The sequence below is a fragment of the Streptomyces umbrinus genome (assembly GCF_030817415.1).
GTDB lineage: Bacteria > Actinomycetota > Actinomycetes > Streptomycetales > Streptomycetaceae > Streptomyces > Streptomyces umbrinus_A.
Genome location: NZ_JAUSZI010000002.1, coordinates 11,652,125 through 11,709,204, shown reverse-complemented (window position 1 = coordinate 11,709,204; position 57,080 = coordinate 11,652,125). Strand labels below are relative to the sequence as shown.

Below are 57,080 nucleotides of genomic sequence, written 5' to 3'. Positions count from 1 at the left end.
TACTCCAGCATCTCCGTGATACTCAACGCTTTCGACGTCCCGTTGCCAACGGATGCCGAGTGACCGTCACTTCAGGCACTCACGGTCTTCAGGAGCACGGCGAGGCCGTCGACATGAGTTCCCGTGGAGCAGCTCCTCGGCGTCGGTGTCACTCACAGCGACGGGGGGTGAACGTGCCGGACCATGCGACGCGCGACACGTCCGGGCGGCCGGGGACGGCGTGAACGCGCAGAGTGGACAGGTAGCCCGTCACCGGGAACAGCGCCTGTTCGATGACGTAGGAGTAGCTGCGCGCCTCGTGGCCGAAAGCCTGGAGGCGTTCGACGATGGCACTGCCGTCCTGGTTGGTCGGGCGGCGTACACGGCCGCCTTCACTCAATTCGCTCTCCGGGATGCAGGGGAGCCAGTCGGGGAGGGATCCGAAACCGCTGATGAGCTGCCAGACGCGGGCGGGGCTCTGCGGGATATCGAGGGATGCGGTGGCGGTGGCCATGGCGCCTCCGTGCATTCTCGGTGTTCTGTGGTGTGCCAGGCTGTGGGAGCGGGCGCGTCGGCGGCGATGAGTTTCCCGTCGCGCAGGGGCGGCCGGGGTCGCCGCGTCGACCTTGTCGTTCATCAGCCGGGCCGAGGCGATCGCCTTGCACTGCAAGGGACGGGCCATATGCGCCTCGACCCGTAGTCCCGGATCAGCTCGATCAACCAGCCCCAGCCGAACGCGCCCCCAACGCCACCGGCGTGCCCGCCCGAAGACCCCCGGTCGCCCCAGGAATGCCACCCGGCCGTTGAGCACGTTCCGGTCACCGCCGTCCGGCCGGGACGCGCGGATACGCGAACTGCTGCGCCGCCACGTCGAACCCCTGGTACCCGCCGAGCGGGTGGAGCTGACCGTCGACCTGCTCCGGGTGCTCGCCAACGGTCTGGTCCTGACGGCGGTGGAGCACCACGACGCCTGGCCGCCGGAGCGCCAGCTGGCGGTGCTGGACGAGGCACTCGCGGCGTACGGTCTGTGAGGACACCCACCGGTGAGTCCGTCCTGTCGCGGGCGGTGCGGATCTCCGAGGCCCCACGCCCAACGATCGATCCGGCTCTCACCGTCTCCGAGATCACCCGGCGGACTTCGTTGCACCCGGCGACCGCGTCACGGCTGGTGGCCGAGCCGGTCTCACACGGGTCCCTCGCCCGGGACGCGGACCGCTGGTGGTCACTTGGCTGTTGGGCCTGAAGCAGCCGATTCGGTGCTTGTCAGTCGTCGCGGGCTTACGCGACGCGCACCGTCCGGGCGGCGATCGCTGTCTGGGCGAGTTCCGTCCCGGCCCCGGTCTGCGCGGACTTCTGCGGCAAATGGGCCGTGCACGACCTGACAAACCGTCCGAATACGCCCACCGTGGCCCCCCGGTGCGCCCCGGTGAGAAATCGACGGCAACCTTTTCGCTCTGTGCGGTCACTGATCAGTGCACCATCGGCTCGATCTTCCGAACGGACAGGTATGAAGACAGCGAGGCAGGCCGCGCGTCAGCGCAGGCAGAGACGCAGACTTGTGCTGAGCGCCACCTTGGCGGTGACCATCGTGGGTGTTCTCGCCTACGTGGTCCTGGGGTCGCTCCCCGACCGCAAGGCGGAGGCAGGGCATGCCGCGGCCACTCCCGTCGCCACCAACCAGGTGAGAACCACGACCACGACTGGCACCCCGAGCGCGTCGGCGACCCCTTCCGCGACCGGCAAGCCGAAGCCGAAGCCGTCGGCCAGTGCGAAGACCGGTGCGGCGCGCCCTTCGGCCACAGCCACTTCGCAGCCCCCGCGAAGAGCGTCCACCACGTCGGTGTCCGCAGGACGGATTCGGCCCAACAGCACCCACACGGGGGTCGCCACCGCCTATGAGGCCGCCGACGGAAACGGCGCCTGCCTGTTCGGCCCGAGCACCGACCTCATGATCGCGGCGATGAACACCACCGACTACGAGACGTCCAGGGCGTGCGGCGCGTACGTGCTCGTCCGCGCGGCCAACGGCAAGTCGATCACCGTACGGATCACCAACGAATGCCCATTGCCCTGCGCACCCGGGCAACTCGACCTCAGCCAACAGGCCTTCGCCAAGCTCGCCGACCTCAAGGTCGGCCGGATACCGATCACCTGGCAGCTGCTGAGTCCCAGCACGACCGAGACGATCTCCATCAGATACAAGACCGGGTCCAGCCCTCATTGGTGCGGCATCCAGGCGATCGGCCACCGCAATCCGGTCGCGCGCCTGGAGGTCCGGGCCGGCGGCGGCTGGCGGCAGTTGCCCCGCACCGAATACAACTACTTCATCTCCGCCGACGGCGGCGGGTGCGGAGGCTCGATCAGAGTCACGGACATCTACGGAGAACAACTGACTCTCACCGGGATCGCGTTGCGGCCGAACGTCGCGCAACCGACCGGGGTTCAGTTCGCCCGGCACTGATCACGCGACGCACGCGTGCGTTGAGGAACGGTCCCGCCGACCGTCATGCGGTGGGCGGGACCGGGACCCGCGCGATGCTCCGGTCAGAACGAACAGGTGTCCATCCAGCGCGTGACCAGAGCTGTGTTGTTCTTGTCGGGGTCACGTACGGGACCGCACAGGAACGGGCCGAAGCGGGTGTCGGCACGCAGCCAGAGACTGAGGAACGACACGATCCACTTGCCCTGCTTGGCCTTGTTGCCGGAGCCCGTCATCGGGCACAGGTGGTCGCCCGGAACCTCGATGTAGAGCTTCTCTGCCTGGGACATGGAGTTGTACCAGGGCACCGCGTAGGTGTTGCCGTGGGCGACGGAGTCGCTCTGACAGGTCAGGAAGAACGTGGGCTCGGTGACCGCGGAGAAGTTCGCGTTCGGGTGGTACGGCGCCGTGGGTACGCCCGCCCGGAAGCGCGAGTCGTCCCGGAGGGCCGCCATGACTCCACCGCCGCCCATCGAGTGACCGACCGCGCCGAGCGTGCCGTTGACCTTCCCGGACAGCGGGTTGCCGGCCGCGTTGCCGAGCGCGATCAGCTGGGTGCCGGCGGCTGAGATCTGCCGGCCGCGCGATTCGGGATCGTCGGTGAGCGTGTTGGTTCCGACGTTGACGACGACGAAGCCCCAGGACGCGAGGCGGGGTGCGAGCCACTGCAGGTTCTGCTGTGTGCCCTGATAGCCGGGCATCAGTACGACACCCGGGTACGAGCCACTGTTCGTGGGGTACGTGACCGTGCCTGAGCCGTACCCGCTCGGGCCGGGAACGGTGTAAGTGGCGGTGGTCAGCGGCCCGTTGGCGGCCTCCAGGGAAGTGGCCGTCGGATCCGGGATGCCGTTGCCCGGAGGAGTGCCGCCACCGGAGCCGTACACCTGAAACTCGAACAGCGAGTAACCGTAGGCGGTGCCGCGCTGGGTGCCCAGCATGCGGACGTACCGGCCGTTGCCGTTCACGTCGAGGGTCTGCACACCGCCAGTGCCGGTCGTGGTCGAGTGGACGGTGGTCCAGGCGGTGCCGTTGGTGGAGGTCTGGATCTGGAACGCGCGGGCATACGCGGCCTCCCAGCGCAGCACTACTTGGCTGACAGTGGCAGTGGCGCCCAGATCGACGCTCAGCCACTGCGGGTCACTGAACGCGCTTGCCCAGCGCGTCCCGGCGTTGCCGTCCACGGCCGCCGACGCGGGAGTTGACGTGTTCTCGGTGGACGAGGCGGTCGCGGGTTTGCCCTGGGACAGCAGGTCCGCGGCGGCCGCCGGCGGGGCGGCGGCCGTCAGCAGGGCCAGCGCCAGGCCGATGGTGGTCGCCAGGGCGATCAGTGCCGTCATGGCACGGGATCTTGTCCGTAACGGCACGGCCGATTGGGTGGAACCACTGGATGGACGCATTGCTTTACCTCCGGAAGGAAGGGGCGCCGCGTGCTGCGGCTACCGGGACTGTGCGAAGAGCCAGTCGATGACCACGTCGTTCTCATACGTCTGGGCCCATGCGAGGTGTGGGTTCACCGGTGTCGTGCCGGGCGTGTAGCTGGTGAACAGTACGTGGCTGCGGGTAGCCCTGGCCTGCCGTAGGAGCTCCCGGGACCTGGCCTCGAACTGCGCCTTCGGCAGGTCGTTCGCCCACTCCCCACGGGTGACCCGGGCACCGGCGGTCTCCAGCGCGTTCATCAGTGTCCAGGTGCCGGGCTTGCCGAACCGGCCCTCCCGGTACGGCACGACCGGGTCGTCGACGGAGTGGTCGGCCCAGATCGGGATGTGCGTGATCCTGTCCATGGTGGCCGCGTCGCCCCAGCCGGCCGTGGGCAGGGCGGCCGCGAACTCGTCGGGTCGCTTGGCCAGCAGGCTGTAGATACCGCGGCCGCCCGAGGACAGTCCGACGAGATACAGCCGGGCCGTGTCCACGTTTCGGGAGTGCTCGCTCACGAAGGTGTCGATGAGTTCGATCAGAGCGGCCTGGACCTTGGCGTCGGTCCAGTCCGTGCCGTCGGGTCCGTCCATGGGACGGGGCAGGGGGATCTGCGGCGAGAGCACGAAGGCGGGGTCGCGGCGCTGTCGTTCCGGTTTGGCGAACGTGACGGCGATCCGGTTGGAGGTGAGCTGGGTCATGTTGTTGTCCGCGACCTCACCACCGCCGTGCAGGGTGACGACGAGTGGGTACCGCGTACGCGTCCGCGGGTTCCGTACGTATCCCTCGGGCCGGTACAGCCGGAAGTCCAGTTCGAAGCCCGTGGAGTCGGTGAAGGAACCGGCGGCGAAGGCGTCGACCACGGGATTGGTGACGTTGTCGTTCCGGACCGCGAACGGACCGGCCCTGAGCACTGGTTCGCCTTCCGGGGTGTGCACGTCCGCCACCTGTCTGACGGAGTACGCACGGTCCAGCGGAAGGGGATCGGTGCCCGCGGCCCGCGCGTTGGAGTCGTTCGGGTCGAGTTCGATGATCAGTCGGTCTCCCGGCCGTCCGGGGCGGGACCGGTCGTCCACTTCGGCGGTGGTGCTGGAGTAGACCCGGGTCACCGTGCGAGCCGCTGTCTGCCCGCCCACGGTGGCCTTCACCTGGAAGGCCGAGGGCGGGATCACCCCGCCGCGCAGGTCGATGCGATGCCCGTACTGGAGGGCGACAGCTGTCACCAGCCAGTTGTTCCTCGGTGTCACCCGCGTGACGAGGTCCGTTCGCAGGACCGGATTGCGCCCCCCGGTCGGCTGGCGTCCCTCGGATATTCCTGTGCCGGATGTCCCTGTGGTGGTGTCGGCGGCCGCGGCGGTTGCCGTGGTCACGGCCGGAGCCGCGACCGCGCCCGCGGTGACTGCGAGCGCCGTACGTCTGGTGATCCGTCTCATGTGCGTCCTCGTCTCGGTCCTGTGGGGAACTGGGTCGCGCGGATCGGGTACTTGGTGTGTGTGGAGGTCGTCGCCCCGCTCCGGACTCCCGGAAGCAGGCGGCACGTCGGAGGGACGAGCGGCAGGTGCGGTGGCTGCCGGGAGTCCACGACGGCGGGGCATGCGCTCGGGCCCGGGTCGCCTGTCACAGTGAGAACGCACCGGTCAGCAGGGCGGCGGCCGTCATGACCAGGGTGGTGGCGAAGGCCCAGCGGAAGATGAAGCGCTGGTGTTCGCCGAGCGACACACCGCTCATGCCGACCAGGATGAACGTGGAGGCGGTGAGCGGGCTGAGCGGGAACCCCGTGGTCATCTGGCCGAGAATGGCGGCCCGGGCGACCTCGGCCGGGTCCGTGCCGAAGCCCTGCGCGGTCTCGGCGAGTACGGGCAGTACGCCGAAGTAGTAGGCGTCCGGGGTGAAGACCAGACTCAGCGGCATACCGCTGACCGCCACCGCGACGGGCAGGTGCGAGCCGAAGGAGTCGGGGACGACGGAGACGAGCGTCTCGGCCATCTCGTCGAGCATCCTGGTGCCACTGAGGATCCCGGTGAGGACACCGGCCGCGAAGATCATAGTGGTGACCAGGACCACGTTCTTGGCGTGCCTGTCGAGCAGCGCCTGCTGCTGTTCCCAGGTGGGGTGGTTGACCAGCGCCGCGATCGCGAACCCGAGGACGAACAGCACCGGAAGTGGCATCACTTCCTGGATCAGACAGACCACGAGGGTGACGGTGAGCAGGAGGTTGAAGACGTTCAGCCAGGTCCGTGGCAGCGGCGGGACCCGGACGGTGCCGGGGCCGTCCCCGGGAGCCCGGAGGGCCTGTCGCTTCCCGTCGGCCGTCGCGGGAGTGGCGTGCCGACTCGGCTCGGGTTCGGTGGTCGCCGTGACCGTCGTCGCAGCGACGGCGGAATCACGGTCGTCCTGCTCGTCCTTGCCCGCGTCCGGAGCCGGAGCCGGAGCCTGCGGGGACAGCGCGGCAAGACGGTTGCGTTCCCGGCGGCCGAGCAGATAGGAGGCCACCAGCACCCAGGCGACGCCGACGCCCATCGCGGGCAGTATTGGGGTGAAGACGTCGGAACTGTCCAGCTTCAGCGCCGCCATGGCGCGTACCGTCGGGCCACCCCAGGGGACCATGTTCATCACACCCGCGCCCAGGCAGACCACTCCTGACAGCACCAGGGGGTTCATGCCGAGCCGCTGGTAGACCGGCAGCAGTGCGGAGACGGTGATGAGGAAGGTGGAGGCGCCGTCTCCGTCCAGCGCCACGCACAGGGTGAGGACGGCCGTGGCGACCGTGATCCGCAACGGATCGCCACGAGCCACGCGCAACAGACCGCGGATCAGAGGGTCGAAGAGCCCGGCGTCCACCATCAGGCTGAAGTACAGGACCGCGAAGGCGATCATGATGCCGGTGGGGGCCACCTTGGACAGCCCACCGAGAATCAACTCGCCCAGATCGCCCGCGAATCCGCCGATGAGCGCCGCCAGCACCGGAAGCAGGATCAGAGCGACCAGTACCGAGGCGCGTTTGGTCATGGTGAGCAGCAGGAGGACGGCGATCGTGGCGAAGCCCAGGGCTGCCAGCATGGCGGCGCTCGCTTTCTCGGGGACGGCCCTCGGCTGCGATGGGTGGAACTGAGCGGGGGCAGTCCGAGGTGTTACGCGAGAGTTTCGGAGCACCGGCGGATCGGTGTCCAGCATCAAACCGAGATCTGTTCATGCGTTAAGCGCATCAATTCAAGCGGGGCACCCTATGCTCGTCGCCCATGGAGGCCACCACCCTGCGTCAACTGGCGGCATACGCGGCCGTCGCCCGGGCCGCGAGCTTCACCGCGGCCGCCGCGGAGATGCATGTGTCCCAGTCTTCACTCAGTCGCGCGGTCGCGGATCTGGAGCGACAACTGGGCGTACAGCTCCTGGAACGGGACACCCGCAACGTGCAGTTGACCGCGGCGGGCGTCGAGGCCCTGCGCGTCGCCGAGCAGATCGTCACCGCGCACAGAGCGGGCATGAAGGAGCTCAGGCGATTCCTGCTCGGCGAGTCGGGAACGGTCGCCGTGGCCACTCTTCCCTCCGTCGCGGCGGTGCTCCTGCCGCAGGTGATCTCCGACTTCCGCGAGCGGCGGCCACAGGTGGCGGTACGGCTCCTCGACGGCCTGGAGCGGTCGGTACTGGACCGGGTTCTGTCCGGCGACGCCGACTTCGCGATCACCACCGTCGGTAATCCGCCGGAGCAGTTGGAGCACCGCCCTCTGGTCAGGGACCGCTTCGTCGCGGTGCTGCCGGAAGGCCACCCGCTCGCCGACCGCCACGAGATCGCCTGGGACGACCTGGCTCGTCAGCCGTTCCTGGCCGTCGGGCGCGACTCGAGCGTGCGCCGGCTCACCGACGCGGCGTTCGCCCAGATCGACGCGCACGCGCCGCCGGCGGCCGAGGCGGGCAGTATCGCGACCGTGGGCGGACTGGTGACCGCCGGCCTCGGAGTGTCGGCGATGCCCGCCCTGGTGCTCCCGCTGATGGGTGCCGGACCCGTCGTCTGCCGCCCACTGGTGGACCCCGTGGTGGACCGGCGTCTGGACATCGCGCTGCGCGCCCGCCGAACGCTCCCGACCGTGACGGAGCGGTTCCTGGAGACGCTCGAAGAGTTCCGCCGCCAGGGACGTCCGCTTCCACCCGGAGTGTCGTGGGCCTGAGGCAGCATCCTGCCGCAGCACCTGCTCAATTCATGCATTTTTCGCATTGATTGATGGCCTTCTGTTGCTCGACAGGCATTTCTCCGCTCCGGCAGTCTGAAGACAACGGCGACGGCGGTGCCGCACCAATGCGGGACGACGCTGTCGGGGACCCACGCGGAACGGCAGTGCAAGGGAGCTCAGCGGTGTCGGACGACGAGCGGAACACCACCGGAAGCGGGCAGTTGCGCGGGCTGAAGGTGGTCGAGTTCGCCCATGTGGTGGCCGGTCCGCTGGCGGGGTCGATGCTCGCCGACCAGGGGGCCGACGTCGTACACGTGGAACCCCCCGGCGCCGGAGACGCTGCCCGTGCCATGGGGCCCCAACGTGACGGTGTTCCCCTGTGGTTCAAGGTCGCCGGCCGCAACAAACGCTCGGTCACCCTCGATCTGCACCACGAGGCCGGCCGGACCGTCGCCCACCGCCTCGTCGCCTGGGCGGACGTCATCATCGTCACCCTGCGCGCGGGACGCCTGCGCGGCTGGGGACTCGACTGGGAATCCGTGCACCGGATCAACCCCCGGGCAGTCCTGCTGCAGATCTCCGGCTTCGGCGCCACCTCGTCACAGGCGGACGCTCCCGGCTTCGGCAAGGTGGGTGAGGCGCGCAGCGGAGTCGTCCACCTGACCGGCTTTCCCGACGGCCCACCCGTGCACACCGGCTTCTCGCACGGCGACGCCGTGACCGGCCTGATGGGCGCCTACGCCGTCCTCGCCGCCCTCCACCGCCGCGACCACGACCCCGATTTCGACGGCGAGTGGATCGACCTCGCTCTCTTCGAGTCCCTGTTCCGGCTGGTCGAGTGGCAGGTCATCGTCCACGACCAGTTGGGCCGAGTGCCCGAACGCTCCGGCAACCAGCTGGCGGTCGCCCCGGGGGCCGTGATCAACACCTACCGCTCCCGCGACGGCGAGTGGATCACGGTGACCTCCGCGACGCTGCGATCGGTCCGCAACATCGCCCGCCTGCTCGGACTCCCCGAGGAGGAGTTCACCACGGCTCAGCAACAATACGACCGACGCGAGCAGTTGGACGAGAACCTGCGGAACTGGGTGGCGGAGCGCGACACCGGCGAGTGCCTGGAGGAGTTCGCCCGGGCCGAGGTCGTGGCCTCACGGGTGTTCGACGCCGCGGACATCGCCGCGGACCCCGTGTACGCCGAACGCGAGGACATCGTCACCGTCGAAGACCCCGATCTCGGTCCGGTGCGTATGCAGGCGGTGATCCCGCATTTCCGGCAGCGCCCCGGGCGGGTCTGGCGTACGGGGCCCGCCCTCGGACAGGACAACCACCTGGTCTATGGGCAGTGGCTCGGACTCAGCGCGGACGAGTTGGCCGACCTGGAGAAGAGCGATGTCATCTGAGGCGTATCCCGAAGGCCCGGCCGAGGCGGACGCGGGAGTGGTCGACCGGCCCCCGCTGCGCTCCCTGCTCTTCGTCCCCGGCACCAGAACCGACTGGCTGCCCAAGGCCCGGGTGGCGGGCGCCGACGCCGCCGTCCTCGACCTGGAGGACGCGGTGCCCGCCGCGGACAAGCTCGCCGCCCGCGCGCAGGTGGCCGACACCCTCGCACGGGCCGCCGCACCGCCCGAACAGACGGGACGGATGGCGCTGTTCGTCCGTGTCAATCCGCTGGACGACTGGGCAGGGGCCGAGGAACTGCGGGCGGTCGTACGGCCCGGACTCGCCGGGATCGTCCTTCCCAAGGTCCGCTCCTCCCAGAACGTGAGGCTTGCCGACCAACTGCTGGGCTGGTGTGAACAGGAACAGGGCATGCCGCCGGGGCGGGTCGCCCTGGTGCCCCTGCTCGAGACGGCACGCGGCCTGCGCGAGGCCTACGACATCGCCCGGGCCGCCTCACGCATCGCCTACCTGGGCGCTCTCACCGCACCCGGCGGCGATGTGGAACGCGCCGTCGGCTACCGATGGAGCCCTGAGGGAACCGAAACGATGGCACTGCGCTCCCGCGTTCTGCTGGACGCCAGGGCAGCCGGGGTGCCGTGCCCGGTCAGCGGACTGTGGACGCGCGTCGGCGACCTGCCGGGGCTGCGCGCCTTCGCCGAACAGAACCGCTCCCTCGGCTACGAGGGCATGATGGCGATCCATCCCTCCCATGTCCCCGTGATCAACGAGGTGTTCTCTCCCGGCTCCGCCGAACTCGCCCGCTGCGCAGAGCTGATCACGGCGGTCGAGGCGGCACAGCGGGAAGGGACGGGCGCCGTGACATTCCGAGGCGAGATGGTCGACGAGGCCATGGCCCGCACGGCCCGCCTCGTTCTCGAACGACACGGGGCATGAGCCGAGGGACGGGCCAAGAGCACCCTGCCCCCGGTGTGTTCAGCTGAGCCTGGTCATGTTCCACCGCTGCGGGGAGCCGCCGCTGGCGGACCACTGGATGACCGTGCTCCCCTCCGTGTCGATGTTGGCGTTGTCCAGCGCCTTGCCGCTGTGCCGGTTGGTGAGCCGGTACGCACCACCACTCAGCGCGGTGAAACGACATCGACGTCATCGCGACCGCGAGCGGCGCCGACGCCGTCGAGACCGTCCGCCGGGAGCGGCCCGACGTCGTGCTGCTGGACGTACGGATGCCCGACGTCGACGGGATCACGGTGCTGCCTGAGCTGCGGACGATGCCGGCCGCTCCGTTGGTGACGAGACTGACCACGTTCGACGCCGACATCGGGGCCCGCATCCACCGGGTGCCGACACGTGAAGGACCACGTCGGCGCGATCCTCACGAAGCTTCGCGTGACCAGCCGGACGCAGGCCGCGCTGCCGGCGCAGACCGGACTGCTCGACGAGCGCCCGCAGCCCGAGGCCGGACGGTGAATCGAGCACGTGCCCAGTGGGAGGGTGTGCCCGCGCCCGTCGTCGACATCCGCGTGGTCGCGACGGCAGCCGTGGACGTATGTCGGTTCGAAGCTGTGGCTCCGCAACCACCATCCGGCTGCGCAACGTACGCCTGCTGCGCTGACGTGACCACGGGAGTCCAACGCCGGGCACTCCACCCGTCGCGGTCCTCCGCGCCGGGTCCCCGATGCCGCGGGCAGCGTCCGCCCGTCACTTCCGCGCTGCCGTCCCGAAGGCGAGGGGCTCGCCTGAGCTCAGATGTTCCCTCAGCGACTGCTCGGTGTTGCTCACGTGCAGCAGAGCGGCGGCCTGGCTGAGGGCCGCGTCACGGGTGGAAAGCGCGTTGAAGATCGCCTCGTGCTCGGCGAGAGTGCGGCCCGCGGCCTTGTCGTCGACCAGACCGCGCCAGATGCGGGCACGCAGGGTGCGGCCGGAGATGCTTTCCAGGAGGGTGAGGAGGGTTTCGTTGCCCGTGGCCGAGATGACCGCACGGTGGAAGGCGGCGTCGTGGGCGTTCAGCTGTTCGACATCGTCCCGGGCCTCGCGCATGGCATCCAAGTGCCGCTTCACCTCGGCCAGTTGGGAGTCGGAGATCCGAGTCGCGGCAAGGGCCGTGGCCATAGGTTCGAGGAGTCGCCGTACTTCCATGAGATCGCGCAGGGCGACCGAATCACCCTGCAGCAGTTCCACCGCGCCGCCCAGGCCCTCCAGGAGCAGACTCGGCTGAAGGCTGGTCACATACGTGCCGTCGCCCCGCCGGACCTCCAGGACCCGTGCGACGGCCAGCGCCTTGACCGCTTCCCGGGCGAGGTTCCGGGACAGGCCCAGCTGCGCGGCCAGGTCCGGCTCCGGCGGGAGCTTCGAGCCCGGAGGCAGGACACCGGTCCGGATCAGCTCACGGATCTCATCAATGGCCTTGTCCGTCAGCGACACCGCTCGCCCCTCCCCCACCGTGCCCCGCGAGCACGTCCGGCCTGATCAGCCCCTGAGCGCGGAGATCGTCGCAGAGGGCGTCCGGGACTTGTCGATCATGGAGTTCCACGTTTCGTCCGACCTGTTCTGGAGTCCGCATGCCGAGGGTGACGTTGACGATACTGGGATTCCTGTGCGGGAAGGCGATCACGGCGACGGGCAGAGTGACCCCGTGCACCGTGAGGATCTCGGCGATCGCCCCGGCACGGGCGACCAGAGCCGGCGGGTCGTCCTCGTAGAGGTACTTCGTGCCGGGGAGGGGCGGTCACCGGAGAGCAGTCCCAAGTTCAAGACACCCCCCGCCACAGCGCTCTTGCCCACGTCCCACGCGGCGGACAGGACGTCGCCAAGCGCCGACTGGTTCATACCGGTGCCGACCGCGCCGATCACGCTCTGGTCACGCAACTCCGCGAGCGTGGGCATGGCCTCCTCGGCCGCCTGCCGCCAGTGGTCGTCCGGACGGTGCGCTCCAGCGTGCCCCCAATGGACCGGGGCGTGTACCTGACGCGGGAGTTCCGGAAGTCGATGGTGGCGACGGTGGAACAGCGGTCTGTTCTCAGTCTCATCGGCTTCCTCGCGCCATCCCCTAGCAGGAGAGAACCCGCCAGACATCGCATGTCTGGGCGCTCACAATATGCCCAAAGGCTCTACAAGTTGCGCAAATCTTTCGGCCACGCAGTGCTTTCATCCATGCACGCTGGTTGACATCCCATGGCGCCATGGCCGACCTTCATGCGTGGCCCTGCATTCCCCCTGCCCCTTCCGCATCAGGGATGTGTCCATGTCGAATTCGATCAACAGACGCCAGTTGCTGGCCTCCGCAACCTGCGTGGTCACGGCGGCCGTTGCAGGAGGTGTGTTAGGCGCCGGGGTTGCCGAGGCGGCCCCCAGCACGTACACGCCCGACTGGAACTCCGTCGACCAGCACCCGCCGGCCCCGGAGTGGTTCCAGGACGCGAAGTTCGGGATCTACTTCCACTGGGGTGCCTTCAGCGTGCCCGCCTTCGACAACGAGTGGTACCCGCGCAACATGTACCAGGCCGGAAGCAACGCGAACCGGCATCACATCGCGACCTACGGCCAACCGTCGGCGTGGCCATACCACAACTTCATCAACGGAGCGCGGGACCCGGCGGGCAACACCGTCCAGTTCGCCCCGCAACTGAAGTCGGCCGGCGGGAAGTTCGACCCCGAGGAGTGGGCGCAGCTGTTCGTCGACGCGGGCGCCAGGTTCGCCGGCCCGGTCGCCGAGCACCACGACGGCTTCTCCATGTGGGACAGCCAGGTCAACGAGTGGAACTCGGTGAAGAAGGGCCCTGGTCTCGACCTGCTGGGCCTGTTCTCCACGGCCATCCGCGCCAGGGGCCTGAAGCTGCTGGTCGCCATGCACCACGCGCACCACTACAACGGCTTCTTCGAAGACGCCCCAGCACAGACGGACAGCAGCCTCAAGAAGTTCTACGGACAACTGGATAAGGCGGCGGAGGACCAGCTCTGGTTCGACAAGCTCAAGGAGGTCATCGACCGCGCCCGGCCCGACATCCTGTGGCAGGACTTCAAGCTGGACGCCGTCGACGAGCAACAGCGCCTCAACTTCCTGGCGTACTACTACAACCAGGCCGACAGCTGGCGCCGCGAGGTCGTCGCCACGTACAAGGACGGCATGAACGGCAAGGGCGAGGTCTTCGACTACGAACGCGGTGGCCCTGCCGATCTCACCACGCCCTACTGGCTCACCGACGACAGCATCTCCAGCAGCAGTTGGTGCTACACCCAGGGCATCGGCTACTACACCATCCAGCAGATGCTGCACTCGTTCATCGACCGGGTCAGCAAGAACGGCAACATGCTGCTGAACATCGCGCCGATGGCCGACGGCACCATCCCCCAGGCGCAGAAGGACATCCTGCTCGCCATCGGCGACCACCTGAGGCGCTTCGGCGAGTCGGTGTACGCGACCCGAGCCTGGACCGCGTACGGCGAGGGGCCGACGAAGATGGGCGGCGGCTCGTTCACCACACCGCACGCCGGCACCCCGCAGGACATCCGCTTCACCCGCAACAAGGCCGACAACGTCCTGTACGCCACCGTTCTGGGCTGGCCCGGCAGATCGCTCACGATCAAGACTCTCAGCCCGGACCGGATCAACCTCTCGTCGCTGTCCTCGGTGAAGCTCCTCGGTACCACCGCCGGCACCTACATCGACCTGCCCACGCCGGCCCAGAACTCCTCCGGCCTCACGATCACCCTGCCGTCCTCCGCGCCGTACAGCGCCGACGCGTACGTCCTGAAGCTCGACTTCTCCGGCACGATCCCCGGTCTGCGGCCGCTGGCCGGCGCCGCCGCCTTCACGGACGTCGACTACACCGGCAAGGCCGCCGTCCTCGGCATCGGCGACTACACCGCGGCCGACCTCAACGCGGCCGGACCTGGCCCGGGCACCCTCTCCTCCCTCCGCCCGGCCCCCGGCTACCAGGTGATCGGCTACTCCGGAGACAACTTCACCGGCACCTCCTGGACGTTCACCACCGAGAACCCCGACCTGCGGGTCACCGGCAACAACGATCAAATCACCTCGCTGAGGGTCCAGTTCAACCCGGCGACGTACTTCCGGATCACCAACGCCACCAACGGCCTCGTCCTGGACAGCGGCGGCAACGTCGCCTCGGGGTCCGACCTCAAGCAGTGGACCTGGAACGGCAGCAACAATCTCCAGTGGCACGCGGAAGCTGTCGGAGGCGGCTACTACCGGCTGGTCAACCGCACCAACGGCATGGTCGCCGACGGCTGGGGCGCCACCGTCGAGGGCGCCACCGCCCGGCAGGCCGCCTGGAACGGCGGCACCAACCAGCAGTGGACCCTCACCCACCGGGGCGGCGACCGCTATTCGATCGCCAACCGCACCACCGGCCTGGTCCTCGACGGCGGCGGCAACGTGTCCTCGGGATCCGTGGCCAAGCAGTGGACCTACGGCAGCAGCACCAACCTGTTGTGGACCTTCACCGCGCTGTAGCCGCACGAGTCCGCTGACGAGACGTCGTACGTCCCGGCCGGGCAGCCGCACTCAGCGAAAGGGACATGAATGCAGAGGGGTGGCATATATATGACATGGGGTGTGTCGTGGTGGGGGCGGCGTGTGGGGGTGTTGGTAACCGTGACGCTTTGCTGGCTGCGCTCCTGACCGGCTTGGGCGCCGCGGGGACGGCGCAGGCGGCCACCCTGGACTCGAACGCCTGGTATGTGCTGGTCAACCGTGACAGTGGCAAGGCGCTGGGTGTGTCCGGTGCGAGCGGTGCCGACGGGGCGGGCATTGGGCAGTGGACCCGTCATGACGGTGCCAACCAGCGTTTCCAGTTCGTGGATTCGGGGGCGGCTACTACCGGCTGAAGGCGCAGCACTCCGGGAAGGTGCTGGACGTCCTGAACCACTCCTCCGCGGCTCACGCGGACATCGTGCAGTGGAGTGATGGCAATGGTGTCAACCAGCAGTTCCGGCCGGCCGACTCCTCGGACGGTCACGTCCGGCTGATCAGCCGCAGCAGCGGCAAGGCCGTGGAGGTGCAGAACGCCTCCACCGCGGACGGCGCCAAGATCGTGCAGTTCACCGACTGGGGCGGAGCCAACCAGCAATGGCAACTGATCCGCGTGTCAGGGGTGCTCGGACAGGTGCACACCGCGGGGCGGGTCAAGGGCGCCGGAGACACCGTGCAGTACAGCTGGCCCGGCGTGTACTTCGAGGGCCGGGTCAGCGGCACCGGCGTGGGCATCGTGCTCAACGACTCGGCCGCCGACTACGACGTCCAGGTCGACGGCACCACCGTTGCCACACTCGTCACGCCCGGCAACACCACGCACTGGATCAACGGCCTGTCGAACAGCACGCACACCGTCCGGCTCGTCAAGCGCAATGACACCTGGGGACACCGGCACCTTCGGAGGCTTCGTCGCTGCGCCCGGCGGCGCCGTACTGAGCAAACCGGCCGCCCGCAATCGCCAGATCGAGTTCATCGGCGACTCCCTCACAGTGGGCTACGGCAACCTCTCGGCCTCTCGCACCTGCACCTGGGACCAGGTCAGGCGGAACACCAACTCCGATGTGAGCTACGGCGCCCTCACCGCCCGGAAGCTGAACGCCGACTACCAGATCAACGGCTACTCGGGCCTTGGCATGGTGCGCAACTACAACGGAGGCTCGTCGGACGTCACGTACCGGACCTTCTACGACCGTGCCCTGCTGAACGTGGCGGGAGACGTCTGGCAGAACCCGGGAACCTGGCGCCCCCAGGTCGTGATGGTCAACCTCGGCACCAACGACTTCTCGACCGCAGTCAACCCCGGTGAGCCATGGACGCCGGACAGCCTCGCGGCTGCCTACCGCAGCGCCTACGGCGACTTCGTCCAGAAGCTGCGCACGCGCTACGGGGTCGACACGACCATCGTGGCGGTGGACGCCGGCCAGTACGCCGGCCATGTCCAGCAGGTGGTCAGGACGCGTAACGACGCCGGCGACAGCCGGGTCCGTTACTGGTTCCTCGACGACTCGGGCCTGGACTTCCTCGGCTGCGACTGGCACTACTCGGCCCGCGACGACCGGCTCGTCTCCGACCGGCTCACCTCGTTCATCGCCGGTCTGCCGACAGGCTGGTGACGGCACCGACCGCCCAGGAGCACCACGGATCGGGGCCCAGGCCCTGACGTGCCGCGTTCCCCTCCGCAGCGGCCCGTCCCTTCGGGGTCGGGCCGCCCGGTTCCTTTCCCGTGCGAAACCCGTGCGAACGCACCGGTCGGGGCGCCGTGGAGCGGAAGCGGACCTAGGCTGGAAACCGGCGGCTGGAAACCAGCCCTGGTGGGCTGAGCTGTCCGGACGGAGGCGGAGCGCGTGGACATGGCCGACAAGCAGGATGTCCGCACCACCGCCCTCGTGGTGGGCCCGGACGGCGTGGTGAGCGGCTGGAGCGAGAGCGGGCGGCTGCTGCTGGGCTGGACGGCGCAGGACATGGTCGGGCGCCCTTTGACCGAACTGCTGGCCGCTCCCCCACCACCCGGTTTCCCTGAGAACCACGGCAGCGGCCCCGACCACGCGGAGCTCATCCCGCTGCGCCACCGGGACGGCTCCACGGTGGACGCTCTGGTGTCGGCTCACCCGCTGTTCGGCCCCGACGGGCGGGCGCTGGGCCACGTGGTGACCGTCCAGCGCTGGGAACGCCGACCGGTGATCGCCGATCTGGCCTTCGAGCAGTGTCCCTTCGCTCTGGGCGTCTATGACCCTGAGCTGCGGTTTCTATGGATCAACGCCTCTTCGGGCCGGGTGATCGCGCACTCCGAGGAGCAGGTGCTCGGCAAGAAGTACCGCGAGGTGCTTCCCGAGTTCGATCGCTCGCTGTTTCCCGAGAGGGATGACAAGCCCTACACGGACCAGCTCGCCGAAGTGGCGAGGACGGGCAGGGCGGCGCGTCTCATCACCGTCTTCCAGCCGCGCGGCAGCGACTACGCCAATGCCTGGGCCACCAGCATCTGGCCCGTCCGGGATGCCGAGGGCAGGGTCCGCGCGGTCGCCAACTGGGGATTCGACATGAGCGCCGAGTACTGGGCCCGGCAGCGCCTGCTCATCCTCAACGAGGCCAGCGCCGGCATCGGTCGTACGCTCGACGTGATCGGCACCGCCCGGGAACTGGCCACGACCTCGGTGCCGTCATTCATCGACCTCGTCACCGTGGATCTCTTCGACGAGGTGCTGCGCGGAGAGGAGCCGCCCTCCGTGTCCGAGTTCACCCCCGGCGAGACCATCGTGCTCACTCGTGCCGCCCGGCACAGCGCGAAGGAGGACGCCGACCGGGCTCCCGGGCCCACGACACCGGTCAGCCACACTCCCGGTTCCGTCGCCGCCCGCTGCATGGCCACCGGCAGGTCCACGGTCCAGCTCGCGGCCGAGCCGGGCGAGGGCGGCGAATGGGCCTTCGGGCCCGGGCTCGCCTCCGACCCGGCCCACTGGCCGCCGGGCAACCCGTTGGTCGACACCTCCATCGCCGCGGACGGACTGACCGGCCGGATCACCGTGCCGCTCCGGGTCCGCGGCGCATTGCTCGGCGTCGTCGCGTTCTCCCGCAGCGAGCGGCCCGAGGCGTTCACCGCCGATGACCTGATCCTCGCCGAAGAGCTGACCGCCAAGGCCGCCGTCGCCATCGACAACGCCCGCCGCTACTCGCGCGAGCGCACGACCGCGCTGACCCTGCAACGAAGCCTGCTGCCACAGGGGCTGCCCAGCCAGGAGGCGGTCGAGGTGGCATCCCGCTACCTGCCCGCCGGGACCGACGCGGAAGTGGGCGGCGACTGGTTCGACGTCATTCCGCTCTCCGGTGCCCGGGTCGCCCTGGTCGTCGGCGACGTGGTCGGTCACGGCCTGCACGCCGCGGCCAGCATGGGCCGGTTGCGTACGGCGGTCCGCACGCTCGCCGACGTGGACCTGCCGCCGGACGAGTTGCTGACCCACCTGGACGACCTGGTCATCCACCTCGCCAGCGACCTCCGGCCCACCGACCACTTCCAGCCGACCGGTGAGTTCGGGGCCACCTGCCTGTACACGGTCTACGATCCGGTCTCCCGCCGCCTCACACTGGCAAGCGCAGGTCATCCGCTGCCGCTGATCATCTCCCCGGACGGCACCACGACCCCGGTGGACACACAGCCGGGACCGCCGCTGGGCATCGGCGGGCTGCCTTTCGAGGCGACCGAGCTCGAACTGCCCGAGGGCAGCCTGCTCACCCTCTACACCGACGGACTGGTGGAAAGCCGCGAGCGCGACGGCGACCAGCGGATCGCCGACCTGCTGCGGGTCCTCAACCACGCGGCCACCTCACTGGAGGACCTCTGCGACACGGTGATGGACGCCATGCTTCCCGAACACCGCACGGACGACGCCGCCCTGCTCCTCGCTCGCACTCACGCGCTGGATCCTCAGCATGTCGCCGACTGGGACGTCGAACCCGACCCCGCGCAGGTGCCGCGCGCCAGGAAGTTCACGCTCGACCAGTTGGAGGCCTGGGGCCTGGAGGAGGCATCGTTCGTCACCGAACTGGTTGTCAGCGAGCTGGTCACCAACGCCATCAGATACGGCGAGCCCCCGATCAGGCTGCGGCTGATTCGTGACACCTCCCTGATCTGCGAGGTCTCCGACGCCAGCAACACCGCACCGCACCTGCGCCGGGCGCGCGCCTTCGACGAGGGCGGCCGGGGCCTGCTGCTCGTCGCCCAGCTCACCCAGGGCTGGGGTACCCGGCACACCACGGACGGCAAGACGATCTGGTGCGCACAGGCCCTCACCGAGCCCGGGCCGCGATGAGATGCGGCAGTCCGGAGACGGCTCCGGGCTGCCGGACCTCAGAGGGCGGAATGCGAGTACCTGTCTGACTCGTCTTTGAGTCGGGATCAGATGTGCTATCGGCGGCATGCCATGCCGGTCACCGGCGGTGCAGGGTGAACAAACCGGGATCGGGCTCGATGATCAGCCCGTGGCCGACCAGGCGTTTGAGTACCGCTTGTTCAATCTGATCGGCAAAGACGATGAGGTCGTTGACCTTGGACTCGACTGGTCCGCCGTCCGTCGCGGCCATCAAGCCGACGCACGCAGACACCACTTCAAGCGGCGCCTGCGCCTCCAGATCATTCAGACCCAGCTATGCAGTACTGGCCGGAACGCCCCGTGCGCGTCCGCCGCACGCCCGCTACGGCAGCCAGCGCTCCAGTGCCATGTCGGCGATGTCCTGGAGTTCGTCGCGGCCGAGGCCGCCGGCGGCCTGGACGGCGATGCCGAACGTCACCGTCATGACATATCGGGCGAGTTGTCGAGGGTCGGCGTCGCGCGGAAGATCGCCCTCGTCGACGGCCCGCTGGAAGCGCTCCTCAAGGCGTAGACCCGAATCGTTCCGCCACTCGACCAGCATGTCGTGCGCGGGCCGACCCGCATCGCTCGACGCCAGCGCGCCCTGCACGACCAGGCATCCCGCAGGGCCTCCGGGACGCGTCGTGGTCCGAACCGCTCCACGGAGAATCGCCTCGGCCACGCCTCGCGCGGTCGGCTCCTCCAGGGCGCGCGTCCCGTAGTCGGCCGGGCCCTCGGTGTAGCGCTCCAGAGCTTTGCGGAACAGCTCCTCTTTGTTGCCGAAGGCCGCGTACAGGCTTGGCTTCGTGATGCCCATGGATCAATGCACCGGGCCAGCGGGACGACCCGGGCGTCACCGTCATCATGGGCGGGATCGGCCTGGCCATCCTGGGGGTCGCACTCATCGTGCTCGTACTGCGGATGCTGCTCACCCAGGCCGTCGCACGCGACGTCGAAGCGACACAGACGCAGGCCGAGCTGGCCGAGGTGATCTGATGCCGATCACCGTCGACATCGACGTGATGCTGGCCAAGCAGAAGATGTCCGTAGGCGAGCTCGCGGACCGCGTAGGCATCACGCCCGCCAACCTGGCGGTACTCAAGAACGGCCGCGCCAAGGCGGTGCGCTTCACGACGCTCGCCGCGCTCTGCGAGGTGCTCAAGTGCCAGCCGGGCGACTTGCTGCGCTGGGAGGCCGAGGACGCCGCAGGCGGATGACGTGCCCTACCACGAGATCGCCCGCGTCCAGCTCGCAGGCCTGGCGCGCTGCTCACGGTGGGGTAGTCCCCGTACGCAGTCGACAGCTGCGTACGGGACAACGTCCAGCCGCCGGGTGTGGCCCAGAAGCCGCCGTTCTCGTCGTAGCGCAGCAGCAGGAGGCGATCCTCGGCGGTGACATTTGGACCTTTGCAGGCATAAGCACATGCCCGCCTCGCTGCGGGTCCCAAGGGATGGACTCGCAATGAACGGCTCGTGGTCGTGGCGGAGGTCGTCGTTCAGCGACGCCGCAGGCAATCAGTGCGTGGAGGTTGCGCGTACTTCGCTCGGCGTCATGGTGCGCGACTCCAAAGACATCGCCGCGGGTCGCCTTGCCTTCGGTGCCGCCGCATGGAGCCGCTTCGCTGCCTCGGCCGACGTCGCGGACAGCACCCCGACGAGCGGATGACCTCCATCTGAGACGCCTCTACAAGACGCCACGCCCCACCTGTTGGACCAACAGATACGGGCGCGGCGCGTTGTGTTCACTGACCGGGTGTCCCCAGACGACCGGCGAGAGCGAGCCCTGCGGTGGCGATGGCTCCGGCGGCCGCCTCGCCGGCGTCGTCGGGGACCAGAATCAGCGTGAAGATGGCCGCAGCCAGTGTGGACGAAGAACCCTCCATCCTGATCAGCACCCGGTCACTGTTCTTCCGTCGATCCTATCAAGACCTCTGCCATGCCTGACTGCGAACTCGGACAACCAGGGACGACATGGCTGAGCGAGCGTCTACCTGCGGCGGCAGCAGAACTCTGTGTGAGTGGAGCGCGGAAAAGTACTGGAGACGACGTCGAATCCGGCTCGCTGCAGCATCCCCTCGATGAACCAGGCTTAGGTGGAGAACTCGTCTCGGACATGGGCTTCGAAATCGGCCCTGGTGAAGCCCTCTGAGCGGCGGTCGGACTCGCGCACACGGTTCCTCGGCCACGACCGAGGGAACCGAGGGATCGCCCCGACACGGCGATCGGGGGTTGCGCCACCGCAACCGACATGGCCGAAATTGTGTCTCCCATCGCGTGGCCCGGAGCTTCCCAGGTCCATGGAGGCTCCGGCACCGCGACGGCCCTGAGGGGGTACCGATGAACACATGGGCAGTTCCTGGCTACACCGAATCGCTGGAGCTGGGCTCCGGGGCGAGCGGCCGGGTCGTCCTGGCCGTGCACGAAGAGACCGGCATCGCGGTCGCGGTGAAGTACCTCAGCGAGTCCCTGTACACCCGACCTGGCTTCGTCCACGACTTCCGCGCGGAGGCGCGACTGCTCGCCGGCCTGAACAGCCCGTATGTCACCGGGTTGTACGAGTACGTCGAGAGCCCCGACGGCGCCGCCATCGTGATGGAGCTGGTGGACGGTGTGTCCCTCCGTTCCCTGCTGACCACGCAGAGTCCGCTGGAACCCGAAGCCGCATTCGTGATCCTCAAGGGCTCCCTGCTCGGCCTGGCCGACGCCCACCGGCTCGGTGTGGTCCACCGCGACTACAAGCCGGAGAACGTCCTCGTCAGTTCCGACGGCACGTCGAAGCTCGTCGACTTCGGCATCGCGGTGACCACGGGTGAGAGCGCCGGAGTGGCCGGAACACCCGCCTACATGGCCCCGGAGCAGTGGACCGGTGCGCCCGCCTCACCCGCGGGCGACGTGTACGCGGCAACAGCCACCTTCTTCGAGTGCCTGACCGGCCACAAGCCGTACCCGGCCGACAACCTCGCCGAACTCGCGCTGCGGCACGTCGACTCGCCCGTCCCGGCCGAGGAGGTTCCCGAGGCGGTGCGGTCACTGGTCCGGCGCGGCCTGGCCAAGTCGCCCCAGGCACGGCCCTCGCACGCCGCGGCGTTCGTCGCGGACCTGGAGGCGGCGGCCGTCGCCGGCTACGGCCACGAGTGGGAGGAACGTGGCCGCGGCAGGCTCTCCGCACTCGCGGTGCTGTTGCTGCTGCGTTCCCCGGCCCGCACCGGCCCGGAGACCACTACGGACACCGCCCGCACCGTCCTGCGCCCGGGAGCCGGCGAGGGAAGTGGGTGGGCCCGCATGTGGCGGCCCACTCGCCCAGGCGTGCTCGTGTCGGCCGCGGCCGCGCTCCTGGCGATCGTTCCGGCGTACGGCGTGCCGCGGAACGACGGCCAGGCGGCCGACCAGGCAGCCGAAGCGTTCGCCACGACCAGTGCGCAGCCCGGAGTGGAGTCGGGGCCCACCTCTCCGACCTCGTCGGTCGAGCCTGCCGAGTCCTCGGCATCCGCCGGATCGACCGGCCCCTCCCCGTCCGGCTCGCAGAGCTCTGCCTCCGACGGCCCCTCGGCGTCGGCGTCGGCCCCGACAGACGAGACCACGCCGCCCGGCGGAGCCACAGCCACGCCCACCCCGACGACCGGGTCCCCCACCCCCACGGCGCCCGCCGCGCCCGCGGTCAAGGACGTCGCCGTATCCGGTTTCCGCAGACAGGCCCCACCACGGGTACGACCACCGTCTCCATCACCACGGACGGCACCGGGCCGATCTCCGTGACCGTGTCCTGGTACACAGGCGACACCAGTGGACAGCTCGGCACGCCGGACGGAACGCCCGAGACATTCGACCGCAGTGGCGCCACGCAGTACACGTTGACCCTCGACCACACGTTCCAGGGCAAGGGCTGCTACTGGGCCGTGCAGGCCACGACAGCTCCCGCGTCCGCCGACGGCGGCGCCTCACAGCAGCTCCTGACGAGGCGGTGCGACATCCGTTGACTCCGACCAACGACCGCACCACCCCGCCCGGCAACGGCTCCTGGCCCGCACCACCCGACCACACCGCCGACGCGGAAGCGGAGTACAGCGCCACCGAGCTGGGGAGCCACTGGTTCCAGAGACCCGAGCAGGACACCACGCCGCAAGAGGACCGAACCGCCGTGGCACCGACCACGCCGGAGACCCGGCCCGACCGTGTCGAAGGAACGGTCCTGCGCTTCGGCCCCGGCGTGACCGCCGCTCTCTCGCACCGTTCAGGGACCCCGCTGTCCGCCGCCGTGCCGACGCCCACCCGGCATCCGCAAGGACGTCTGCGCCGGCATGCCCTGCCCGTGCTGGTACTGCTCATGGTCATCGCGTTCCTCGCCTGGCAGCGTTCCGGCACCGGCTTCGCCGCGGATCGGGTGACCGTCACCACCCGCAACACGACGGTGGAATGCGACAGCACGGCGGACATCGTCGGAGTGATCACCACGAACGGCCGACCGGGCACCCTGTCCTACCGCTGGGTCCGCAGCGACGGCACAACCTCGGCCGTCCTGCGCGAAGTGATGCCCGGGGGACAGAAGAAGGCACGGGTACATCTGCTGTGGACGTTCCGGGGCGAAGGCCGCTACCGGGCCCAGGCCGAGCTGCACGTCCTCTCCCCCATCCGCCACACAGCCACGATTCGCTTCGTGTACGACTGCTCCTGACGACTGCTCCTGACAGCGGGGAAGAACCCGGTGGTTGCCCTACTGGTTGGGTTGACGGTCGTGATCGATTCGATATTCGCCTTCCGAACGGCAGACCGCCACTGGTGCAGGCGTACTCGCACCGAGCACGCGACGAGGCCAGAGAGACTCTCACGGCATTCATCGACGCTGTGCGGGCGCACCTTGACGAGAGGTCGCCGTAGGTTGTCCTTGACCTGCTGAATGGCCGTGCTGTACGGGCCAACTGAAGCGGGTGTCGGCATCCAGCTTGCCCAGGGCGGGCTCGGTCTCCTGTTCGCACACCAAGCCTGCACGCTCAGCCGGGACACCGGTGCCCCTTCGCTCTCCCGAGGTCAGAACGGCAGCGCTCATGCGCCGGCCCACCGCAATGTGATGGGCGCTGCTCGCGCCGACCACGCGTTCCGCAAAACGCGGCCCGAGCAGACGTTGCCTGACGCATGGCGGAGGGAGGAAGAGACCTCGTAGCCATTGCCTCGAACGAATCGTTCGGTGGCTGGACCAGGGACTCCTCCGATCCAGGAATCTGCGCGGCCGTCGTCGGCCGGCTGACCTTCGGCGGCAACACCATCGAGACCTGCACGGACTCCTGCCGCCCAGGTGTTTTGACCCGCAACGTCGTTCACGCGGTTGATCGGTGGTTGGCCGCCGAGTGTGTCGGGCCGCACACCCGCCCACTCAGCCCGGGGCCGCCACCGGAGCTCCCGAGTCGGACGCAACATCGTTGTCCTCGCCCCGCCCCCGGCGCTCGGAGCCGGCGGACAGTACCGCTTCGTCGCCCGGCACAGCGGCAAGTGCCTGGCCGTGGACGGCTCCTCCAACGCCAACGGGGCACGCCTGTCCCAACAGTCCTGCTTCGGGGCGTCTGCCCAGGCACTCACGCTGACCGGCTGACTCTCCCTCACACGGTGGGGGGCCCGGACCGGTGACCGGGCCCCGAAACGCGTACAGGCCCCAACGGCCATACCGTCGAACCCTTCATGCCCGCGGTTCCGTGTACCTCTTGGAGTCGGCCCGCCGGCGGACGAGGGACGGCGAGGGGAGCGTGCGATGGGCGACCGCGAAGGCGTATGTGTCTCAGTTCATCGTGGCGGGATCCCTCGATGCCACGCGGGCCCGCAGCGCGTTGAGGGCGTAGTGCTGGCGCGACTTGACCGTTCCGGCGGGAATCCTGAGGATGTGGGCCGTCTCCTTGATGGTCCGGCCGCACAGATAGGTGTGCACCAGCACCTCCCGGTGGTCTTGGGAGAGCTGACGCAGCAGGGACGTCGTCTCGACGGAGACCAGCACGGATTCGCAGTGATCGGGCAGGACGACGTCACGGTTGTCGATGCCGACGCTCTCCCGGCGGACGCAGGCACTGCGCATTCGGTCGACGATCAGGTTGCGTGCGACGGTCAGCAGCCACCCCCGCACGGATCCCTCGGTGCTGTAGAGGCGTTCCGTGTGCGGCCACGCACGGAGGAGGGTCTCCTGAACTATGTCCTGCGCGGTGTGCCGGTCGCTCAGCAGCTTCTCCGCATAGGCGAGCAGCGCCGTCATGTGATCGGAGACCAGGTCGTCGAGCAACTGCCGGTGATGCGCGGGCGAGGCGGTCTCCGTGCCGGTGATCGTGTTCATTTTCCAGTTCCTGAGGGGGAGTTCGGTCCGCTCCTCTCCCCCACGACGGTGCCCGCACTCGCACACGGATGCGCGGCGAGCAGGGGAACGCGGCCGTGGCAGGGGCACCGGCACGGCCTACGCAGGGAAGGGCCGTACGAGCCCCGACGAAGCGGCGCGGCGAGCGTAGACAGGTCCCTCTTCCGGAACAGTGACGGTCCTCTGACGCCCGACCGCAACGCCCCGCGCGGAAAGCGATGTCCGGGCAGGCCTATCCGTCCTGGGCCGGCCTATCCCCCGGTCAAGGGTGAGCGGGATGCTCCCCGGCGCGGGCAGCGACTGCGTCCTTCAGCTTCCCGCGCACCGCCTCGGCATCCGGGTGGCCGATGCCGTCCAGAATGTCCAGCGCCTGACGCCAGGCGCCCGCGGCCCGTTCGTGCTCCCCTGCCGCGTAGCGGGTGTCACCGATGTGCACGAGGGTGTCCGCCTCCAGGGAACGGTCGCGGATCGCCCTGTAGAGCTCCAGCGCCCGCTCGTAGCACGTCAGTGCCCGGTCGTGTTCGTGCAGGTGGTGGTGGGCGTAGCCGAGACTGTCCCACGCCGCGGCCGCGCCGTTGCGGTCATCGATCTCCTGGTGGACGGCCAGAGCCCGGCCGCACTCCTCCAGCGCCTCCCGGTACCGGCCCGTCAGAATGTAGGTCCAGCCGACCTCGTTGGCCACGCTGGCCTCCCCACTGCGCCGTCCCGCCTCCCGGTAGAGGACACCCGCCCGGGCATAGTGCTCCAGAGCCTCCCCGTGACGGCCGCGCGCGTTGGCGAGAAAGGCCGCGTAACGGTGCACCCGGCCCTGTCCGGCCCGGTCCCCGACATAGGCGAACAGGTCCAGGGCGCGCGCCAGATGCCCGGCCGCATCCACCCAACGCTCCAGCCTGCCGTTGGCGAAGCCCAGCGCCCGGTGGGCGTGGGCCTGTCCGCGCACGTCGCCCAGCCCCTGCGCTGCCCTCGCCGCCGTCGTCTGTGCGACCAACTGTTCCTGACGACGGCCGCTGCGGTCCAGATACAGCTCGATGGTGGCGGCAAGCTGCCAGCTCTGTTCACCACAGCCACGCCGCGCACTGTGCTCGACCGCGGCGAGCAGCACCGACCGGTTGGCCTCCAGCCACTCGGCCGCGCGGGCCTGGTCGGCGAATTCCGACACGACCGTCCCGGCCACGGGCGGGCCCAGAATGAGGCGTTCCCGGCTCGGCGCAAGGACACTGTCCGCCGCGTGCGCGCAGTGCAGATAGTGGTCGAACATACGGCGCCGGGCCGCCCTCCGCTCCGGGAGGGCATCCAGCGACCTGCCCAGTTCGCTCCCGTACGCGCGCAGCAGCTCATGGCAGGTAAAGCTCCCTGGCCCGGTCTCCGACACCAGATGGGCCCGGCACAGCTCGGCCAGCAGCGGCCGGACCTCGGCGCGGCGTACTCCGGCCAGGCTCGCGGCCGCGGCAACCGAGCAGTCGGCGCCCGGATGGTGCGCCAACAGCCGGAACACCCGTGCCGCCTCCGGGCTGAGGAGCCGGTACGACCACGAGAAGGCACTGCGGGCATCCGTGGCGGGCGCCTCGCCGGAGAAGGCATGGAGACTGCCCTCGCTCTCCGCCAGCTCCTCGGCGATACCGGACAGCGGGAAGGCGGGGTTGATCGCTGCACGGGCACTGACAACGGCCAGCGCCAGCGGCAGGCCCCCGCACGCGGCGGCGATGGCACGGGCAGCGCCCGGATCCCGCTCGATCCGGTCGGGCCCGAGGCGGTCGGAGAGGAACCGCAGGGCGTCGTCCTCGCCGAGGACGTCCAGCGTCAGAAAGTGCGCGCCCTCGGCGGCCACCAATCCGTACAGCTGGTGCCGGGTCGTGACGACGACCAGGCATCCGGGCGCTCCGGGCAGCAGCGCACGCACGTGCTCGGTGTCACGGGCGTTGTCGAGCACGATCAGCACACGGCGCCGGGCGAGCAGACTGCGGTACAGCGCTGCCTGCGCGTCCAGCCCGGCGGGGACTCGCTGGGCGGGCACCCCGAGAGCGCCGAGGAAGGAACGGATGGCCTCGGCCGGGCTCATCACCGTCCCGCTGGGGTGGAAGCCGCGCAGGTCGACGTACAACTGGCCGTCCGGGAAGCGGTCGGCCACCTGGTGCGCCCAGTGCACGGCGAGGGCGGTCTTGCCGACACCGGCCATACCGCCGATCACCCCGATGACCAGCGCGGAGGCCGAACTGCCCGGCAACAGCCCACGGAAACGAGCGAGCTCGTCGAACCGGCCGGTGAACGAGGAGAGTTTCGCGGGGAGTTGAGCGGGCGGAACGACATGTGACTCCCGGCGGTCCGGGTCGAACGGCTCGGCCGTCCCGCTCTCCGGGCCGCTACCGGCCGGCTCTGTCCGCGCGTCCAAGCTCATGTGGTCGGCGGACCGGGTTCCCCCGGCAGGGGCCGAGTCGTCCCAGACGTACGTCTGTGCCAGCACCCGCCGTTGCGCGGCCTGGAGTTCCGGGCCGGGCTGGACGCCCAGATCATCGGCGAGCCGAGCGCGGACGGTCCGATACACCTCCAGGGCTTCGGCCTGGTGGCCGGTGGCGGCGAGCGTGAGGATCAGCCGGGCCTGCAACGCCTCGTCGAGCGTGTGCAGAGCGGCGGCCTGACGCAGGGTCACCAGCACACGTGCGCGCGGTTCCCGCCCGGTCTCCAGCGCCCGCTCGGCCGCCTGCTTGACCACGGCCAGGTGTTCACCGTCCACCGCGCCGAAGGCGGGATGAGCCCGCACCTCCGGCGGTATCCCGGCGGCCGTGGGGCCTCGCCACAGGGTCAGGGCCTCCACCAGCAGTTCGGTGGCCTCGGCCGGGTCCCCGGTCCCGGACGCGCGCTCCCGCAGGTGCCGGAAGCGCAGCAGATCGAGGGATTCGAGGTCGGCGTCCAGGCGGTAGCCGCCCGATGCCCGCACCAGCCACCGTGACGTTCCCCTGCTCGGCATGTCGGGTTCGAACAGGCGGCGCAGTGCCCCGATGTGACGGTGCACGACGTTCACTGCGCTGTCCGGCGGGTTCTGGCTCCACAGGGCATCGACGATCTCGTGCGTACCAACGGGGTGGTTGGGTTGCGCGAGGAGGAACGCGAGCAGCGCGCGCTGCTTGGGCGGTCCCAGCTCGAGCTCGATCCCTCCCCGCCAGGCCCTCAGCGGGCCGAGCACGGTAAAACGCGTATGCACAGTGTCCCTTGTACCGACAAGCGAAGCCGATGCGGGTCGACGACGCCCGGTCACGGGCGTGAGCCGACGGGCCGGATCCGCTCCGCTCGACGGGACCGGGCCGAGGGGAGCCTACCCCCATCGGTGCGACGGGCCGCCGCCCCGGCGGCCCCACTCCAAAAGCCGTCCAGGGCGGGGAAACCGATGCCGTCTACAACCGTTCCGGCCGTTTCCGGGCGCCGTGCAAGAGCGGCTCACCGGCCCGGCAGCCGCAGCCCTCATGAAGCGCCGCAGCGGCCAAGTGCGGTCACCGGCCCGCGGGTTCCGTTGTGGTGCCCGCGCCACCGCGGATACGGCGACCGTGAACGGGCGGGCAGGCGCGCAGGGGTGTGCTCCCTGCGTACGGCCCATTGCTGCCCACGGCCGGACGTCTCCGCCCTGCACACGGAGGGCGCCGGACCCACCGAGGTGGCCCTGGCGTAGCAGGCGACCCGGCGCTCTCCACCGATCCGTGACTTCGTCCGGGTCGCGCCGGCGGTTCTCGCCCAGGCCCCGGACGAGGAGGCGCGCACGTCGGGGCGACGGGGCGACGGGGCCGTCGCACGGAGTCCGGGCCGCTGGGTCGGTTTCGCCGGCACCGTGTCGGGCCACGGCCGTCCCCGCCGAACCGACCGCTCCGCGCCGCTTCAGGGCCTGCTGCTGTCGTTCCGAAGACGCAGCGGCAGATTTCTTTCGCCGAGTTGAACTCTCGAGGCTTCCTCCCACGTGTAGCACGTAGCAGCTTCTGGCCCGGTCCGGGAGGTGAGCGCCGCCGCGGTGGTCGCGATCTCGTCCGGTCCGCGGGAAGCGGCCCCACCGGGCGGCCGCCTCCGTGCTCGCTCCGGCCGCTTCATGAAGAGAGGAAAAATCGCCCCGATGAACAACGAGGAGACCGTGCCGGTGGAGCCGGGCCGTGAGCGCGTGATCGCGGGTCGCTACCGACTGCTGTCCCCCCTCGGCGAGGGCGGCATGGGCACGGTGTGGCGCGCCCACGACGAGGTGCTGCAGCGCGAGGTCGCCGTCAAAGAGGTGCGTGCCCCCGCGGGTCTGCCCGCTCCGGACGTCGAGCGCATGTACACCAGGCTGGAACGCGAGGCCTGGGCCGCGGCGCGGGTGACCCACCCCAACGTGGTCACCGTCTTCGATGTGGCCACCGAGGACGGCCGTCCGTGGATCGTCATGGAACTCGTCCGCGGACAGTCCCTGGGCGACCTGCTCCACCAGGGACCTCTGAGCCCCGCGCGGGCCGCGGAAATAGGCGCCGAGATCCTGGCCGCCCTACGCGCCGCGCACACCGCCGGGGTCCTCCACCGCGATGTGAAGCCGGCCAACGTCCTGATCGCCGGCGACGGCAGAGTGGTCCTCACCGACTTCGGCATCGCCACGGTCGAGGGCGACTCCTCCCTCACCAGGACCGGTGAGGTCATCGGCTCACCCGAGTACCTGCCACCCGAGCGCGCCCTGGGCCGCACCCCCGGCCCGGAGTCCGACCTGTGGTCCCTCGGTGTCCTCCTCTACGCGGCGGTCGAGGGCATCTCCCCCTACCGCCAGGACACCCCTCTCAGCACCCTGCGCGCCATCGTCGACGACGAACTGCCGCCCGCGCGCAGGGCAGGGCCCCTGGGCTCCGTGATCGAGGGGCTGCTGCGCAAGGAGCCGACGGACCGTACGCCGGCCGAGCAGGCTGAGCAGAATCTGCGCCTCGTCGCGGCGGGCGGCACACCCGAGGTCCCCGCCACGCCGACCGTGGTGGATACCCCCCTCGCCGAGGACCCGCGCATCCCCCGGGTCCAGGACGCGCCCGCCGCCGCAGAGCCGCCCGCGGCCGGGACGGTCACGTCGTCGTCCGCCGGGACGGCCGCCGCCCCGCCCACACCGACACCGGCACCGGCACCGGCACCGGCACCGATGGTCGCGACGGGTGCGCCCGAGTCGGCACCGACCGTCACGGCAGGAGCCGCGCAGCCGGTACCGACGCACTCGGCCCCTTCGCACTCCGCCCCCTCCACGCCACCCGCCCCCGAGGCCCCTCGGCACAGCCGGCGCATTACCGCCGTTCTCGTCGCCGGAGCCGTCGCCTGTGTCATGGCCGTCGCCGGGCTGGGCTACGCCCTGACCGGACAGGGGGACGACGGCACCGCGGACCCGAACCGGGCCAACGCGACCGGTTCCCCGTCCGCTTCCCCGTCCACGAACGCGGACGACGGCTCGAAGGACGACGCGGAGCCCGCCGCCGCGCCGAGCCCGGACCAACAGGAGCAGGAGAGTGCCGGAGCCCAGATGATCCGTGTGACGGTGACCGGGGCCAACACCACCTACTCGGGCGCCTGTCCACCGCCGGCCGAGCAAGCGCCCACGTTCACGGTCACGTTCGCCGTGGACCAGGCACCGGCCGAGCTCACCTACCGCTGGGTGTCCAAGGACGGCTCGGTCGTCGACCGGGAGTGGCGGACCGTCACCTTCCCGGAGGGCGGCGACCGTACGGGGCAGGACACGGTACGGCTCACGGCGTGGCACAAATCGGGAACCTTCAGGAGCGAGATCGGGGTGCAGGTCAAGGGCCCCGAACTGACGAGTTCGAACACGGTGCCCTTCTCCATCACGTGCACGGACGCAGGGGCATAGCCAAGTCCGGTCCGAGAACGATCGGTACCGGTCCCGGAAACGGAATCATTGAACCCGGCCCCGGATCACATACATGTTGGTGTCGTACGCGTCCGCCCTCGCGCCGAACGGCCACGGGGGCGGGCGGGTCTTCGCAGCCGTGCTCCCGGCGGGCGGCCACCAGAGTGCTTGCCGTGACGTATCCGCTGTCGACGGGTTGTTCGGACGGCAGCAGCTCCCGGTACCGAGGCGGGTATGGACTGCGGGCAGGGCCTGACTGTCGTCGCCCTCGGCGGCGCTGGTGGTGGCGACATCGGTGATCAGCCGGGGCGCGTCGTCGTCGCAGGTCTCGGTGATGTGCAGGCAGTATCCGACCCAACCGGTGGTCCGCTTGGTGCCGTAGCAGGCCTCGGCGTCGTACGGACTGGCTAACCGGTCTTGTCCCGGGGGCAGGTCATCGCCCTCGCGGGCGCGCACTCCTGCCTGGTCGCGGTGGTACTGCTGCAGCCAGGCCTGGCGCAGGGTCTGAAGGGCGGGGATGCGGCGCAGCCAGACCGGGGCGTCGGGCCGCCAGACAGCCGTCAGCAGGTGGAAACCGTCCTCTCCCACTTGGCGCAGCCACGCCTCGCGGTCGGTGTCTGCGGGCAGACCGTGCCAGGAGTCCACGCGTTCCCCGTATCGGCCGAGCCAATCCGTATCCCGCTCCGCCAGGGTCTGCTCCAGCCAGTCCGGCTGCGGCCAGCGCCTCCAGTGCGGCGCGCAGGGTCTCGGCGACGAACTCCATCCGGTTCAGCAGACGCACGTCGGCGACCACCCGGGTGGAGTCGGTGCGCTGCCGCCCTCCCTGGCGCAGCAGCCCCTGGTCGGCGGCAGCCTGCAAACCCACTTCCAGGACGCGCTCTTCCAGACCGTGCGCGATCAGCCGGGCCCGGAACCGGGCCGGCAGCGAGTAATCGAAGCCACTGTCCTCCAGTTCCAGGCCCAAGAGGTACTTCCAGTCGATGCGGGCCCGCACGGCCTCGGCGGCCTGCCGGTCGGACAACCTCTCGGCGAACTGCATCACCGACACCATCGCCAGCACGCCAGGTGAGGCGGCAGGCCGCCCATCGGATGGAAACGCCTCTGCGAACAGGGCGTCGTCGAAGACCTGTCCCAGACTGTCGCGCAGCCGGATGGCCAACGACCCCTTCGGGAAGGCCGCACGAGCCACCTGCCGCGTCAACTCCGGGATCTCTCCGCCCGACCATGACTCCAACGACACAGAAACATCACCGCCAACAAATCCGAGATTCCTCCCCACGCTCCCGAACTCGCACCTGCCGGCCGGCGGTACGGCCTCATGCTCTCTCCGGGCTCACAGGAGGCAGCGAGGTCGCCGCGTTGCGACAGCGTCACCTAATTGTTATGGCGGATGACAAATAGCGCCTCCCGCACTCTGGGCACGGGGTCCTGAGCGCCGTAAGTTCCCGCTCACAACATTCAGCCGGGCGGATCACCCGACACCCGGCAATTCCCCCGAGAGCGCGCTTCTCGGCTTCCTTCTCACCACCCTCGTACGTCCGGTCGTCCGGCCGTAACACCAGAAAGGACCCTGCCCATGCGCAAGGGACTCCTCTTCACCGCCGCCTCGGTGGCACTGGTCAGCTCGCTCACTGCCTGCGGCGACTCCTCGTCGGGCGACAGCGACTCCGGTTCCGGCTCCGACGCCAAGCCGAAGATCGGTGTGATCCTCCCGGACAGCAAGTCCTCGGCCCGCTGGGAGACCGCGGACCGCAAGTACCTCTCCGAGGCGTTCAAGGCGGCGGGCGTCGAGTTCGACATCCAGAACGCGCAGGGCGACAAGCAGGAGTTCCAGACCATCGCAGACCAGATGATCACCAGCGGTGTGAACGTCCTGGTGATCGTGAACCTGGACAGCGGCACGGGTAAGGCAGTTCTGGACAAGGCCAAGGGGCAGGGCGTCGCCACGATCGACTACGACCGGCTCACTCTCGGCGGCTCCGCCCAGTACTACGTGAGTTTCGACAACACCGCGGTCGGCAAGCTGCAGGGCGAAGGTCTCAGCAAGTGTCTGAGCGACATGAAGGCCAAGAAGCCCATCGTCGCCACGCTCAACGGCTCACCGACGGACAACAATGCCACTCTCTTCGCCGAGGGCTACAACGGCATCCTCGACCCGAAGTACAAGTCGGGCGACTACGTGAAAGGCCCGGACCAGTCCGTCCCGGACTGGGACAACGCCCAGGCCGGCACCATCTTCGAGCAGATGCTCACAAGCGAGCCCAAGATCGGCGGCGTGCTTGCCGCCAACGACGGTCTCGGCAACGCGGCCATCGCCGTCCTGCGCAAGCAGAACCGCAACGGCGAGGTCCCGGTCACCGGCCAGGACGCCACCGTGCAGGGACTGCAGAACATACTCGCGGGCGATCAGTGCATGACCGTCTACAAGGCGGTCAAGAAGGAGGCCGACGCCACGGCCAAGCTCGCCATCTCCCTCGCCAAGGCCGAGAAGGGCGAGACGAACGCGACAGTCGAGGACCCCGAGGGCAAGCGCAAGGTCCCGTCCGTGCTGGAGACGCCGGTGGCCATCTACAAGGACAACGTCAAGGACGTCGTGGACGACGGCTTCGTCACCAAGGAAGAACTGTGCACGGGCAAGTACGCCGCCCTGTGCGCCAAGGCCGGCATCAAGTAGCCCTGACCGGCCGACCGGACCGTCACCACTGGTCCGACCGGCCCGACCGCGGGCCCCGGGGCTCCCACCTCCCCGGGATCCGCGACCTCACGACCGTAAGGAGCCGTCTTCCATGACAGCGACCCCGATCCTTCGACTGCGCGGGATCGACAAGAGCTTCGGCGCCGTGCAGGTACTGCACGACGTGTCCTTCGACGTCCACCCAGGGGAAGTGACCGCCCTCGTCGGAGACAACGGCGCAGGCAAGTCAACCCTGGTCAAGTGCATCGGCGGGATCCACCCGATCGACGGCGGCGAGTACTGGTTCGAAGGTGAGCAGGTCCAGATGCACAGCCCACGTGAGGCGGCGGCCTTGGGCGTCGAGATCGTGTACCAGGACCTGGCGCTCTGCGACAACCTCGACATCGTGCAGAACATGTTCCTCGGCCGCGAGAAGCGCCGGGGACTCGTCCTGGACGACGCCACAATGGAGGAGATGGCCGCCCAGACCCTCGACGGGCTGTCGGTCCGCACCGTCAAGTCCATCCGCCAGCAGGTCTCCAGCCTCTCCGGCGGCCAGCGGCAGACCGTGGCCATCGCCAAGGCCGTGCTGTGGAACAGCAAGGTCGTCGTCCTGGACGAGCCGACCGCCGCGCTCGGTGTCGCCCAGACGGCACAGGTCCTCGAACTGGTCCGGCGACTGGCCGACAACGGTCTCGCCGTGGTCCTGATCTCGCACAACATGAACGACGTCTTCGCGGTGTCCGACCGGATCGCCGCCCTCTACCTGGGCCGGATGGCCGCCCAGGTCAGCACGTCGGACGTGACGCACTCCCAGGTCGTCGAACTCATCACCTCGGGCCGCAGCGGGGACCTCGGCCTCGCCCACAGCAACGGAGTCACCGCATGACCGCCGCAGTCGCCCCCGAGAAGCCGGAACTGCCACGCGGTCCCGGTATGCCGAAGAAGAACGGAGCAGCCGGAGCCACGAGTCTGCGCTCGGTCGCCCAGAACTACGTCGATCGGGTACGGGGCGGCGAGTTGGGCGCCCTCCCCGCCGTACTCGGCCTGATCGTCCTGTGCGTGTTCTTCGCCGTCCTGCGCCCGGTCTTCCTGTCCGAGCTGAACTTCGCCAACCTGCTGACCCAGGGCGCGGGCAGCATCGCCATCGCCATGGGCCTGGTCTTCGTCCTCCTCCTCGGCGAGATCGACCTGTCCGCGGGGTACGCCAGCGGGGTCTGCGCCGCCGTCCTGGCCATCCTGCTCACCGACCACGGATGGCCCTGGTACGGCGCAGCCAGCGCGGCGATCCTCACCGGCACGTTCATCGGCCTGATGCTCGGCCTCCTGGTGGCGAAGGTCGGCATCCCCTCCTTCGTGGTCACACTGGCCGCCTTCCTGGGCTTCCAGGGCATCGTGCTGATGCTGCTCAAGGAAGGCACCAACATCTCGATCCGGGACGAGACGATCCTGGCTGTCGCCAACAACAACCTCTCCCCCGCGCTGGGTTGGGTACTGCTCGCCGTAAGTGTCGGGGTGTACGCGGCGATCCAACTCCGGCAGAACCGCAACCGCCGACGGCGCCGGCTCGCCCCCGCTCCACTCACCCTGCTCGCAGTCAGGATCGGCGGCCTGGCGGTGCTCGGTGCGATCGCCGTCCACCTGCTCAACCAGGAGCGCAGCCGCAACGTCATCGTCGACTCACTCAAGGGCGTGCCGATCGTGGTACCGGTCATCGCCGTCCTGCTCGTCGCCGGTACGTTCCTGCTCCAGCGCACCTCGTTCGGCCTGCACATCTACGCGGTGGGCGGCAACGCCGAAGCGGCCCGCCGGGCCGGCATCAACGTGGCAGCCATCCGGATCTCCGCATTCGTCATCTGCTCGTCGCTGGCCGCGGTCGGCGGCATCATCGCCGCGTCCCGGGGCAACTCGGTCGACCCCAACACCGGTGGCAGCAACGTACTGCTGCTGGCGGTCGGCGCCGCCGTGATCGGCGGGACAAGCCTGTTCGGCGGGCGGGGCAGGGTCGTTGACGCCGTGCTCGGCGGCATGGTCGTCGCGGTCATCCAGAACGGCATGGGCCTGATGGGGTACAGCTCAGGGGTCAAGTACGCTGTCACGGGTTCGGTTCTGCTGGTGGCCGCAGGCGTGGATGCGCTGTCCCGTCGCCGGGCCGTACAACGATGATGTCTGGGGTTCCATGAAAGCCGGTCCCTCGCAGGAGGAGATTCGCCGGCACAACCTCGGCACCCTGCTCCGTCATGTGCACATCGGCGGATCCATGTCGCGCGCCGTCCTGGCCGAGCGCATGGGACTCAACCGCAGCACCATCCTGGGCCTGGTGAGCGAGCTGGGCTCGGCCGGCCTCGTCCGCGAGGAACTGCCCCGCGAGACCGGCAGGGCGGGCCGGCCGTCCCTGGTCGTGCGGCCCGAGTCCGACCGCGTGTACGTCCTCGCCTTCGACGTGGGCGTGGACCGGCTGGCCGCCGCCCGCATCGGCCTTGGCGGGGTCTTCCTCGACTACAGGGAGATCCCCGTGCTTCCCGGCCGTCGCAACGCCGGCAAAGTGGCCGAGGTCCTCGCCGGCTCCGCGCTGGAAATGGTGGGCACAGCACGGCACGGCACCTACTGCGTCGGCGTGGCCGCCGCCGTCCGCGGGATGGTGCGCCGACCCGACGGCCTCGTCCGCGCTGCCCCCCACCTCGGCTGGGAGGACGAGGAGTTCGGCGAGGACCTCATGCGCCGACTGGGCCTCGGCCTTCCCGTCTCGGTGGGTAACGAGGCCAGTCTCGCTGCGCTCGCGGAACACCTGCGCGGTGCCGGAACCGGCTGCCAGGACCTCGTGTACCTGCATGGCGACATCGGCATCGGCGGCGGTGTCATCACCGGTGGCCAACTGCTGGGCGGCGACTGCGGATACGGCGGCGAGATCGGGCACATGGTCGTCAACCCGCGGAACGGCAGACCCTGTGGCTGCGGGGCGCGCGGCTGCCTCGAAGCCGAGGCAGGGGAACGCGCCCTGCTGGAGGCCGCACAGCGCAACCCGTCGGCCACCGGCCGCGAAGCCGTACGCGCCGTCGTCGAAGCGGCCGACCGGGGCGACATCACCGCCCGCGCCGCCCTGCACGACGTCGGCGACTGGCTCGGCATCGGCGTCGCCAACCTGGTCAATGTGCTCAACCCGCGCACGGTCATCTTCGGAGGGACGCTCCGCGAGGTGTTCCTCGGCTCGGCCGCCCAGATCCGCAGCCGTATCAACCGCCTTGCCCTCACAGCCTCCCGCGAGAACCTGCGGCTGCGACTGGGGGAACTCGGCGACGACGCGGTGCTCATCGGAGCCGCCGAACTCGCCTTCTCCGAGATCCTGGTCGGCCCTCTGGAGACGCTGGCCCGCGCCGGTGCATAGCCAGTACAGCGACGCGACCGGCACGAAGGCCGGACCGCGCGCTTACCCCGGATCGCGTCCATGACATTCACTAGGGCGTGTTGTGAAAGTGGATCAAGGTCGTGGATGATCACTGGTCGTGGAGCGTGGTGACCTGACGAACGGCCAGTGGCCGCGGCTGGAAACACTGCTGCCGCATGGCAAGAAACCGGCCGGCCGCCGACGTGGACGCGTAGGCAGTTGATTGACGGCATAAGGTGGCGGACCCGGACTGGTGCGCCGTGGCGGGACGTGCCGCCTCACGGGGTCCCGGCCCAGCTACCGTGCCGTCCCCCGAACCCTTCGAAGAACCATGCGTACGACAGCCGCACAAACGCACCCCGATCCCACAGCCCCCACCCCGACCGGCGACCACAGGCACACACGTTCGCATCGCCCTGGCGATGCCGCCAGCGGTACGGGGGCCCCGCGCCCTGATCCGGATGCGGCGATGCTCCGCGTCGCAACACCCGGATGCGATTCCTCCCCGACGTGAACGCCAGGGCCTCATCGCAAGAAACAGGTGACTGTACTATGCGATCGGCGCGCCGGCACGGTCTGCGGACAAACATCTTGGCGCTGTCACCTGAGAGACAGGTGACAGCGCCCGGGGACGGTGCCGGAAGGATCAGCAGTTGCCGTATTCCGTCTCCCCCGCGAACCGGTCGCCCAGCCAGGCGACGACATCATTCACCGCCTGGTTGTCGGCGGTCAGGTGCTCGCCCGGATAGGTCTTCCAGCGCGTGGGCACCTGGGCAGAGCAGTACGCCTGCCGGGTCGCGTCCTCGGTCTCGGTCGGGATCACCTCGTCGAACAGCCCGCGGTACTGCATGACGGGGAAGGCAATTTCGTATTTGGCGCCCGAGCCCCTCGGCCCGATACCTGTGCCCAGTTTCTGCCGGTCCACGACCTCGCCCCACGTGGTGCCGTCACCGCCCTCCAGGGCGTACATCTGGTCGAGGGAAAGCTGGTCCGTGCTGTAGTTCTCGACCTTCTGTCCCGCGAAGTTCGCGATGGTTCCCACCAAGCACAGGGACTTGGCCTTCTCGATTGCCTCCTTGCCGGTGCCGTTCATGATTTCATCGAACGGCATCTGCGGGTGCGCGGCTGCCAGGCCGACCAGGGCGTCCGTGAGGAAGCCCGCGAAGGGACCGCCGTCCAGGGCCTTCGCTACGACCTTCAGATCACCGGGGACGCCTCCGGAGGCGTCGGCGACGACCTTGACATCGGGTGCGTACGAGGCCGCCAGCTGCGCCGCCCAGAGGCTGGCCGCACCGCCTTCCGAGTAGCCCCAGAGGCCGACCGGCGCCTTGCCGTCCAGGCCGCTGCCGGGTACGGCGGGCGCGGCCCTGGCGATGTCCAGCAGTGTGTGCCCGGCGTCCTGGCCGGAGACGTACGGGTGCGTCTGCCCGGTCAGATAGCCCGCCCCGTCCGTGGCGGCGACGGCGTAACCGGCCTTCAGGGCTGCAGAGATGTTGTCGCCCTCGTACGCGTCCTGGTACTCGCCGGCCAGTTGCTTGGAGAAGGCGCACTGGGGGCCGAGGCCCAGCGTGCCGGGATTGAACGCCACGATCGGGCGCGGCCCCGGACCCCGCCACTCGGATTTCGGCACCGCGACCGTACCGGAGACGGCCACCGGCCCGCCGACGTTGTTCGTCGAGCTGTACTGCACCTTCCAGGCGTTCATGGGGATGTTGCCGGGCACGTGCGGCAGCTTGGTCGTGCGGCAGGAGATGACCTGGCCGGGTGTGCCGGGGGCGGCGGCCGACGATGTGTAGATCGCGTCGTCCGCAGCGTCACAGCCGACGGTCGGCTCGGGTGCTCCTGCCGTGTAGGCCGGAACCGTGAGCCCCGCCACCACGAGGGAGCTCATCTCGAGCATTACCAGCGGCTTTTTCTTCCGTTTCGCTGTTGCCTTCCGCAAGGCTAGCTCCTTGGGAATCGGTTGGGTGCGAAGTTACGGTTGAGTAAGTTATGTCTGGATGAGGTGGGTTCATAGTCAGCCACCCCACAACTGCTTCGGCGGGACTGTGCACGAGGCACAAGAGGTCTCCGCCGTGCCGCGCCAGGATCGGAACCTGCCGGGCCTGCGGCACCGCAGGCCGCGGTTCTCCGAGTCCGGTGTGTCGCGTGAGCTGCGGGTACCGAAGTCGGCGGCGTCCGTTCGGCTCCGCGAGGCCGCGCGCCGCCACGGAACGCGTTCGGTGCTGGCCTTCCGGGGACGGCGGACGAGCCACCGTGGATCGGCGGTGCACCGAGCTTCCCGCTCGCTCCCGGGCCTTCGAGATGAACACGCGTGGGGGACAGAGGATGTTACGGAGGCCTCCGGCCGCTCCTGCTCCGCAAGGGCCCGTTCCGTCTCCGCCCCGACGGGCGCAGCATCCACGGCGGAATCAGAAGAATCTCTCCGCGCACAGACCCGATCCCTGCCTTCGCCGCGTATGACAGGTTGCAGCGCTGCTGAAGTGGCGGCGGCCTACGGAAAGTTGGAACACGATGTGCACGACCGCTGATGCCACGGGTCCCGGGCCGGTCACCCACGCGTCACAGATGGCCCTGGCGCATCGTCATTCGGTAACAAGACACACGGTGCTTGAACGCTAAATATCAGTGACGCAGGTCACTGTGCGACTCCGAACTCTGCCCCGGCAGCACTTCGTGTCTCTGGTGAACCCACGGGGATGGAGTAACCACATGGCGATCCTACGATCTCGTGGCCCACAGGCCACGAGTCATGAAGCATTGATCCGCACGCTCTACGCGGAGCACGGCAAGGCCCTGCTCGCCTACGCGACACGGCTGACCGGCGACCGGGCCTCCGCCGAGGACGTGGTGCAGGAAACACTGATCCGGGCCTGGCGACACCCCGAGGTCATCGCCAACCCGCAAGGATCACTGAGGGGTTGGCTGCTCACGGTGGCCCGGAACATCGTCACCGACCGGTACAGGGCCAAGGCGGCCCGCCCCAATGAGGTGGCCGAGACCGAGACGGTCACACCGGTCCACCGTGACCACTCCGAGGAGGTGGTCGACTCGGTGGTCATGATGAACGCGCTCAACCAGCTCAAGCCCGAACACCGGGACGTCCTGGTGGAGATCTACTACCGCGGCCGCACGGCGTCGGAAGCCGCGGGACGGCTGGGCATACCGGAGGGTACGGTCAAGTCCCGCGCCCATCACGCCCTCAAGGCATTGCGCAAGTTGTACTCCCCCAGCAACCCCGGGAGTGCCCTGAAGCTTCGAAAGGTGGGGGCGGCGTGAGCACACAACAGCATCCGAACGGCGAACTGCTCGGCGCCTACGTTCTGGGCGTCCTGGCGACCGACGAGCGGTCGACACTCGAGGAACACACCGCCGAGTGCGAGGAATGCCGAATGGAACTGACCGCGCTTCAGGAGATGGAGGCGGCGCTCGGCGAGGTTCCGCCAGAGGCGTTCCTGGAAGGTCCGCCCGAGGACGGGGACCTGCTGCTCCAGCGCACCCTTCGTCAGGTGCGCGCCGAGCAGGCGAGCGCCTGGCGGCGCCGGTCCCTGGCCGTGGGGCTGGGTGCCGCCGCGTCGGCGGCGATCCTGTTTCTCGGGGGCTACGCGGCAGGGGGGAACGATCCTGGAAGCGTCACAGCGGCCCCTCCCTCCACTTCCCCCTCCGCCCCACCGTCCACGCCGAGCTCGCCACCCCAGGAGGGGATCAGGGTCGCGGCGGCGACGGACAGCGACACAAAGGCCTCGATGACGGTGGAGCTCACTCCGGCGAGCGAGTGGGTCCGCGTGAACGCCTCGGTCGCCGGGGTCCCGATCGGTGAGCGGTGCCGGCTGGTGGTGGTCTCCAAGGACGGGCACCAGGAGACGGCCGCGAGCTGGGTCGTCTCGCCCGGCCCCTCCCCGACGGCCAGTCCCCGGCCCGGCGAGGGCGGCCTCGACGGCTCCGCCGCTGTGGCGCCCGACGAGGTCGAGGCGGTGATCGTGGTGAACGACCAAGGCAAGCAGTACGTCGGCGTCGACATGTGAGGTCCGGCCCGAGACAGCAGGAGATCCCCCGGGCCCTTCGCCGGGGGATCTCCTGCGGACACCTCCGCCACCGCTGCCTGAACACGGGCGTCGCGGATGCGCCACGGTCACGCGGTCAGCCAGTGCCCGACGCCACCTGCAACGGCGAAGCACGGTCCCCCGGCGTCCTTCATTCGCGGTGCTGTCTCGCGAACGCTGCGGCCCAGGCGTGCATGGCGTGCACGACTTGTCCGAGAGTGTGACCCAACTCGGTGAGCGCGTACTCGGCCCGTGGCGGCACCTCCGGACACGTCATCTGGGTCCGCCACTACAACCATCATCGGCCCCCACACCGCATACGGCGATCAGGCCCCGCGCTCACGCCTCCACTCCAGGGTCGACAACATCACGACCGACCACCGCCAGCGGCCAGCACTGCCGCAAGGCCTTCTTGTAGATCCTTGACGAAATACTGGGGAACCTCCAGCGACGGGAAATGTCCCCCGGTTTCGGGCGACCTCCATCGGATGATCTGCCGGTACCGCTCCTGTGCCCAGGCACGCGGACACTTCTCGATGTCGCGGGGATACACACTGATTGCCGACGGAACATCGACCCGAAGTTCCGGGTCGAGCGAGTTGTGGCTCTCGTAGTAGATGCGGGCCGACGATGCGCCGGTCCGCGTCAGCCAATACAGGGTGACGTCGTCAAGAAGCCTGTCTCGGGAAATCGTCTCGAACGGGCTGTTTTCGGTATCCGTCCATTCAGCGAACTTGTCAAGGATCCAGGCAAGAAGCCCGACGGGTGAGTCGACGAGCGAGTAGCCGACGGTCTGCGGTCGGGTCGACTGCTGCTTCGCGTACGCCGCGCGGGGGCCGCCCCAGAAATCGCGGGTTTCCTCGGCCCATTTGCGCTCGCCCGCCGTCAGCCCGTCCATTGCCAACCCGGGCGGTGCCTGCGCGGTCGTTGTGTGGATGCCGAGAACGTGCGCCGGGAACCTGCCGCCGAGGACCGTGGTGATCACACCTCCCCAGTCGCCGCCGTGGGCTACGAACTTGCTGTAGCCGAGCCTCCCCATCAGTTCCACCCACGCGGCCGCGATCTTTTCGATTCCCCAGCCGGTGGTGGCCGGCTTGTCGCTGTAGCCAAAACCTGGCAGCGACGGGGCTACGACGTGGAACGCGGGTGCGTCTGCGCTTTTCGGATCCGCCAGTTCGTCTATGACATGGGTGAACTCGGCAACGCTGCCTGGCCAGCCGTGCGTCAAGATCAGAGGGGTGGCGTCCGCGCGGGCGGATCGGCGGTGCAGGAAGTGGATTCCCAGTTCGTCAATCGTCGTGCGGAACTGGCCGATCTGGTTGAGGCGCTTTTCGAACGACCGCCAGTTGTACCCGGTGCGCCAGTAGTTCACGACATCGACGAGGTCGGCGAGAGGAACGCCCTGATCCCATCGGCGCGGGTCGGGCGCGGCGCGATAGACCGTCTCGGCTTCCGGCAGCCGTGCTGCGGCCAGTCGCGCGCGCAGGTCGTCGAGGTCGGCGTCGGTTGCGTGGGCTTCGAATGCGTGCACGTCGCTGGTTTGACGGTTCACGAGATTCCCCCGGCGGGGTGAGCTGACGTGGTGACGACGCCACGATCGACGGCGGCCGCAGCATAGGTGACGCACCAGGTCATGGACATGAGACCTCCTGGTCATCGATGGAACTGGCTTGGGACTCTGCCGGAACCGGCTAAGACGGTTCTAGCAGTCTCGATGTCGGCGTGCAACCAGCTAAGGTGGTTCCATGAGTGCTCGGTTCCCTGACTTCCGTCTCGGCAAGGTGCTGGCGACCAGCTTCACAGGGACCCTGTCGGAGCGTCATGGCGACGCTGTGGAGCGCATCCCCACTCCGAACCGACTCGTCGACTGGCTGGCCGTGAGTGGCCTCGCCGTGGAGTCCTGCACCACCGCCCAGCTCGAACGCGCTTGGGAGCTGAGGGAATCAATCCACTCCGCCGCGACAGCGGCCGCGCGCCGAGACCCTCTTCCTGTGCCTGCTGTCCAGGTCATCAATGACTGCAGCCGTCAGGGTCGGGCCACGGCTGTCTTGACGCCCGAGGGCAATCGGCAATGGCGACTTGGCTCGGCTTCCTCCGTGGAGGATGCCCTGGGCGTTATCGCCACCGACGCGATCAGCGTCATCGCAGGCGAAAGAGACGGAAAATTGGCCTTGTGCGCATCGCCAACCTGCCAAGCGGCCTTCTTCGACACCAGCCAAAGCCGCACCCGCAGATGGTGTGAGATGAACACGTGCGGGAATCGCCAGAAGAAGGCACGCTTCAATGCCTCCAGGCACGAGAACCCCGGATCAGCAAAGTAGTCGTTGCTGTCGTCGCGTCCAGGTGGGCCCCACGTCTGCGGCACACCCGTCGAGTGACGTTCACTCACGCCTGGCTCGTCGGTGGGCAGGCCGAATAGCCGTGCCGTGCACGATCTGCTGGTAGGCGGTGCCTTGGTCGTGAGGACCGAACCGAGAGCGAATATTCGGTGTTCTGCCCGCCCCATGAGGACACAAGATGGTGCACATGACTTTGGCCACCCCCATATTGCACACCGCTCGCCTGCGGCTGCGCCCCTTCACCGACGCCGACGCGGACCGCCTCTTCGCGCTGCACAGCAACTCCTACGTGATGCGCTACTGGGACTCCCCGCCGTGGAACGAACGGGCCCGCGCCGAGCGCTTCATCGCGATGTGCCGGACGATGGCGGACGAAGGCACCGGAGCGCGGGTGGCCATCGACCGTGCTTCTGACGGGGCCTTCGTCGGCTGGTGCGGTCTGACCGGATGGAACCCGGACTACCGCAGCGCGTCGTTGGGCTACGTCCTCGACGAAGCGATGTGGGGCCACGGCTACGCGACGGAGACTGCGCACGCCTTGCTGCAATGGGCATTCGACACACTGGACCTGAACCGAGTTCAGGCCGAGACCGATACGCGCAACGTGGCATCCGCCCGGGTCCTGGAGAAGATCGGATTCATGCGTGAGGGCACGCTGCGGGAGGACTGCGTCGTGAACGGCGAGGTATCCGACTCGTGGGTGTTCGGGTTGATCAGGCGAGAGTGGCGGCCGGCGGCCGTGCCGATACCGGCCCGCGAAGAGCGGCTTTAAGGGGTCCTTGCAGAAGGATCCTGTTGTGGCACGGTGGGGTTGGAAGTGATTCCGTGTTTTGTGGGGTGTGCCCATGGCGCGGCGGAAGCCGTGGGAGGTCAGTGACGAGTTGTGGGCGGTGATCGAGCCGCTGTTGCCAAGGCATGAACGGCGCTTCCGGTATCCGGGGCGCAAGCGGATCGATGACCGCAAGACGCTGCAGGGTGTGCTGTTCGTGCTGTACACCGGCATCCAGTGGGAGTACCTGCCGCAGGAGTTGGGGTTCGGTTCCGGTCCCACCTGCTGGCGTCGGCCGGCCGAGTGGCAGCAGGCCGGGGTGTGGGAGGAACTGCAGCGGGTCCTGCTGGACCGGTTACGGGCGGCGGACCGTCTGGACTTCTCCCGCGTCACCGTTGATGCCTCACACGTGCAGGCCAGGCGGGGGCGAAGCAGCCCAAAAGTGGGTCCGAGTCCGGTTGACCGTGCACGGCCGGGCTCGAAGCATCATGTCCTGACCGATGCGCATGGCACCCCGTTGCGGGTGTCGCTGACCGGCGGACACCGCAACGACGTCACCCAGCTTCTGCCCCTGGTCGACGGTGTGCCGCCGGTGCGGGGCAAGCGCGGGCGTCCCCGGCGCAAGCCGCGTGAGTTGGATGCCGACCGCGGCTACGACCACGACAGCTACCGCCGCCGACTGCGCGAGCGCGGCATCGTCCCGAAGATCGCCCGACGTGGCGAACCACACGGCTCGGGCCTGGGCTGCATCCGATGGGTCGCCGAGTCGCCCATCGCCTGGCTGCACGGCCCCCGACGCCTCCGCACTCGCTGGGAGACCCGAGACGACATGCACGACGCCTTCCTCCAGCTCGCACACTGCATGACTCTCGCCCGCAAGCATCCGGCTTTCTGAAAGCACCCCTAAGTCCGTTTCTGGTAGCGGCCGCGTCCAGGTTGAGTGAGGAAGCCTTGGCGGGTGAGGCGTCCAAGAGGGCTGCGGGTGACGTTCATGCCCGGGTCGCTGGTGGGCATGCCAAGGAGTTCGTGCAGTTCACGGACCCTGAACGCCTGATCGGGGTGGGCGTTGAAGGCGTTCACGATGGCCTGGTGGGCGCTGGCCGACTCGGGCGGTTCGGATTCGGCCCCGGTCGGTGCGAGTTCCGCGATGACCTTCAGAGTCGTGGCCAGTTCCGCTGGGTGCGCCTCGGCCTTGGCCAGGACGGCGGTCAAGTCCTCGATCTGGTCGCGCAGTTCACCGGTCGGCGACGGGCCGCCGGGCGCGATGGGTACCGGAGGCCTGCGCGACCTGGCGGCCTGGGTGGCCGGACGTACGCCCGTTGTGTCACCAGTGGCGGAGGAGGAGCTGCCTGCTCTCGGGCCCTGACCTCCCCACCCTCCACAGCTCCATGACCGCCTGTGACCTCGTCACAGGGCAGAGATGTGGGGCGCGCCGGTCCCGGCCCGAACGGCGGAATGAATTGCCTGCATCACCCCGTAACCGCATGCTCTGGCAGGCGACAGCCGATTCAGGTCAGGTCCGGCGGGATCGGGCTTCGGGGCCGTGGCGGACGCCCTCAGCCGGCGCGGGTTCAGACGCTGGCGAGCATCGTCAGGACGTCGTCGTACGTGCCGTTGGCCTCGGCGTGGCGCACCAGCTTGGCGCGCTCCACGACGATTTCCTTGGCGTCGGGCCGGTCGCGCAGGAGGGTGAGGGTCTCGTCGAGGAAGTCGTCCAGGGCCATGGCGTTCTCGTCGTCCTGCTGGCCCAGCAGGGTGGTCCGCACGCCCGGCGGGGCCACCTCGATCACCTGGACGTCGCTGTCGGTGAGCTGCACACGCAGGCTCTCGGAGAAGGAGTGCAGCGCGGCCTTGGTCGCGTTGTAGGTCGGCGTGATCGGCAGCGGCACGAACGCCGGCGCGGAGGTGACGTTCATGACGACCGCGTCGTTCTTGTCCTCCAGCAGGGGCAGGAAGGCGTACGTCATCCGGATCGCGCCGAGCAGGTTCACTGTGACGTGGTCCTCGGCGACCGGGAGGGAGGCGGGGTCGAGGAGGTTCTCGGGCAGCATGATGCCGGCGTTGTTGACCAGGACGTTCAGCTGCGGATGGCTCGTCGCGACCGATTCGGCGGCGCGAGCGATCGACGCGGGGTCGGCGACGTCGAGGACGAGTGCCTCGATGCCCGGGTGCTCGCTCGTGATCCGTTCGAGCAGTTCCTTGCGCCGCCCCGCGACGATCACCTTGTTCCCGGCCTCGTGCAGGCGCAGCGCCAGGCCGAGCCCGATTCCCGAGGTGCCGCCGGTGATCAGGATCGTGTTGCCGGTCATCTTCATGGTGGGTGTCCTCTTCCTTGGCTGACACGGGGCCGGTGATCACCCCGTGGCTCCGACCGTAGGAGCGCCTTCGCAGAGGTGGGAGAGGACGGCTTACCCATGGATCGGCGACCCCTGGCTGGGAGAACGCCGAGTGGTCATGATGGTGGGCATGGACAAGAAGGAGCTGGCGGAGTTCCTGCGCCGACGGCGCGAGACGCTGCGCCCCCATGACGTCGGACTGGTCGAGGCCCACGCCGGCGTACCCGGGGGCTACGACGCGAGGAGGTCGCCTCGCTCGCCGGGATGTCCACCGACTACTACGCCCGCCTGGAGCAGCAGCGCGCCCCGCAGCCCTCCGTACAGATGGCCACGGCCCTCGCCCGGGCGCTTCGCCTGACGCTCGACGAGCGCGATCACCTCTTCGGCCTCATCGGTCACAACGCCCCGGCCCGCTTCCACCGCTCCGAGCACGTCAGCCCGACACTGATGCGGGTCCTGGACCGCCTGGACGACTCCCCGGCCCCGGTGCTGAGCGACATGGCGGACACCCTCGCGATGAACCCGCTGGCCATCGCACTGCTCGGCGACCAGACCCGCCACACCGGACTGGCCCGCAGCGCCTACTACCGCTGGTTCATGGACCCTGCTGAACGGCTGGTGTATCCCGAGGAGGACCACCCACACCACGTCCGCGCCCAGGCGGCCCGTCTGCGGGTCGCGCTGACAGCGGGCAGCGACACCCCCAGAGCCGCCCGGATCCTCGCCGAACTCCAGGAACACAGCCCCGAGTTCGTCCGTCTGTGGGAGTTGCAGGAGGTCGCCCAGCGCTACGACGAGAGCAAGACGATCGTCCATCCCGAACTCGGCCGCATCGACGTCGACGGCCAGGTCCTGTTCACGGAGAACCGCGCGCAGACCTTGGTCGTACTGACCACACGCCCCGGCACGGAGAGCCACAGCAAGCTCGAACTGCTCTCCGTCATAGGGCACCAGCAGCTCACCCACTGACGCCGTCAGTGGCCGACGTCGTGGTCGCCCGCTTCCACGAGGCCGCTCTCGTAGGCGAAGATCACGATCTGGATCCGGTCGCGCAGCCCGAGTTTGGTCAGGATGCTCGACACATGTGATTTGACGGTGGCGGCGCCGATGGACAACTGCTCGGCGATCTCCGCGTTGCTCGCGCCCCGGGCGACGGCGGTCATGATCTCGCCCTCGCGGCCGGTGAGCCTTTCCAGGCGTGCCGCGGCGACGGTGTTGACGCGGCGCTGTGTGAACCGGTCGATGAAGCGCCGGGTGATCGAGGGGGCCAGCAGTGTCCCGCCCTCGGCCACGGTGCGTACGGCGGTGGCGAGTTGTTCGGGGGGAATGTCCTTGAGCACGAAGGCACTGGCACCGGAGCGCAGCGCCTCGTAGACGTACTCGTCCGGGTCGAAGGTGGTCAGGATCAGCACCCGGGTGTCCCAGTCGGCCTCCTGAAGGATCCGGGAGGTCGCTTCGAGGCCGTCCATCTCGGGCATGCGGATGTCCATGAGGATCACGTCGGGGCGATGACGGCGTACGGCCTCGATCGCCTCGACACCGGTCCCCGCCTCGGCAACGACCTCGATGTCGTGGTGGACCCGGAGAATCATGGCGAAGCCGCGGCGTACCAGCGCCTGGTCGTCGGCGACGACGACGCGGATGCTCACGTGGGCTCCCCCTTGGTGGGCAGATGGGCGGTGAGCCGGAATCCGCCGCCGGGACACTGCTGGGCGTCGAGGCTTCCGCCGAGCAGGAGTGCGCGTTCCCGCATGCCGACGATGCCGTGGCCGGGCAGGCCCTCGTGCGCGGCCGACACCGACCGGACGGCGGTTCCGCGGCCGTCGTCGAGGACCTCGATGGTGATGCCGTCACCTTCGGCGCGCAGGCGCACTTCGGTGCGGGTCCGCGGCCCGCTGTGCTTGAGCACGTTGGTCAGTGCCTCCTGGACGATGCGGTATGCCGAGAGATCCACGCGGGCCGGGAGGGGATCCCGGATGCCGCCGGTGACCGAGACGTCCAGACCCGCCTCCCGGACCTCGGCCACCAGGCGGGGCAGGTCGGCCAGGCCCGGCTGAGGCCCAAGGCCGTCGCGCTCGGCGTTCGGCCGCAACACTCCCAGCAGGTGCCGCAGTTCGTCCAGCGCCTGGCGACCCGCTTCCTCCACCGCCGCCATCGCCTCCAGCGCGCCCTGCGGATCCTCGGCGGCCACCATCCGGGCCGCACCGGCCTGCACCGTCATCATGCTCACCCGGTGGGCGACCACGTCGTGCAGTTCACGGGCTATGTGGGTGCGCTCCTCGGCGACGATCCGCCGTGCCTCGGCGGCCTGTTCCTGGCGGAGCCGGGCAGCACGCCCGGCTCGGAGCCGGAGGCGTCGGCCGAGATACCAGGCGCCGAACATGAAGACGTAGCCGAAGCCGATGTCCTCCCAGGGCGTGGAGAGGAGGACGCCGTCGATCGTGAGCGCGACGACGGCCGCGCCGACACCGAGAGGGCCCCACCGGTTGTCGTCGTCGTGCCGCCCGACGCTGTAGAGCGCGACGATCACGACCCCGCCCAGCACGGAGTAGCTGCTTCCCAGCGTCGGGAGCCACGCGACGAGTGCCACGCACAGGACCGCGACCGGCCTGCGCCGACGCAGGTAGAGCGCGGCGCCGGCCAGGGTGATGAGCAGGAGGGCGGGCTGGAGGACGCTGGTGACAGGGCGGACGACGAGGGAATCGCCCGGACCCTCTTCCAGGAGCGCGGTCAGCAGGAACAAGACGGTCGCGAGTACGGCGTCCGCGCCCCGCGGCCAGCGCGTGAACGGGCCGCGGAAGCTGCCCGACGCCCTGCGGCCGGGGCCGGGGCCGGGCGTCCCGGCATGCGGAGCCGTACGGATCATCGTCGCTCCATCGAGAGGCGGCCGGTGCCTTGGCCGGGAAGCGTTCCCGTGGCCTGGCGCAGGCACCGCGACGCGCCGGGCAAGCCATCGTAAGTCCAGCTCCGAGGCACCGTCACCCGCCTGCGGGGGGAGGCGGCCCTCCGTCCGCGGATGGAGAGGTGGGCTCGTACTCCCCGTCGCGCGTGGGGGCGTCCGGCCCCTCTGACGGCGGGAGACGGCACCGGCGTCGACGCCCACGATGGAACCGCTCGAAACTCCTGCCGCCGCGCACCGACCGGTGCCGCCGGTCGGCAGCCGTCTCGCACGAACCCGGCCGACAAGTCCAACGGTCGGCAGCTCCCGCACGAGCCCATCCAACAACTGCCGCCGGTCGGCAGCCGTCTCCCAGGAGCCGCAGCCATGAATCGACTCACGCGCCGTATCGGCGACGCGAGCGCCCGCCAACCGTGGGTGACCATCGGCGCCTGGGTGGCCGCCCTGGCGCTCGTACTGCCTCTTGCGGGCCTGGTCGGCGGCTCGTTCGTCGACGACCTCGTCGCTCCGGGCAGCCAGAGCGAGAAGGCGATGGAACTGCTTGAGGACCGCTTCCCCGAGGCGTCCGGCGGCAGCGCCGTCGCCGTCTTCGCCGTGCCGGAAGGGGAGCGGATCGACCGCCACCGGCCTGCCGTCGAGGCGGCCGTCGACCGCATCGCCGACGTGGAACACGTCGCCACGGTCACCGATCCCTTCACCGGGGGCACGATCTCGCCCGACGGACGGATCGGCTACGTCCAAGTCGCCTTCGACGTACCGCCGATGGAGGTGCATCCCGAGCGGATCGACGCCCTGAACGACGCGATCGAGCCCGTACGCGGCGACGGTGTCGTCGCCGAACTCGGGGGCGACGCCGTGTTCATCAACGCCGAGACGCCGACGTCGGGCGCGGAGGCGGCGGGCCTACTCTCCGCCCTGGTCATCCTGGTGGTGGCGTTCGGCACGATCGTGGCCGCGCTGGTGCCGATCGCGCTCGCCCTGGTCGCCGTGGCCGCTGGCCTGGGCAGCATCGTGCTGCTGGCCCATGCGACGGACGTGTCGACCGCCGCGCCCACGATCGGCGCGATGATCGGCCTGGGTGTCGGTATCGACTACGCCCTGTTCATCGTGGCGCGCTGCCGCGAGAACCGAGCGGCCGGCCAGGACAACGCCACCGCGCTGTCGAACGCCATGAGTTCGTCCGGCGCTGCCGTTCTGTTCGCCGGCGGCACCGTGGTCGTGGCGATGAGCGCGCTCGCGCTGACCGGCCTGGGCTTTCTGACCTCGATCGGTCTGAGCACCTCGCTGGTCGTGCTGTTCGCCGTGGCGACCGCCCTGACGCTGCTACCCGCCCTGCTGTCTCTGTTGGGCGACCGCATCCACAAGGCGCGGCGGCACCGGTGGCTGCGTATGCGACGTTCCAAGAAGTCCGAGAACCCCGAGAGCCCGGAGCAGACGGCATGGTGGCGGTTCGCGCACCGCGTCTCCGGTCGGCCGTGGCCCTACCTGCTGGCCGGGTCCGCCGTGCTCCTGGCCCTGGCGATACCGGCGCTGCGCATGGAGACGGGCTTCCCTGATGCCGGCAACGACGCGACCAGCACCACCCACCGTCGCGCCTACGACCTGTTGGCGGAGGGCTTCGGTCCCGGCTTCAACGCCCCGCTGCTCATGGTCGCCGATCTGCGCGGCCCCGGTGTGGACGCCGCGGGCATCCCCGAGTTGGCCCGGCGCGTCGCCGACGACCCCGGCATCGCGTCGATCGGCGAGCCCCGGTTCTCCACGGCGGGTGACACGGTCGTACTGCCCGTGCTTCCCACCACCGCCCCCGCGGACGCCGCGACCTCCGACACCCTCGAACGCGTCCGCGGCGTCATCCCCGACAATGTCGCCGTGTCGGGCCTGACCGCCATGACCGACGACCTCACCCGTCAACTCACCGACACCCTCCCGGTGTTCATCGCCGCGATCCTCGTGGTGTCGTTCCTGCTGCTGATGCTGGTGTTCCGCTCCGTCGCGGTACCGCTGAAGGCCGCCGTGATGAACCTGCTGTCCATCGGCGGCGCGTACGGCGTCGTGGTGGCCGTCTTCCAATGGGGCTGGCTGGGAGGGCTGTTCAACCTCCACGAGACCATGCCGATCGCTTCACCTCTGCCGACGATCTTCTTCGCGGTCCTCTTCGGCCTGTCCATGGACTACGAGGTGTTCCTGCTCTCGCGGGTCCGCGAGGAGTACGACGCCACGGGTGACCCCACCGAGTCGGTGGCACGCGGTATGGCGGTCACGGGCCGCGTGATCACCTCCGCCGCGCTCATCATGACGGTGGTCTTCCTCAGCTTCGTCGCCAACCCCTCGCCACTCGTCAAGATGATGGGCCTGGGGCTGGCCACGGCCATCGTGCTCGACGCCACGATCGTCCGCATGGTGCTGGTGCCCGCGTCCATGGCACTGCTGGGGCGCGCCGCCTGGTGGCTGCCCCGTCCACTCGACCGGCGGCTGCCCCGAATCGCTGTGGAGACCGTGGAGAGCGTGGACGCCGTGGAGAGCAACGAGAGCGACGACCTCCCGTCTCCGCCCGAGCCCACACCAGCCCCCACTGCCCGGATCAGCTGAAGCCACGGCCTGTAGGCGCCGCGCTCCACGTCTGCGAAGTGGTCTGCCTCACAACCTGTCACAAGGTCCGGCCGGTCGGCGTCTTGAGGCCGAACCCACCGCGAACGAGGGAGACACCATGGCTCAGAACACCGAAGTGGTCGTGATCGGCGGCGGATACGCCGGAGTCATGGCGGCCAATCGCCTGACGCAGCGCGAGGACGTGACCGTGACTCTGATCAACCCGCGCCCGGTCTTCGTTCACCGGATCCGCCTGCACCAAGTGGTGGGCGGGTCCCAAGACGTGGTCGCCGACTACCGAGAGCTCCTGGCCAAGGGCGTCCGGCTGGTGGTCGACACCGCCGCACGGATCGACGCGGCCGAGCGCAGCGTGGTGTTGGCGGCCGGCGGCACCGTTGGCTACGACTACCTGATCTACGCGGTGGGCAGCGGCAGCGCCGACCCGCGGGTGCCCGGAGCGGCCGAGTTCGCCTATCCGATCGCGAGCCTGGAGGAGGCACAGCGGCTGTGGTCGGTCCTCGACGCCGCGCCTGCGACGGCCGCGGTGACGGTTGTCGGAGCCGGTGCGCTCGGCATCGAGACCGCCGCCGAACTGGCGGAGGCGGGCCGCACCGTGACCCTGGTGTGCGGCGAGGTACTCGGGCCGTATCTGCATCCCCGCGTTCGGCGCTCGATCGCCAAGCGGCTGGGCAAACTCGGTGTGACCGTGCTCGAAGGCCCCGACGCGAGGGTGACGGCCGTGACGCGCGATGCCGTGCGGCTCAGTGGCGGCCGTGAGCTGCCGAGCGGAGTGACCGTCTGGACCGCAGGATTCAGCGTGCCGGACCTGGCCGTGCGCAGCGGGCTGAGCACCGACGGCCTGGGCCGCCTGCTCACGGACGAGACGCTGACGAGCGTGGACGACGTACGCATCGTCGCGGCCGGGGACTCGGCGGCGCCGTCGGACCTGCCGCTGCGGATGAGCTGCCAGGCCGCGGGCCCGCTGGGCGCGCATGCCGCCGACACCGTGCTGAGCCGGATCGCGGGTGAGCAGCCCGCGTCCATCGACGTGGGGTTCTTCGGCCTGTGTGTCAGCCTTGGGCGTCGCGCCGCCACGGTTCAGCTCGCTTCCAAGGACGACATCGCGAACAGGTTCTCCATCCGTGGCCGCCTTGCCGTGAAGATCAAGGAGAGCAGCTACAAGGGCTTGCTCAAGCATCTGGCGGACGAGGCCCGCAAGCCCGGTTCGCACACATGGCCCTTCAAGGACGACAAGCGCCGGCAACTGCTGGAGGCCAAGCGCGCCAAGCAACCGGCCACCGCTGAACGAGCCGCCTGACCAGGCGACGGCCCGCTGGGATCCGCTGGCTACAGCCAACCCCGCAGTGGTCGGATTGCGCACCGCCGCCAGGTCAGGGCCGCCTCGGGGCCGACGTGCTCCGAATCAGGCGCTCCCCCAGTGTGGCCGCGAACTCCTCCGCCCGGGCCAGCTGGGTGCGCAGATCCTCGACTCGCTTGTGGGTGGCTTGCTCGAAGCCTCGAATCCGGTCCAGCAGTTCCTCGCGATCCTCGGGCGGCAGTTCCTCGCCGGAGTCGAGGCGGTCGGTGGCGTCGAGCAGGGCGCGCATCTCGTCGAGGGTGAAGCCGAGCGGCTTCATGCGACGGATGACCATCAGGCGGGCCACGTCGGCCTCGGTGTAGAGGCGGAAGCCGCCCTGGGAGCGGGCGGAGGGGATGACGAGGCCGGTGTCCTCGTAGTGCCGGATGGTGCGCAGCGACAGCTCGGTCCGCGCGGCGGCCTCGCCGATCTGCATGTGCTCGCTGCTCACGCGGGGTGCCTTCCTCGTCTTCCGCTGCGGCCACGGGCAGCCGACGCCGATCTCTACTCTAACGTTAGGGTAGGGTTGCGCCGGTATTGGGGCGGTTGCCTGCCGCGCCTGTTCCCACGGTGCGGGATGTCGTCCCGTTACCGTCAGCCGTGTCGGGGCCGACGAAGCCCCCGGCAAACACCGTTGTCCGCGGGAGAGAGCGTGCGCATGTCCGTGATGCCAGGCGCCGCTGTCTGCCCGCCGTGATCCTTCGACCGCAGGCAGCGCCCGATTCCCGCGCCGGTCACGTCGCCGCTGCCCCCTGACCTCGGTCCGCGCCGCTCGCTGATCTCTTGGAGGACCGCCCCGGTTCTCCACGCCTACTTGCGCGCCCGCCGTGATGCCGGGTGTGCCCGAGCACGACAGGTTCCTCTCGTCTTGTCCTCCCCCGCACTGTCCCCGGCCGCGTGGCTGCGCGGCTCCCGACGTCCGTCGTGGCTGTCCGATCCGAAGGTGCTGCGCACCGAGGTGCTGGCCGGTCTCGTGGTTGCCCTGGCACTGATCCCGGAGGCGATCTCGTTCTCGATCATCGCCGGGGTCGAGCCGGCGATCGGCCTGTTCGCGTCGTTCACGATGGCCGTGACCATCGCGATCGTCGGCGGCCGGCCGGCCATGATCTCCGCCGCCACCGGTGCCGTCGCCCTCGTCATCGCCCCGCTGAACCGCGAACACGGCTTCGGCTATCTGGTCGCGGCCGTCGTGCTCGCCGGTGTCTTCCAGATCGTCCTCGGCGCACTCGGGGTGGCCAGGCTGATGCGGTTCGTGCCGCGCAGCGTGATGGTCGGCTTCGTCAACTCCCTCGCCACCCTCATCTTCCTGGCGCAGGTGCCGGAGATGACGAACGTGCCCTGGCCGGTCTATCCGCTGCTCGCCGCCGGGCTGGCGCTGATGGTGTTCTTCCCGAGGGTCACCTCGGTGATCCCGGCGCCACTGGTCTCCATCGTCATCCTCACGGTCATCACGCTCGCGGCCGGGATCGCGGTGCCGACCGTGGGCGACAAGGGCGACCTGCCGTCCGCGCTGCCGATGCCCGGGCTGCCGGACGTGCCGTTCACCCTGGACACCCTCACCACCATCGCTCCGTACGCGCTCGCGATGGCCCTGGTCGGTCTGATGGAGTCCCTGATGACCGCGAAGCTGGTCGACGACATCACCGACACCCACTCCTCCAAGACCCGCGAGTCCATCGGGCAGGGCATCGCCAACATCGTGACCGGCTTCTTCGGCGGCATGGGCGGCTGCGCCATGATCGGCCAGACGATGATCAACGTCCGGGTCTCCGGCGCCCGCACCCGCCTGTCGACGTTCCTCGCCGGTGCCTTCCTGATGGTGCTGTGCATCGTCTTCGGACCGGTCGTCTCCGACATCCCCATGGCGGCGCTCGTCGCGGTGATGGTCATGGTGTCGTTCGCGACCTTCGACTGGCACTCCATCGCCCCGAAGACACTCAAGCGGATGCCGGCCGGGGAGATCACCGTCATGGTGGTCACCGTCGCCTGCGTCGTCGCCACCCACAACCTCGCCATCGGCGTCGTCGCCGGCTCCATCACCGCGATGGTCATCTTCGCCAAGCGCGTCGCCCACCTCGCCGAGGTCACCGCCGCCACCGACCCCGACCACGCCGGCGTCGTCTACCGGGTCACGGGCGAGCTGTTCTTCGCCTCCTCCAACGACCTCGTCGGCCGGTTCGACTACGCGGGCGACCCCGACAGAGTCGTCATCGACCTGTCCGCGGCCCACATCTGGGACGCGTCCTCCGTCGCCGCCCTGGACGCCATCGAGGCCAAGTACACCCAGCGCGGCAAGACAGTCGAGATCATCGGACTGAACGGGCCGAGCGCTCACATCCACAAGACACTCAGCGGCGAACTCGCCGGCAGCCACTGACTCCCGAGCAGCCGTGGCTCGTACACCTCACACCGGGCCCCTTGGCGTGGTCGGGGTCAGTTCCAAACCAGCAAATCGACACGACCTGCAGGAGACACGGTGTTTGCGGCGGACCGAGCGGCGGCCGACCCGCGCCAAGTCGACCGGCTCACGGGACGCGACACCGCGCGACGGGGACGCCGGAGCGTCGGAGGGATCGGAGGGCGAGGGCGCTCGCACAAGGTCCGGGGCTCTGAGTCACGGATGGAATCGCCACCGGCCTTCAGAAATGACATCCACCTTGCCGTCCTTGACGCGAACGGCCGTCTGGTCGTCGATGAAGTAGATCGGGAAGTCCGCCCGCGCGGCGATGCGATCAGCCCAGGCGTCGTCCCGCTCGGGGAAATCCGGCGAGTACAGATGGGGCTTGAGATACCAGTCGAAGAGGCCGAACGGCGGCTCCACGGTCGTCGCGCCGAGCACGTGGAGGTCCGGGGTGTCCCCGATGACGTCGGCGGAGTGGCCGGTGAGATTACGGCTGAAGATCATTGATCCGGCGCTGACCCCCACATAGACCCGGCTCTCCAGCGCTTCCAGGAAGCCGTCGGCCAGGCCGTTGCCGGTGATGCTGCGCGCGAGGTGGTAGTGGCTGCCGCCCTCGACATAGATGACGTCGGCGTTCAGCAGCCGGTCGAGCACCATCTGCCGAGGCAGGCCGTTCAGCTCCAGGACGTCGAACTCCCGCCAGCCGAGGCCGTGCAGCCGGTTCATGTCCTCGACGACCCATCCGTGGTCCCCGGGCTCGGCGACTGACGCCGTGGGGACGAACACGACGTTCGCCGATCCGAACGGCTTTCCCAGCATGTCCCGCAGCGCGTCCCGCAGGGTC

49 protein-coding genes and 9 pseudogenes (2 of these 58 running past the window's edge) are annotated in these 57,080 nt (G+C 69.3%); 35 read left to right on the top strand and 23 right to left on the bottom strand.

Going from position 1 to position 57,080, the window contains the following annotated elements:
* On the top strand, positions 1–63 hold the final stretch of the coding sequence (locus QF035_RS52120; protein WP_307529926.1) for a carboxymuconolactone decarboxylase family protein. It extends 507 nt beyond the left edge of the window; only the last 63 of its 570 coding nucleotides appear in the window; its start codon lies off the left edge, out of view; its stop codon occupies positions 61–63.
* An 85-nt stretch (positions 64–148) separates the two neighbouring features.
* Here the strand turns inward: QF035_RS52120 and QF035_RS52115 are convergent, their stop codons facing one another.
* Entirely contained in the window at positions 149–493 is a 345-nt protein-coding gene (locus QF035_RS52115) for an SRPBCC family protein (protein WP_307529924.1), read from the bottom strand.
* 289 nt (positions 494–782) lie between these two features.
* Here QF035_RS52115 and QF035_RS52110 point away from each other — a divergent pair, with 289 nt between their 5' ends.
* Together QF035_RS52110 and QF035_RS52105 are read left to right on the top strand one after the other, a co-directional pair.
* Positions 783–1,010, top strand: a complete 228-nt coding sequence (locus QF035_RS52110) for a TetR family transcriptional regulator C-terminal domain-containing protein (protein WP_307529922.1) — start codon at positions 783–785, stop codon at positions 1,008–1,010.
* A gap of 476 nt (positions 1,011–1,486) precedes the next feature.
* Positions 1,487–2,440 (top strand): expansin EXLX1 family cellulose-binding protein, encoded by a 954-nt coding sequence (locus tag QF035_RS52105; protein ID WP_307529920.1) that lies wholly within the window; start codon positions 1,487–1,489, stop codon positions 2,438–2,440.
* Positions 2,441–2,523: 83 nt separating this feature from the next.
* On the opposite strand, the gene QF035_RS52100 is transcribed toward QF035_RS52105, so the two are convergent.
* The 3 genes from QF035_RS52100 to QF035_RS52090 all read right to left on the bottom strand — a co-directional run bounded on the left by QF035_RS52100 (position 2,524) and on the right by QF035_RS52090 (position 6,931).
* The gene (locus tag QF035_RS52100) at positions 2,524–3,795 is read right to left on the bottom strand and encodes a poly(ethylene terephthalate) hydrolase family protein (protein ID WP_307529918.1); all 1,272 of its coding nucleotides are present in this window, start codon (positions 3,793–3,795) and stop codon (positions 2,524–2,526) included.
* Between the two features lie 99 nt (positions 3,796–3,894).
* Complete coding sequence (locus tag QF035_RS52095) at positions 3,895–5,304, bottom strand: prolyl oligopeptidase family serine peptidase (protein ID WP_307529916.1); 1,410 nt, start codon at positions 5,302–5,304, stop codon at positions 3,895–3,897.
* 184 nt (positions 5,305–5,488) lie between these two features.
* Complete coding sequence (locus QF035_RS52090; RefSeq protein ID WP_307529914.1) at positions 5,489–6,931, bottom strand: CitMHS family transporter; 1,443 nt, start codon at positions 6,929–6,931, stop codon at positions 5,489–5,491.
* A gap of 179 nt (positions 6,932–7,110) precedes the next feature.
* Here QF035_RS52090 and QF035_RS52085 point away from each other — a divergent pair, with 179 nt between their 5' ends.
* From QF035_RS52085 to QF035_RS52075, 3 genes are all read left to right on the top strand, one after another.
* Positions 7,111–8,037 carry a LysR family transcriptional regulator gene (locus QF035_RS52085; RefSeq protein WP_307529912.1) on the top strand — a complete coding sequence of 309 codons (927 nt, stop codon included), beginning with the start codon at positions 7,111–7,113 and terminating at the stop codon, positions 8,035–8,037.
* A 185-nt stretch (positions 8,038–8,222) separates the two neighbouring features.
* Positions 8,223–9,440 (top strand): CaiB/BaiF CoA transferase family protein, encoded by a 1,218-nt coding sequence (locus QF035_RS52080; protein WP_307529910.1) that lies wholly within the window; start codon positions 8,223–8,225, stop codon positions 9,438–9,440.
* Entirely contained in the window at positions 9,430–10,374 is a 945-nt protein-coding gene (locus tag QF035_RS52075; protein ID WP_307529908.1) for an HpcH/HpaI aldolase/citrate lyase family protein, read from the top strand. Before QF035_RS52080 ends, QF035_RS52075 begins: the two co-directional genes overlap by 11 nt.
* Positions 10,375–10,413: 39 nt before the next feature.
* On the opposite strand, the gene QF035_RS52070 is transcribed toward QF035_RS52075, so the two are convergent.
* A complete protein-coding gene (locus QF035_RS52070; RefSeq protein WP_373467037.1) occupies positions 10,414–10,560 on the bottom strand; it encodes an RICIN domain-containing protein in 147 nt (48 codons plus the stop codon).
* 11 nt (positions 10,561–10,571) lie between these two features.
* On the opposite strand from QF035_RS52070, the pseudogene QF035_RS52065 reads away from it, so the two are divergent.
* Positions 10,572–10,905: pseudogene (locus tag QF035_RS52065) on the top strand (response regulator transcription factor); the annotation flags it as partial.
* Between the two features lie 231 nt (positions 10,906–11,136).
* Here the strand turns inward: QF035_RS52065 and QF035_RS52060 are convergent.
* On the bottom strand, positions 11,137–11,859 hold the full coding sequence (locus tag QF035_RS52060) for a FadR/GntR family transcriptional regulator (protein ID WP_307529906.1): 723 nt from the start codon (positions 11,857–11,859) through the stop codon (positions 11,137–11,139).
* Positions 11,834–12,363, bottom strand: a pseudogene (locus tag QF035_RS52055) (aldo/keto reductase); the annotation flags it as partial. The pseudogene QF035_RS52055 and the gene QF035_RS52060, both read right to left, overlap by 26 nt.
* Positions 12,364–12,679: 316 nt before the next feature.
* Here QF035_RS52055 and QF035_RS52050 point away from each other — a divergent pair.
* The 5 genes and pseudogenes from QF035_RS52050 (at position 12,680) to QF035_RS52035 (ending at position 19,236) form a co-directional block, all read left to right on the top strand.
* Entirely contained in the window at positions 12,680–14,911 is a 2,232-nt protein-coding gene (locus tag QF035_RS52050; RefSeq protein ID WP_307529905.1) for an alpha-L-fucosidase, read from the top strand.
* Between the two features lie 149 nt (positions 14,912–15,060).
* Positions 15,061–15,285: an RICIN domain-containing protein gene (locus QF035_RS56070; protein WP_373466888.1), complete on the top strand. Its 225-nt coding sequence runs from the start codon at positions 15,061–15,063 to the stop codon at positions 15,283–15,285.
* Between the two features lie 20 nt (positions 15,286–15,305).
* Positions 15,306–15,761: pseudogene (locus tag QF035_RS56065) on the top strand (RICIN domain-containing protein); the annotation flags it as partial.
* 43 nt (positions 15,762–15,804) lie between these two features.
* Positions 15,805–16,545 carry an SGNH/GDSL hydrolase family protein gene (locus tag QF035_RS52040; RefSeq protein ID WP_307529903.1) on the top strand — a complete coding sequence of 247 codons (741 nt, stop codon included), beginning with the start codon at positions 15,805–15,807 and terminating at the stop codon, positions 16,543–16,545.
* A 237-nt stretch (positions 16,546–16,782) separates the two neighbouring features.
* Positions 16,783–19,236: an ATP-binding SpoIIE family protein phosphatase gene (locus QF035_RS52035; protein WP_307529901.1), complete on the top strand. Its 2,454-nt coding sequence runs from the start codon at positions 16,783–16,785 to the stop codon at positions 19,234–19,236.
* Between the two features lie 118 nt (positions 19,237–19,354).
* On the opposite strand, the gene QF035_RS52030 is transcribed toward QF035_RS52035, so the two are convergent.
* Positions 19,355–19,507, bottom strand: coding sequence for a hypothetical protein (locus QF035_RS52030; RefSeq protein WP_307529899.1), 153 nt, complete (start codon positions 19,505–19,507; stop codon positions 19,355–19,357).
* A gap of 111 nt (positions 19,508–19,618) precedes the next feature.
* Positions 19,619–20,095: pseudogene (locus tag QF035_RS52025) on the bottom strand (TetR/AcrR family transcriptional regulator); the annotation flags it as partial.
* Between QF035_RS52025 and QF035_RS52020 the strand changes: the two are divergent.
* The 3 genes and pseudogenes from QF035_RS52020 to QF035_RS52010 form a co-directional block, all read left to right on the top strand.
* Positions 20,095–20,271 (top strand): annotated as a pseudogene (locus QF035_RS52020) (DUF2975 domain-containing protein); the annotation flags it as partial. The pseudogenes QF035_RS52025 and QF035_RS52020 sit on opposite strands and share 1 nt — an antisense overlap.
* On the top strand, positions 20,271–20,492 hold the full coding sequence (locus tag QF035_RS52015) for a helix-turn-helix domain-containing protein (RefSeq protein ID WP_307529897.1): 222 nt from the start codon (positions 20,271–20,273) through the stop codon (positions 20,490–20,492). The pseudogene QF035_RS52020 and the gene QF035_RS52015, both read left to right, overlap by 1 nt.
* Before the next feature lie 205 nt (positions 20,493–20,697).
* Complete coding sequence (locus QF035_RS52010) at positions 20,698–20,940, top strand: DUF397 domain-containing protein (protein ID WP_307529895.1); 243 nt, start codon at positions 20,698–20,700, stop codon at positions 20,938–20,940.
* Between the two features lie 76 nt (positions 20,941–21,016).
* Here the strand turns inward: QF035_RS52010 and QF035_RS52005 are convergent, their stop codons facing one another.
* The gene (locus QF035_RS52005) at positions 21,017–21,169 is read right to left on the bottom strand and encodes a hypothetical protein (RefSeq protein ID WP_307529893.1); all 153 of its coding nucleotides are present in this window, start codon (positions 21,167–21,169) and stop codon (positions 21,017–21,019) included.
* Positions 21,170–21,611: 442 nt separating this feature from the next.
* Between QF035_RS52005 and QF035_RS52000 the strand changes: the two genes are divergently transcribed.
* The 5 genes and pseudogenes from QF035_RS52000 to QF035_RS51980 form a co-directional block, all read left to right on the top strand.
* On the top strand, positions 21,612–23,030 hold the full coding sequence (locus tag QF035_RS52000) for a serine/threonine-protein kinase (RefSeq protein ID WP_307529891.1): 1,419 nt from the start codon (positions 21,612–21,614) through the stop codon (positions 23,028–23,030).
* Between the two features lie 2 nt (positions 23,031–23,032).
* Positions 23,033–23,251, top strand: a complete 219-nt coding sequence (locus QF035_RS51995; protein WP_307529889.1) for a hypothetical protein — start codon at positions 23,033–23,035, stop codon at positions 23,249–23,251.
* Entirely contained in the window at positions 23,248–23,946 is a 699-nt protein-coding gene (locus QF035_RS51990; protein ID WP_307529887.1) for a hypothetical protein, read from the top strand. The genes QF035_RS51995 and QF035_RS51990 overlap by 4 nt, the downstream gene beginning before the upstream one ends.
* Before the next feature lie 473 nt (positions 23,947–24,419).
* A pseudogene (locus QF035_RS51985) lies at positions 24,420–24,560 on the top strand (IS21-like element helper ATPase IstB); the annotation flags it as partial.
* Between the two features lie 154 nt (positions 24,561–24,714).
* Positions 24,715–24,858: pseudogene (locus QF035_RS51980) on the top strand (RICIN domain-containing protein); the annotation flags it as partial.
* Positions 24,859–25,041: 183 nt separating this feature from the next.
* On the opposite strand, the gene QF035_RS51975 reads toward QF035_RS51980, so the two are convergent.
* Positions 25,042–25,584, bottom strand: coding sequence for a sigma-70 family RNA polymerase sigma factor (locus QF035_RS51975; protein ID WP_307529885.1), 543 nt, complete (start codon positions 25,582–25,584; stop codon positions 25,042–25,044).
* 280 nt (positions 25,585–25,864) lie between these two features.
* Positions 25,865–28,801 (bottom strand): AfsR/SARP family transcriptional regulator, encoded by a 2,937-nt coding sequence (locus tag QF035_RS51970; protein WP_307529881.1) that lies wholly within the window; start codon positions 28,799–28,801, stop codon positions 25,865–25,867.
* 894 nt (positions 28,802–29,695) lie between these two features.
* Here QF035_RS51970 and QF035_RS51965 point away from each other — a divergent pair.
* Positions 29,696–31,444, top strand: a complete 1,749-nt coding sequence (locus QF035_RS51965; protein WP_307529879.1) for a serine/threonine-protein kinase — start codon at positions 29,696–29,698, stop codon at positions 31,442–31,444.
* Positions 31,445–31,489: 45 nt separating this feature from the next.
* On the opposite strand, the gene QF035_RS51960 is transcribed toward QF035_RS51965, so the two are convergent.
* Together QF035_RS51960 and QF035_RS56060 are read right to left on the bottom strand one after the other, a co-directional pair.
* A complete protein-coding gene (locus tag QF035_RS51960; RefSeq protein ID WP_307529878.1) occupies positions 31,490–32,089 on the bottom strand; it encodes a hypothetical protein in 600 nt (199 codons plus the stop codon).
* 235 nt (positions 32,090–32,324) lie between these two features.
* Positions 32,325–32,633: pseudogene (locus QF035_RS56060) on the bottom strand (transposase); the annotation flags it as partial.
* Between the two features lie 387 nt (positions 32,634–33,020).
* Between QF035_RS56060 and QF035_RS51955 the strand changes: the two are divergent.
* From QF035_RS51955 to QF035_RS56055, 5 genes are all read left to right on the top strand, one after another.
* Positions 33,021–34,118, top strand: a complete 1,098-nt coding sequence (locus QF035_RS51955) for a sugar ABC transporter substrate-binding protein (RefSeq protein ID WP_269647871.1) — start codon at positions 33,021–33,023, stop codon at positions 34,116–34,118.
* Between the two features lie 112 nt (positions 34,119–34,230).
* Entirely contained in the window at positions 34,231–35,007 is a 777-nt protein-coding gene (locus QF035_RS51950) for an ATP-binding cassette domain-containing protein (RefSeq protein WP_055616890.1), read from the top strand.
* Positions 35,004–36,284, top strand: coding sequence for a sugar ABC transporter permease (locus tag QF035_RS51945; protein ID WP_307529874.1), 1,281 nt, complete (start codon positions 35,004–35,006; stop codon positions 36,282–36,284). The genes QF035_RS51950 and QF035_RS51945 overlap by 4 nt, the downstream gene beginning before the upstream one ends.
* A gap of 13 nt (positions 36,285–36,297) precedes the next feature.
* The gene (locus QF035_RS51940) at positions 36,298–37,503 is read left to right on the top strand and encodes an ROK family protein (RefSeq protein WP_307529872.1); all 1,206 of its coding nucleotides are present in this window, start codon (positions 36,298–36,300) and stop codon (positions 37,501–37,503) included.
* 147 nt (positions 37,504–37,650) lie between these two features.
* A complete protein-coding gene (locus QF035_RS56055) occupies positions 37,651–37,959 on the top strand; it encodes a transposase (RefSeq protein WP_373466887.1) in 309 nt (102 codons plus the stop codon).
* A gap of 190 nt (positions 37,960–38,149) precedes the next feature.
* On the opposite strand, the gene QF035_RS51930 is transcribed toward QF035_RS56055, so the two are convergent.
* Positions 38,150–39,394, bottom strand: coding sequence for a lipase family protein (locus QF035_RS51930; protein WP_307529870.1), 1,245 nt, complete (start codon positions 39,392–39,394; stop codon positions 38,150–38,152).
* 821 nt (positions 39,395–40,215) lie between these two features.
* Here QF035_RS51930 and QF035_RS51925 point away from each other — a divergent pair.
* Together QF035_RS51925 and QF035_RS51920 are read left to right on the top strand one after the other, a co-directional pair.
* Positions 40,216–40,782 (top strand): sigma-70 family RNA polymerase sigma factor, encoded by a 567-nt coding sequence (locus QF035_RS51925; RefSeq protein ID WP_307529868.1) that lies wholly within the window; start codon positions 40,216–40,218, stop codon positions 40,780–40,782.
* Complete coding sequence (locus QF035_RS51920) at positions 40,779–41,528, top strand: zf-HC2 domain-containing protein (protein WP_307529866.1); 750 nt, start codon at positions 40,779–40,781, stop codon at positions 41,526–41,528. Before QF035_RS51925 ends, QF035_RS51920 begins: the two co-directional genes overlap by 4 nt.
* 169 nt (positions 41,529–41,697) lie before the next feature.
* On the opposite strand, the gene QF035_RS56050 is transcribed toward QF035_RS51920, so the two are convergent.
* Together QF035_RS56050 and QF035_RS51915 are read right to left on the bottom strand one after the other, a co-directional pair.
* Positions 41,698–41,823, bottom strand: a complete 126-nt coding sequence (locus QF035_RS56050) for a winged helix-turn-helix transcriptional regulator (protein ID WP_373466886.1) — start codon at positions 41,821–41,823, stop codon at positions 41,698–41,700.
* Positions 41,824–41,913: 90 nt separating this feature from the next.
* Positions 41,914–43,098, bottom strand: coding sequence for an epoxide hydrolase family protein (locus QF035_RS51915; RefSeq protein WP_307529864.1), 1,185 nt, complete (start codon positions 43,096–43,098; stop codon positions 41,914–41,916).
* A gap of 193 nt (positions 43,099–43,291) precedes the next feature.
* Between QF035_RS51915 and QF035_RS51910 the strand changes: the two genes are divergently transcribed.
* The 3 genes from QF035_RS51910 (at position 43,292) to QF035_RS51900 (ending at position 45,549) form a co-directional block, all read left to right on the top strand.
* Positions 43,292–43,867, top strand: a complete 576-nt coding sequence (locus tag QF035_RS51910; protein ID WP_307529862.1) for a CGNR zinc finger domain-containing protein — start codon at positions 43,292–43,294, stop codon at positions 43,865–43,867.
* Positions 43,868–44,072: 205 nt separating this feature from the next.
* Complete coding sequence (locus QF035_RS51905; RefSeq protein WP_307529860.1) at positions 44,073–44,657, top strand: GNAT family N-acetyltransferase; 585 nt, start codon at positions 44,073–44,075, stop codon at positions 44,655–44,657.
* 73 nt (positions 44,658–44,730) lie between these two features.
* Positions 44,731–45,549 (top strand): IS5 family transposase, encoded by an 819-nt coding sequence (locus QF035_RS51900; RefSeq protein ID WP_307529858.1) that lies wholly within the window; start codon positions 44,731–44,733, stop codon positions 45,547–45,549.
* A gap of 8 nt (positions 45,550–45,557) precedes the next feature.
* Here QF035_RS51900 and QF035_RS51895 read toward each other — a convergent pair whose 3' ends face one another.
* Positions 45,558–45,866 (bottom strand): hypothetical protein, encoded by a 309-nt coding sequence (locus tag QF035_RS51895; RefSeq protein WP_307529857.1) that lies wholly within the window; start codon positions 45,864–45,866, stop codon positions 45,558–45,560.
* 359 nt (positions 45,867–46,225) lie between these two features.
* Positions 46,226–46,969 carry an SDR family oxidoreductase gene (locus QF035_RS51890; RefSeq protein ID WP_307529855.1) on the bottom strand — a complete coding sequence of 248 codons (744 nt, stop codon included), beginning with the start codon at positions 46,967–46,969 and terminating at the stop codon, positions 46,226–46,228.
* A 151-nt stretch (positions 46,970–47,120) separates the two neighbouring features.
* Between QF035_RS51890 and QF035_RS51885 the strand changes: the two are divergent.
* Positions 47,121–47,959 (top strand): annotated as a pseudogene (locus tag QF035_RS51885) (helix-turn-helix transcriptional regulator).
* 5 nt (positions 47,960–47,964) lie between these two features.
* Here the strand turns inward: QF035_RS51885 and QF035_RS51880 are convergent.
* Positions 47,965–48,639 (bottom strand): response regulator transcription factor, encoded by a 675-nt coding sequence (locus tag QF035_RS51880; RefSeq protein ID WP_189841887.1) that lies wholly within the window; start codon positions 48,637–48,639, stop codon positions 47,965–47,967.
* Positions 48,636–49,856, bottom strand: a complete 1,221-nt coding sequence (locus tag QF035_RS51875; protein WP_307529851.1) for a sensor histidine kinase — start codon at positions 49,854–49,856, stop codon at positions 48,636–48,638. Before QF035_RS51875 ends, QF035_RS51880 begins: the two co-directional genes overlap by 4 nt.
* A 399-nt stretch (positions 49,857–50,255) precedes the next feature.
* On the opposite strand from QF035_RS51875, the gene QF035_RS51870 reads away from it, so the two are divergent.
* The gene (locus tag QF035_RS51870) at positions 50,256–52,478 is read left to right on the top strand and encodes an MMPL family transporter (protein WP_307529849.1); all 2,223 of its coding nucleotides are present in this window, start codon (positions 50,256–50,258) and stop codon (positions 52,476–52,478) included.
* 118 nt (positions 52,479–52,596) lie between these two features.
* The gene (locus tag QF035_RS51865) at positions 52,597–53,796 is read left to right on the top strand and encodes an NAD(P)/FAD-dependent oxidoreductase (RefSeq protein WP_307529847.1); all 1,200 of its coding nucleotides are present in this window, start codon (positions 52,597–52,599) and stop codon (positions 53,794–53,796) included.
* Positions 53,797–53,869: 73 nt separating this feature from the next.
* Here the strand turns inward: QF035_RS51865 and QF035_RS51860 are convergent, their stop codons facing one another.
* Entirely contained in the window at positions 53,870–54,286 is a 417-nt protein-coding gene (locus tag QF035_RS51860; protein ID WP_307529845.1) for a MerR family transcriptional regulator, read from the bottom strand.
* Between the two features lie 417 nt (positions 54,287–54,703).
* On the opposite strand from QF035_RS51860, the gene QF035_RS51855 reads away from it, so the two are divergent.
* Positions 54,704–56,212, top strand: a complete 1,509-nt coding sequence (locus tag QF035_RS51855; RefSeq protein ID WP_307529843.1) for a SulP family inorganic anion transporter — start codon at positions 54,704–54,706, stop codon at positions 56,210–56,212.
* Positions 56,213–56,449: 237 nt separating this feature from the next.
* Here QF035_RS51855 and QF035_RS51850 read toward each other — a convergent pair whose 3' ends face one another.
* Positions 56,450–57,080 carry the 3' portion of a peptidase E gene (locus QF035_RS51850; protein ID WP_307529842.1) on the bottom strand. The gene runs 38 nt beyond the window's last position, so the window shows 631 of its 669 coding nt (coding positions 39–669); the start codon falls outside the window, past its right edge — the gene reads right to left on this strand; its stop codon occupies positions 56,450–56,452.

Coding starts and splice junctions, on each gene's coding strand:
- QF035_RS52095 (WP_307529916.1), bottom strand. CDS start 5,304: ATGAGACGGATCACCAGACGTACGGCGCTCGCAGTCACCGCGGGCGCG.
- QF035_RS52085 (WP_307529912.1), top strand. CDS start 7,111: ATGGAGGCCACCACCCTGCGTCAACTGGCGGCATACGCGGCCGTCGCC.
- QF035_RS52040 (WP_307529903.1), top strand. CDS start 15,805: ATGACACCTGGGGACACCGGCACCTTCGGAGGCTTCGTCGCTGCGCCC.
- QF035_RS51890 (WP_307529855.1), bottom strand. CDS start 46,969: ATGAAGATGACCGGCAACACGATCCTGATCACCGGCGGCACCTCGGGA.
- QF035_RS51950 (WP_055616890.1), top strand. CDS start 34,231: ATGACAGCGACCCCGATCCTTCGACTGCGCGGGATCGACAAGAGCTTC.
- QF035_RS51875 (WP_307529851.1), bottom strand. CDS start 49,856: ATGATCCGTACGGCTCCGCATGCCGGGACGCCCGGCCCCGGCCCCGGC.
- QF035_RS51930 (WP_307529870.1), bottom strand. CDS start 39,394: ATGAGCTCCCTCGTGGTGGCGGGGCTCACGGTTCCGGCCTACACGGCA.
- QF035_RS51955 (WP_269647871.1), top strand. CDS start 33,021: ATGCGCAAGGGACTCCTCTTCACCGCCGCCTCGGTGGCACTGGTCAGC.
- QF035_RS52105 (WP_307529920.1), top strand. CDS start 1,487: ATGAAGACAGCGAGGCAGGCCGCGCGTCAGCGCAGGCAGAGACGCAGA.
- QF035_RS51910 (WP_307529862.1), top strand. CDS start 43,292: ATGAGTGCTCGGTTCCCTGACTTCCGTCTCGGCAAGGTGCTGGCGACC.
- QF035_RS52010 (WP_307529895.1), top strand. CDS start 20,698: ATGCCCGCCTCGCTGCGGGTCCCAAGGGATGGACTCGCAATGAACGGC.
- QF035_RS52030 (WP_307529899.1), bottom strand. CDS start 19,507: ATGGCCGCGACGGACGGCGGACCAGTCGAGTCCAAGGTCAACGACCTC.
- QF035_RS52035 (WP_307529901.1), top strand. CDS start 16,783: ATGGCCGACAAGCAGGATGTCCGCACCACCGCCCTCGTGGTGGGCCCG.
- QF035_RS51900 (WP_307529858.1), top strand. CDS start 44,731: ATGGCGCGGCGGAAGCCGTGGGAGGTCAGTGACGAGTTGTGGGCGGTG.
- QF035_RS51945 (WP_307529874.1), top strand. CDS start 35,004: ATGACCGCCGCAGTCGCCCCCGAGAAGCCGGAACTGCCACGCGGTCCC.
- QF035_RS52100 (WP_307529918.1), bottom strand. CDS start 3,795: ATGACGGCACTGATCGCCCTGGCGACCACCATCGGCCTGGCGCTGGCC.
- QF035_RS51940 (WP_307529872.1), top strand. CDS start 36,298: ATGAAAGCCGGTCCCTCGCAGGAGGAGATTCGCCGGCACAACCTCGGC.
- QF035_RS52075 (WP_307529908.1), top strand. CDS start 9,430: ATGTCATCTGAGGCGTATCCCGAAGGCCCGGCCGAGGCGGACGCGGGA.
- QF035_RS52000 (WP_307529891.1), top strand. CDS start 21,612: ATGAACACATGGGCAGTTCCTGGCTACACCGAATCGCTGGAGCTGGGC.
- QF035_RS52015 (WP_307529897.1), top strand. CDS start 20,271: ATGCCGATCACCGTCGACATCGACGTGATGCTGGCCAAGCAGAAGATG.
- QF035_RS52115 (WP_307529924.1), bottom strand. CDS start 493: ATGGCCACCGCCACCGCATCCCTCGATATCCCGCAGAGCCCCGCCCGC.
- QF035_RS51925 (WP_307529868.1), top strand. CDS start 40,216: ATGGCGATCCTACGATCTCGTGGCCCACAGGCCACGAGTCATGAAGCA.
- QF035_RS51975 (WP_307529885.1), bottom strand. CDS start 25,584: ATGAACACGATCACCGGCACGGAGACCGCCTCGCCCGCGCATCACCGG.
- QF035_RS52090 (WP_307529914.1), bottom strand. CDS start 6,931: ATGCTGGCAGCCCTGGGCTTCGCCACGATCGCCGTCCTCCTGCTGCTC.
- QF035_RS51965 (WP_307529879.1), top strand. CDS start 29,696: ATGAACAACGAGGAGACCGTGCCGGTGGAGCCGGGCCGTGAGCGCGTG.
- QF035_RS51865 (WP_307529847.1), top strand. CDS start 52,597: ATGGCTCAGAACACCGAAGTGGTCGTGATCGGCGGCGGATACGCCGGA.
- QF035_RS51870 (WP_307529849.1), top strand. CDS start 50,256: ATGAATCGACTCACGCGCCGTATCGGCGACGCGAGCGCCCGCCAACCG.
- QF035_RS56050 (WP_373466886.1), bottom strand. CDS start 41,823: ATGACGTGTCCGGAGGTGCCGCCACGGGCCGAGTACGCGCTCACCGAG.
- QF035_RS51905 (WP_307529860.1), top strand. CDS start 44,073: ATGACTTTGGCCACCCCCATATTGCACACCGCTCGCCTGCGGCTGCGC.
- QF035_RS52050 (WP_307529905.1), top strand. CDS start 12,680: ATGTCGAATTCGATCAACAGACGCCAGTTGCTGGCCTCCGCAACCTGC.